The organism is Rhodococcus sp. IEGM 1307 (assembly GCF_030056915.1).
GTDB classification, from domain to species: Bacteria; Actinomycetota; Actinomycetes; order Mycobacteriales; family Mycobacteriaceae; genus Rhodococcus_F; species Rhodococcus_F opacus_D.
Genome location: NZ_JASHKW010000002.1, coordinates 460,130 through 517,130 on the forward strand (window position 1 = coordinate 460,130; position 57,001 = coordinate 517,130).

51 protein-coding genes and 4 pseudogenes (2 of these 55 cut by a window edge) are annotated in these 57,001 nt (G+C 68.3%); 26 read left to right on the plus strand and 29 right to left on the minus strand.

The window, feature by feature from the left end; all coding sequences use genetic code 11:
- Positions 1–22 carry the 5' end (the start) of a HugZ family pyridoxamine 5'-phosphate oxidase gene (locus QM841_RS05895; protein ID WP_283331260.1) on the minus strand. The gene continues 788 nt to the left of window position 1, outside the view, so the window shows 22 of its 810 coding nt (coding positions 1–22); its start codon is at positions 20–22; its stop codon lies off the left edge, out of view.
- Between the two features lie 63 nt (positions 23–85).
- A pseudogene (locus QM841_RS05900) lies at positions 86–665 on the minus strand (HugZ family pyridoxamine 5'-phosphate oxidase); the annotation flags it as partial.
- Positions 666–741: 76 nt separating this feature from the next.
- Between QM841_RS05900 and QM841_RS05905 the strand changes: the two are divergent.
- The 4 genes from QM841_RS05905 (at position 742) to QM841_RS05920 (ending at position 4,511) form a co-directional block, all read left to right on the plus strand.
- Positions 742–1,869 (plus strand): RNA-guided endonuclease InsQ/TnpB family protein, encoded by a 1,128-nt coding sequence (locus tag QM841_RS05905; RefSeq protein ID WP_491930939.1) that lies wholly within the window; start codon positions 742–744, stop codon positions 1,867–1,869.
- Between the two features lie 237 nt (positions 1,870–2,106).
- Positions 2,107–2,574, plus strand: a complete 468-nt coding sequence (locus tag QM841_RS05910; protein WP_050787262.1) for an NfeD family protein — start codon at positions 2,107–2,109, stop codon at positions 2,572–2,574.
- Positions 2,571–3,443 carry a slipin family protein gene (locus tag QM841_RS05915; protein ID WP_283331262.1) on the plus strand — a complete coding sequence of 291 codons (873 nt, stop codon included), beginning with the start codon at positions 2,571–2,573 and terminating at the stop codon, positions 3,441–3,443. Before QM841_RS05910 ends, QM841_RS05915 begins: the two co-directional genes overlap by 4 nt.
- A gap of 138 nt (positions 3,444–3,581) precedes the next feature.
- Complete coding sequence (locus QM841_RS05920) at positions 3,582–4,511, plus strand: phosphodiesterase (RefSeq protein ID WP_283331263.1); 930 nt, start codon at positions 3,582–3,584, stop codon at positions 4,509–4,511.
- On the opposite strand, the gene QM841_RS05925 is transcribed toward QM841_RS05920, so the two are convergent.
- Positions 4,512–4,865 carry a helix-turn-helix domain-containing protein gene (locus tag QM841_RS05925; protein ID WP_016883007.1) on the minus strand — a complete coding sequence of 118 codons (354 nt, stop codon included), beginning with the start codon at positions 4,863–4,865 and terminating at the stop codon, positions 4,512–4,514.
- Between the two features lie 56 nt (positions 4,866–4,921).
- On the opposite strand from QM841_RS05925, the pseudogene ppk2 reads away from it, so the two are divergent.
- Positions 4,922–5,866, plus strand: a pseudogene (gene ppk2, locus QM841_RS05930) (polyphosphate kinase 2).
- On the opposite strand, the gene QM841_RS05935 reads toward ppk2, so the two are convergent.
- Complete coding sequence (locus tag QM841_RS05935) at positions 5,867–7,561, minus strand: stealth family protein (protein WP_283331264.1); 1,695 nt, start codon at positions 7,559–7,561, stop codon at positions 5,867–5,869.
- Between the two features lie 39 nt (positions 7,562–7,600).
- Between QM841_RS05935 and QM841_RS05940 the strand changes: the two are divergent.
- Positions 7,601–8,127: pseudogene (locus QM841_RS05940) on the plus strand (flavin reductase family protein).
- Entirely contained in the window at positions 8,127–8,864 is a 738-nt protein-coding gene (locus QM841_RS05945; protein WP_283331265.1) for a pyrimidine reductase family protein, read from the plus strand. The pseudogene QM841_RS05940 and the gene QM841_RS05945 overlap by 1 nt, the downstream one beginning before the upstream one ends.
- A gap of 11 nt (positions 8,865–8,875) precedes the next feature.
- On the opposite strand, the gene QM841_RS05950 is transcribed toward QM841_RS05945, so the two are convergent.
- From QM841_RS05950 to QM841_RS05965, 4 genes are all read right to left on the minus strand, one after another.
- Positions 8,876–9,307: a hypothetical protein gene (locus QM841_RS05950; protein ID WP_009474337.1), complete on the minus strand. Its 432-nt coding sequence runs from the start codon at positions 9,305–9,307 to the stop codon at positions 8,876–8,878.
- A gap of 44 nt (positions 9,308–9,351) precedes the next feature.
- Positions 9,352–9,768 (minus strand): acyl-CoA thioesterase, encoded by a 417-nt coding sequence (locus tag QM841_RS05955; RefSeq protein WP_283331266.1) that lies wholly within the window; start codon positions 9,766–9,768, stop codon positions 9,352–9,354.
- A 279-nt stretch (positions 9,769–10,047) separates the two neighbouring features.
- On the minus strand, positions 10,048–11,367 hold the full coding sequence (locus QM841_RS05960) for a DUF2786 domain-containing protein (RefSeq protein WP_283331267.1): 1,320 nt from the start codon (positions 11,365–11,367) through the stop codon (positions 10,048–10,050).
- Positions 11,368–11,448: 81 nt separating this feature from the next.
- Positions 11,449–14,661 (minus strand): DEAD/DEAH box helicase, encoded by a 3,213-nt coding sequence (locus QM841_RS05965; protein WP_283331268.1) that lies wholly within the window; start codon positions 14,659–14,661, stop codon positions 11,449–11,451.
- 135 nt (positions 14,662–14,796) lie between these two features.
- Between QM841_RS05965 and mddA the strand changes: the two genes are divergently transcribed.
- Positions 14,797–15,579, plus strand: coding sequence for a methanethiol S-methyltransferase (gene mddA / locus QM841_RS05970; RefSeq protein WP_283331269.1), 783 nt, complete (start codon positions 14,797–14,799; stop codon positions 15,577–15,579).
- A gap of 3 nt (positions 15,580–15,582) precedes the next feature.
- On the opposite strand, the gene QM841_RS05975 is transcribed toward mddA, so the two are convergent.
- A complete protein-coding gene (locus tag QM841_RS05975; protein WP_283331270.1) occupies positions 15,583–16,311 on the minus strand; it encodes an SDR family NAD(P)-dependent oxidoreductase in 729 nt (242 codons plus the stop codon).
- 95 nt (positions 16,312–16,406) lie between these two features.
- Here QM841_RS05975 and QM841_RS05980 point away from each other — a divergent pair, with 95 nt between their 5' ends.
- Positions 16,407–16,889, plus strand: a complete 483-nt coding sequence (locus QM841_RS05980; RefSeq protein WP_283331271.1) for a VOC family protein — start codon at positions 16,407–16,409, stop codon at positions 16,887–16,889.
- Between the two features lie 6 nt (positions 16,890–16,895).
- Here QM841_RS05980 and QM841_RS05985 read toward each other — a convergent pair whose 3' ends face one another.
- Entirely contained in the window at positions 16,896–17,372 is a 477-nt protein-coding gene (locus tag QM841_RS05985) for a hypothetical protein (protein WP_283331272.1), read from the minus strand.
- Positions 17,373–17,459: 87 nt separating this feature from the next.
- The gene (locus tag QM841_RS05990) at positions 17,460–18,971 is read right to left on the minus strand and encodes an ATP-dependent DNA ligase (RefSeq protein WP_283331273.1); all 1,512 of its coding nucleotides are present in this window, start codon (positions 18,969–18,971) and stop codon (positions 17,460–17,462) included.
- Between the two features lie 92 nt (positions 18,972–19,063).
- Here QM841_RS05990 and QM841_RS05995 point away from each other — a divergent pair, with 92 nt between their 5' ends.
- The gene (locus tag QM841_RS05995; RefSeq protein ID WP_283331274.1) at positions 19,064–20,362 is read left to right on the plus strand and encodes an NtaA/DmoA family FMN-dependent monooxygenase; all 1,299 of its coding nucleotides are present in this window, start codon (positions 19,064–19,066) and stop codon (positions 20,360–20,362) included.
- Here QM841_RS05995 and QM841_RS06000 read toward each other — a convergent pair.
- Both QM841_RS06000 and QM841_RS06005 read right to left on the minus strand, forming a co-directional pair.
- Complete coding sequence (locus tag QM841_RS06000; RefSeq protein WP_283331275.1) at positions 20,336–21,145, minus strand: DUF427 domain-containing protein; 810 nt, start codon at positions 21,143–21,145, stop codon at positions 20,336–20,338. The two genes, QM841_RS05995 and QM841_RS06000, sit on opposite strands and share 27 nt — an antisense overlap.
- A gap of 44 nt (positions 21,146–21,189) precedes the next feature.
- Positions 21,190–21,930, minus strand: a complete 741-nt coding sequence (locus tag QM841_RS06005) for a DUF998 domain-containing protein (protein ID WP_283331276.1) — start codon at positions 21,928–21,930, stop codon at positions 21,190–21,192.
- A gap of 57 nt (positions 21,931–21,987) precedes the next feature.
- Here QM841_RS06005 and QM841_RS06010 point away from each other — a divergent pair, with 57 nt between their 5' ends.
- The 5 genes from QM841_RS06010 to QM841_RS06030 all read left to right on the plus strand — a co-directional run bounded on the left by QM841_RS06010 (position 21,988) and on the right by QM841_RS06030 (position 28,858).
- The gene (locus QM841_RS06010; protein ID WP_283331277.1) at positions 21,988–24,897 is read left to right on the plus strand and encodes an FAD-binding and (Fe-S)-binding domain-containing protein; all 2,910 of its coding nucleotides are present in this window, start codon (positions 21,988–21,990) and stop codon (positions 24,895–24,897) included.
- Position 24,898: 1 nt separating this feature from the next.
- Complete coding sequence (locus QM841_RS06015) at positions 24,899–25,327, plus strand: pyridoxamine 5'-phosphate oxidase family protein (protein ID WP_283331278.1); 429 nt, start codon at positions 24,899–24,901, stop codon at positions 25,325–25,327.
- 141 nt (positions 25,328–25,468) lie between these two features.
- Positions 25,469–27,064 (plus strand): FAD-dependent oxidoreductase, encoded by a 1,596-nt coding sequence (locus QM841_RS06020; protein ID WP_283331279.1) that lies wholly within the window; start codon positions 25,469–25,471, stop codon positions 27,062–27,064.
- Entirely contained in the window at positions 27,061–27,399 is a 339-nt protein-coding gene (locus QM841_RS06025) for a 4Fe-4S dicluster domain-containing protein (protein ID WP_283331280.1), read from the plus strand. The genes QM841_RS06020 and QM841_RS06025 overlap by 4 nt, the downstream gene beginning before the upstream one ends.
- 97 nt (positions 27,400–27,496) lie before the next feature.
- Positions 27,497–28,858, plus strand: coding sequence for a bifunctional lysylphosphatidylglycerol flippase/synthetase MprF (locus tag QM841_RS06030; protein WP_283331281.1), 1,362 nt, complete (start codon positions 27,497–27,499; stop codon positions 28,856–28,858).
- 9 nt (positions 28,859–28,867) lie between these two features.
- Here QM841_RS06030 and QM841_RS06035 read toward each other — a convergent pair whose 3' ends face one another.
- The 3 genes from QM841_RS06035 to QM841_RS06045 form a co-directional block, all read right to left on the minus strand.
- Positions 28,868–29,020 carry a hypothetical protein gene (locus tag QM841_RS06035; RefSeq protein WP_009474321.1) on the minus strand — a complete coding sequence of 51 codons (153 nt, stop codon included), beginning with the start codon at positions 29,018–29,020 and terminating at the stop codon, positions 28,868–28,870.
- 128 nt (positions 29,021–29,148) lie between these two features.
- On the minus strand, positions 29,149–29,553 hold the full coding sequence (locus tag QM841_RS06040) for a YybH family protein (RefSeq protein ID WP_283331282.1): 405 nt from the start codon (positions 29,551–29,553) through the stop codon (positions 29,149–29,151).
- Entirely contained in the window at positions 29,546–30,997 is a 1,452-nt protein-coding gene (locus tag QM841_RS06045; RefSeq protein WP_280781977.1) for a purine-cytosine permease family protein, read from the minus strand. The genes QM841_RS06040 and QM841_RS06045 overlap by 8 nt, the downstream gene beginning before the upstream one ends.
- A 122-nt stretch (positions 30,998–31,119) precedes the next feature.
- On the opposite strand from QM841_RS06045, the gene QM841_RS06050 reads away from it, so the two are divergent.
- On the plus strand, positions 31,120–32,631 hold the full coding sequence (locus QM841_RS06050; protein WP_283331283.1) for a PucR family transcriptional regulator: 1,512 nt from the start codon (positions 31,120–31,122) through the stop codon (positions 32,629–32,631).
- A 3-nt stretch (positions 32,632–32,634) separates the two neighbouring features.
- On the opposite strand, the gene QM841_RS06055 is transcribed toward QM841_RS06050, so the two are convergent.
- The gene (locus QM841_RS06055; RefSeq protein WP_283331284.1) at positions 32,635–33,690 is read right to left on the minus strand and encodes a 2,3-butanediol dehydrogenase; all 1,056 of its coding nucleotides are present in this window, start codon (positions 33,688–33,690) and stop codon (positions 32,635–32,637) included.
- A gap of 191 nt (positions 33,691–33,881) precedes the next feature.
- Between QM841_RS06055 and QM841_RS06060 the strand changes: the two genes are divergently transcribed.
- Positions 33,882–34,523, plus strand: coding sequence for a restriction endonuclease (locus QM841_RS06060; RefSeq protein ID WP_283331285.1), 642 nt, complete (start codon positions 33,882–33,884; stop codon positions 34,521–34,523).
- An 80-nt stretch (positions 34,524–34,603) separates the two neighbouring features.
- The gene (locus tag QM841_RS06065) at positions 34,604–34,981 is read left to right on the plus strand and encodes a PH domain-containing protein (protein ID WP_073360680.1); all 378 of its coding nucleotides are present in this window, start codon (positions 34,604–34,606) and stop codon (positions 34,979–34,981) included.
- An 83-nt stretch (positions 34,982–35,064) separates the two neighbouring features.
- Here the strand turns inward: QM841_RS06065 and QM841_RS06070 are convergent, their stop codons facing one another.
- Positions 35,065–35,526, minus strand: coding sequence for a 6,7-dimethyl-8-ribityllumazine synthase (locus QM841_RS06070; protein WP_005252720.1), 462 nt, complete (start codon positions 35,524–35,526; stop codon positions 35,065–35,067).
- A gap of 23 nt (positions 35,527–35,549) precedes the next feature.
- Positions 35,550–36,062, minus strand: coding sequence for an Lrp/AsnC family transcriptional regulator (locus QM841_RS06075; protein WP_009474314.1), 513 nt, complete (start codon positions 36,060–36,062; stop codon positions 35,550–35,552).
- Positions 36,063–36,200: 138 nt separating this feature from the next.
- Between QM841_RS06075 and QM841_RS06080 the strand changes: the two genes are divergently transcribed.
- Both QM841_RS06080 and QM841_RS06085 read left to right on the plus strand, forming a co-directional pair.
- Positions 36,201–39,713: an indolepyruvate ferredoxin oxidoreductase family protein gene (locus tag QM841_RS06080; protein ID WP_349307390.1), complete on the plus strand. Its 3,513-nt coding sequence runs from the start codon at positions 36,201–36,203 to the stop codon at positions 39,711–39,713.
- Positions 39,714–39,719: 6 nt separating this feature from the next.
- Positions 39,720–40,814, plus strand: a complete 1,095-nt coding sequence (locus QM841_RS06085) for a Glu/Leu/Phe/Val family dehydrogenase (RefSeq protein ID WP_283331287.1) — start codon at positions 39,720–39,722, stop codon at positions 40,812–40,814.
- Between the two features lie 68 nt (positions 40,815–40,882).
- Here QM841_RS06085 and QM841_RS06090 read toward each other — a convergent pair whose 3' ends face one another.
- The 7 genes from QM841_RS06090 to QM841_RS06120 form a co-directional block, all read right to left on the minus strand.
- Positions 40,883–41,296 (minus strand): ester cyclase, encoded by a 414-nt coding sequence (locus tag QM841_RS06090; protein ID WP_283331288.1) that lies wholly within the window; start codon positions 41,294–41,296, stop codon positions 40,883–40,885.
- A gap of 84 nt (positions 41,297–41,380) precedes the next feature.
- On the minus strand, positions 41,381–41,854 hold the full coding sequence (locus QM841_RS06095; RefSeq protein WP_283331289.1) for a winged helix-turn-helix transcriptional regulator: 474 nt from the start codon (positions 41,852–41,854) through the stop codon (positions 41,381–41,383).
- A gap of 110 nt (positions 41,855–41,964) precedes the next feature.
- Positions 41,965–42,540, minus strand: coding sequence for a TetR/AcrR family transcriptional regulator (locus tag QM841_RS06100; RefSeq protein WP_005252730.1), 576 nt, complete (start codon positions 42,538–42,540; stop codon positions 41,965–41,967).
- Between the two features lie 54 nt (positions 42,541–42,594).
- A complete protein-coding gene (locus QM841_RS06105) occupies positions 42,595–43,179 on the minus strand; it encodes a TetR/AcrR family transcriptional regulator (protein WP_280781969.1) in 585 nt (194 codons plus the stop codon).
- 4 nt (positions 43,180–43,183) lie between these two features.
- The gene (locus QM841_RS06110) at positions 43,184–44,380 is read right to left on the minus strand and encodes an acetyl-CoA C-acyltransferase (protein WP_283331290.1); all 1,197 of its coding nucleotides are present in this window, start codon (positions 44,378–44,380) and stop codon (positions 43,184–43,186) included.
- A gap of 64 nt (positions 44,381–44,444) precedes the next feature.
- Complete coding sequence (locus QM841_RS06115; RefSeq protein WP_283331291.1) at positions 44,445–45,632, minus strand: acyl-CoA dehydrogenase family protein; 1,188 nt, start codon at positions 45,630–45,632, stop codon at positions 44,445–44,447.
- A gap of 43 nt (positions 45,633–45,675) precedes the next feature.
- Positions 45,676–46,419: an SDR family NAD(P)-dependent oxidoreductase gene (locus tag QM841_RS06120; protein WP_280781966.1), complete on the minus strand. Its 744-nt coding sequence runs from the start codon at positions 46,417–46,419 to the stop codon at positions 45,676–45,678.
- Positions 46,420–46,720: 301 nt separating this feature from the next.
- Between QM841_RS06120 and QM841_RS06125 the strand changes: the two genes are divergently transcribed.
- The 5 genes from QM841_RS06125 (at position 46,721) to QM841_RS06145 (ending at position 53,521) form a co-directional block, all read left to right on the plus strand.
- On the plus strand, positions 46,721–48,010 hold the full coding sequence (locus QM841_RS06125; protein ID WP_283331292.1) for an MFS transporter: 1,290 nt from the start codon (positions 46,721–46,723) through the stop codon (positions 48,008–48,010).
- Positions 48,010–49,650, plus strand: coding sequence for an AMP-binding protein (locus tag QM841_RS06130; RefSeq protein WP_283331293.1), 1,641 nt, complete (start codon positions 48,010–48,012; stop codon positions 49,648–49,650). Before QM841_RS06125 ends, QM841_RS06130 begins: the two co-directional genes overlap by 1 nt.
- Before the next feature lie 14 nt (positions 49,651–49,664).
- The gene (locus QM841_RS06135; RefSeq protein WP_283331310.1) at positions 49,665–50,639 is read left to right on the plus strand and encodes an NADPH:quinone oxidoreductase family protein; all 975 of its coding nucleotides are present in this window, start codon (positions 49,665–49,667) and stop codon (positions 50,637–50,639) included.
- Positions 50,640–50,722: 83 nt separating this feature from the next.
- The gene (locus QM841_RS06140) at positions 50,723–51,856 is read left to right on the plus strand and encodes a methyltransferase (RefSeq protein WP_283331294.1); all 1,134 of its coding nucleotides are present in this window, start codon (positions 50,723–50,725) and stop codon (positions 51,854–51,856) included.
- A gap of 78 nt (positions 51,857–51,934) precedes the next feature.
- Complete coding sequence (locus QM841_RS06145; protein WP_283331295.1) at positions 51,935–53,521, plus strand: glycosyltransferase family 39 protein; 1,587 nt, start codon at positions 51,935–51,937, stop codon at positions 53,519–53,521.
- A 4-nt stretch (positions 53,522–53,525) separates the two neighbouring features.
- Here QM841_RS06145 and QM841_RS06150 read toward each other — a convergent pair whose 3' ends face one another.
- The 3 genes from QM841_RS06150 to QM841_RS43340 all read right to left on the minus strand — a co-directional run bounded on the left by QM841_RS06150 (position 53,526) and on the right by QM841_RS43340 (position 56,676).
- Positions 53,526–54,971 (minus strand): outer membrane protein assembly factor BamB family protein, encoded by a 1,446-nt coding sequence (locus tag QM841_RS06150; RefSeq protein WP_283331296.1) that lies wholly within the window; start codon positions 54,969–54,971, stop codon positions 53,526–53,528.
- A gap of 5 nt (positions 54,972–54,976) precedes the next feature.
- On the minus strand, positions 54,977–56,329 hold the full coding sequence (locus tag QM841_RS06155) for a hypothetical protein (RefSeq protein ID WP_283331297.1): 1,353 nt from the start codon (positions 56,327–56,329) through the stop codon (positions 54,977–54,979).
- A gap of 116 nt (positions 56,330–56,445) precedes the next feature.
- Positions 56,446–56,676, minus strand: coding sequence for a short-chain fatty acyl-CoA regulator family protein (locus QM841_RS43340; protein WP_502943223.1), 231 nt, complete (start codon positions 56,674–56,676; stop codon positions 56,446–56,448).
- On the opposite strand from QM841_RS43340, the pseudogene QM841_RS06165 reads away from it, so the two are divergent.
- Positions 56,614–57,001: pseudogene (locus QM841_RS06165) on the plus strand (bifunctional 2-methylcitrate synthase/citrate synthase) (it continues 661 nt past the right edge of the window). The gene QM841_RS43340 and the pseudogene QM841_RS06165 sit on opposite strands and share 63 nt — an antisense overlap.

A 57,001-nucleotide genomic window follows, 5' to 3' on the forward strand; every position in this document is an offset into this window, starting at 1 on the left:
CTCCGTGATCTGTGTTGGTCATTCGTTGAACGGTACGCCGCCGCGAATTGCCGGTGGCATTGCCGCCCACCTGCGCTTACCGTGATTCGATCGCCCGGCCGGCGGACGGGGTGACCGGATCCACGGTGGCGGGGGCGTAGGACTCGGCGGTCGCGGAGTCCATTCGCCCGTAGCCGCCGGATGCGCTGCACCCGCAGCACGCGCAGTACCCAGAGCGAGAAGTCGCTGAAGTCGATGTAGATGTGCGCTGCCGGGATGGCCGCCTGGTGCGCCTCGCGGGCGGCGGCGAGTTCGTCGCCTTCCGGGCGGTAGACGTACCCGGCGAGGGTGATGCGGGTGCTGGCCAGCGGATCGGCGGGCGGGTTCGGCGCGACGATCGCGATGCTGGCGCGTGGGTCGTGTGCGAGGTTGCGGCCGTGCTCGGCCATCTGCGACACACACAGCACGGGGGAGCCGTCGAGCAGACCGTAGGTGACGAACGACGCCCACGGGTCGCCGTCCCTGGTCAGGCTGGCGAGGGTGCCTACGTCCGTGGTGGCCGCGACTGTCCGGGCCTCCTCGGCAGCGGACGGGCGGGCCGGATTGGCGACCTCCTCCAACGGCGGCGGCACGGTCGGGGCGTCGCCGGGATCTCCGTGATCCGTGAGTCTTTCGGCGCAAACCAGGTCCTTCAGGTCCGGGATAATTGATCTGGGTTTGTCGGACGGTGTGGCTAGTGTCTGGGTTATGGCGGGGAGGGTGGTGAAGCGGGCGTTCAAGTACCGCTTCTATCCGACTGCAGTGCAGGCGGAACAGCTTGCTCGGACGTTCGGGTGCACCCGGTATGTCTACAACCGGGCGTTGGCCGAGCGCTCGCGTGCCTGGTCGCAGGAGCAGCGACGGGTGACCTACGCGGACACCTCGAAGATGCTCACCGGATGGAAGCGGGACACCGAGACCGAGTGGTTGTCGGAGCCGTCGAAGGGGCCGTTGCAGGAGGCGCTGCGGCAGTTGCAGGGGGCGTTCGACCGGTTCTGGCGCAAGCAGTCCCGCTACCCGCAGTTCAAGAAGAAGGGTCAGTCGAAGGATTCGGCGACCTACTACTCGAACTGCTTCAGCTACCGCGGCGGGCGGATCCGGTTGGCCAAGCAGTCCGAACCGCTGGATATCCGGTGGTCGAGGCCACTGCCGGAGGGGGCCGTGCCGTCGCAGGTGACGGTGTCGCGCAATGCTCGCGGTCAGTTCCACATTTCGATCCTCGTCGAGGACACGATCACCGAGCCCCCGTCGACGGATCGGGTGGTCGGGCTCGACGCCGGGATCACCAGCCTCTACACGCTCTCGACGGGGGAGAAGATCACCAACCCGCGCCACGAGGGCAGGGACCGTGCGCGGCTAGCGAAGGCGCAGCGGGTGCTGGCCAAGAAGGAGAAGGGGTCCCGGAACCGGGCCAAGGCCCGACTGAAAGTCGCGAAGATTCATGGCCGGATCGCCGATCGGCGTCGCGATTATCTGCACACACTCTCCACTCGGCTGGTGCGCGAAAATCAAGTGATCGCCATCGAGGATCTGAGTGTGCGGAACATGGTTAAGAATCGGTCGTTGTCTCGGGCGATCTCGGATGCGGGTTGGTCCGAGTTCCGGTCGATGCTCGAGTACAAGGCCGACTGGTACGGGCGGCGGGTGGTGGTGATCGACCGGTTCTATCCGTCGTCGAAGACCTGCTCGGTGTGCGGGGAGGTCACGTCGACGATGCCGCTGAACGTGCGGGTGTGGACGTGCCGATGCGGCGTCGTCCATGATCGGGATGTGAATGCGGCGAGGAATATTTTGGCCGTCGGACTGGCGGTGGCAGCCTGCGGAGATGGTGTGAGACCACCTCGCACCTAACGTGCGGGGAGGCGACTGTCGGTGAAACAGGAACCTCGGGACGTGAGTCTCGAGGGGAATCTCGGTCGTTCACGGCCGAGAGGACGTCAACAAGGTTGGTCATTCGTTGAACCCCCGCCGGAAATTGCCGGTGGCATTGCCGTCGACCTGCGCTTACCGTTGAACTGAGGGCTCGATCGCCGAGTGGCTATGCGATGCGACCGGGTCCTCGCGAAGCGTGATCGTGGGTGATGCGAGATGACCGCGTTGGGCGTGCTGGCGCTGGTGCTGGGTGTGCTGTTGATCGTCGTGGAGGCACACGCACCGACGGCGGGTGTGCTCGGCGGGCTCGGGGCACTGTTCGTCGGGGCCGGGGTGTGGCTGCTGTTCACCTCGAGTGACACCGCGCAGATGATCGCCATCCCGGCGGCCGCCGGAGTCGCGGTGGTCGGAGTGGGTCTTGCCGTGGTGGGCGGCCGGAAGGCGCTCGCCGCCGGGCACGCGCCCGTGCGCACCGGGATGCAATCCCTCATCGGATCCGACGCCACCGTCCGCAACTGGAAGGGACGGCAAGGTCAGGTCGAGGCCGCCGGAAGCCTGTGGAAGGCGCAAACCTTGTTCGGGGACGACGAGACACCGACCGCGGGCGATTCCGTCATCGTCGAGCAGATCCGCGGACTCACCCTCACCGTGCGCCGCCGCGAACCCTGGGAGCTCGAATTATGACCACCATCATCGTCATCATGTGCGTCGTCATCACCCTCCTCGCCGTCGTCGCGAGCAGTTCGATCCGGGTGCTGCGCGAGTACGAGCGGGCCGTCGTGTTCCGGCTGGGCCGGCTGGTCGACCTGAAGGGCCCGGGACTGGTGCTGCTGATCCCGGCGATCGACCGGATGGAACGGGTCAGCCTCCGGACCGTGACCCTCAAGATCCCCGTTCAGGAAGTGATCACCCACGACAACGTGCCTGCCAAGGTCACCGCCGTCGCCTACTTCCGGGTGGTCGACGCCGACCGGGCGATCGTCGAGGTCGAGGACTTCCTGGCCGCCACCCTGCAGATCGCCCAGACCACGCTGCGCTCGATCCTCGGCAAGGCCGACCTCGACGCCCTGCTGGGCGAGCGGGAACGCCTCAACGAGGACCTCCAGAAGGTCATCGACCAGCAGACCGAGCCGTGGGGTGTGAAGGTCACCACCGTCGAGATCAAGGACGTCGAGATCCCCGCCAACATGCAGCGGGCCATCGCCCGGCAGGCCGAGGCGGAACGCGAGCGCCGCGCCAAGATCATCAACGCCGAAGCCGAGTTCCAGGCCTCCGCGAAACTCGTCGAGGCCGCCGACGTCATCAGCCGCAACCCGACGACGCTGCAGCTGCGCTACCTGCAGACCCTCAGCGCCATGGGCGGCGAGAACAACTCCACCGTCGTCTTCCCGATGCCCCTCGACCTGGTCCGCCCGTTCCTCACCGCGGCCAAGGACGCGGCAGCGGCGGACGACGGCGACGAGCGCGCCCGGTTCGAGGCCCAGGCCAACCTGGCCGCGATGATCCCGCCCGCCGGTCCGGAGGCGCGCGCACCGCACCACGCACGAAACTGACGACGTGCCCCACCGTTCACCGTCCGGCCACCGCGCGTGCCCCGGGAGGTGACCGGAGTGCGCTTGGCTAGGGTGGACAAACAGTGGCGTCCACCCGGGCACCTGCCCCCCGTCGGGGCGAGCGGAAGCGAGAGACCGATGAGCGGCACCGAGGCAGCCGACATACGGACGGCCGAGTATCCGCGACCGTCACATTTCGTGCTGCACCTCAGCGACACCCATCTCGTCGACGACGACCTGCTGTACGGGGCCGTCGACAGCGAGGCCACCCTGCGGCAGATCTTCACCGAGATCGAGTCGTCGCACGCCCGCCCGGACGCCCTGGTGTTCACCGGCGACCTCACCGACCGCGGTCAGCCGGGCGCCTACGAGAAGCTGCGGGCGATCGTCGAACCGGTCGCGGCGTCGCTCGGTGCGCAGGTGATCTGGGCGATGGGCAACCACGACGACCGCGGCCACTTCCGGACGGAACTGCTCGGGCAGGAACCGTCGTACGAGCCGATCGATCACGTGTACGACGTCGACGGACTGCGCATCGTCACCCTCGACACGACGGTGCCCGGGCATCACCACGGGGAGATCTCCGAGAGTCAATTGATCTGGCTGGCACAGCAGCTCGCGGTTCCGGCGCCGCACGGGACCATCCTGGCGCTGCATCATCCGCCGGTGCCGTGCGTGCTCGACCTTGCGGTGCTGGTGGAGTTGCGTGATCAGCCGCGTCTCGCCGACGTTCTCCGCGGCAGCGACGTCCGGTCGATCCTCGCGGGACATCTGCACTACTCGACGACGGCGACGTTCGCGGGCATCCCCGTCTCGGTCGCGTCGGCCACCTGCTACACCCAGGACCTCAACGTCCCGGCCGGGGCTTTGCGCGGGCGCGACGGCGCCCAGGGCTACAACCTGGTGCACGTGTACCCGGAGACGATCGTGCATTCGGTGGTCCCGATGGGCAGCTACGACACCGTCGGCGAATACGTCACCGCCGAGGAAACCGAGCAGCGGCTCGCGGCCGAGGGCGTGCGGATCCCCGACACCGGTGAGAAGGCCGTCACGCGGGTGCGGGTGTAGTCAGCCCCTGCGCGGGAACTTCTCCCGGTACGCCATGACGTCGGAGAGCCGGAACCGGCGGTGGGTGCCGCGCATCTCGATGGGCAGCGCGCCGGAGTCGGCGAGCCGGCGCACATAGGTGTCGGAGACGCCGAGGATCTCCGCGGCCTGCGACGTGGTGAGCAGGTCCGCGACCGCACCGAGCGCCACACTCTGCCCGTCGGCGAGAAGCGTGAGCAGTTCGAGCACCGCGTCGCGCGCGGGGTCGGGCAGCACCATTCCGTCGAGGGTGACGATCGGCGACCCGTCGAGGGCGGTCCGGAGCTCGGCCGCGACCGTCGAGTCGAGCGCGGAAACGATGTGGTCGATGCTCATGGGTCCACGATCTCATGAGCCCGGACGGCGAGGCCTCGCGGCGGTAGTCTTGCTGTGTGGACGAATTGCACGATCCCGACGCCTTCGAACTCGCGCGTGCCGGTCAGATCGACGTGACACCGGAGATAGACGAGATCGGGGAGCTGCTGCGCAAGTCCGGCCGCAAACACGCCATCGACGACACGGACGAACCGTGGCGGCACGGCTACCCGTACGACGAGAAGATGACGCGGCGGCAGTACGAGAACCGCAAGCGGAAACTGCAGATCGAGCTGCTCAAGTTCCAGGCCTGGGTGAAGGAGAACGGCGAGAAGCTCGTCATCATCTTCTAGGGCAGGGACGCGGCCGGCAAGGGTGGCGCGATCAAGCGGTTCACCGAACACCTCAACCCTCGTGGCGCTCGGGTCGTGGCCCTGGAGAAGCCCACCGAACGCGAACGCACCCAGTGGTACTTCCAGCGGTACGTCCAGCACCTGCCCGCGGGCGGGGAGATCGTGATGATGGACCGCTCCTGGTATAACCGGGCCGGCGTCGAACGCGTCATGGGCTACTGCACCCCCAACGAGTACCTGGAGTTCACCCGGTCTGCGCCGGAGTTCGAGCGGATGCTCGTGCAGTCGGGCATTCACATCGTCAAGTTCTGGTTCTCGGTGGGCCGGGAGGAGCAGCACGCCCGGTTCGTGTCCCGCAGCACCGACCCCGTCAAGCAGTGGAAGCTGTCACCCACCGACCTCGCGAGCCTCGACAAGTGGGACGCCTACACCGAGGCCAAAGAGGCGATGCTCTTCTACACCGACACCCCGCAGGCGCCGTGGACCGTCGTGAAATCGAACGACAAGAAGCGGGCGCGGATCGAGGCGATCCGCTGGGTGCTCCACAAATTCGATTACACCGGCAAGGACCCGCGGGTGGTCGGCACCCCCGACCCGCTCCTCATCGGTTCTCCCGCAACGGTCTACGACGAGGGCGAGCGTCCGGAAGACGCGTTTCCCGCCGTCTGATCAGACGCCGGTCTCCCACGGCGCCGGGATGGGGAAGTAGTTCTCCAGGAACTGCGTCACCTTCCTGGTCCGCAACTCCAGGTCGATCTCGGGTGCGCTGCCGTCGTTGAGGCAGAAGAAGTCCATCGACCGCTTCGCGAGCAACGAGTCCATGTCGCGGAGCCCCGACTTCATCGTCGTGTCGACGTACTTCACCCGCGCCGCCGTCTGCACCACCGCGCGGCCACTCATCAACGCGTAGTAGTGATACAGCGAGTTCGTCACCGAGATGTTGGAGCTGGCACGGAAAGTGCTTGCGGCCGTGGCGGCGAACTCGTCGGGGAACTCCTTCTCCATCTCCTCCATCACGCTCTTGCGGAGCGGGGTGGCGGCATGTTCGAGGTGCCGGGTGGTCATCAGACCGAAGCGGTCCTGCAGCAGCCGGCGGTTCACCCGGGCCGCGTTCTCGAAACCGCTGCGCTCGTCGTCGTTGTGGCCCAACCCGATTCGGGTGGTCGCCTCGATGAACATCGTGATGCCGCCGGGGGAGAAGAACATCTGCGGACCCACCGAACGGCCGAAGAACATGTCGTCGTTGGAATACAGGAAATGCTCGGCGAGACCGGGAATGTGGTGCAGCTGGCTCTCGACGGCCTGCGAGTTGTGGGTGGGCAGCACCGACGGGTCGGCGAAGAACTCCTCGCTCGGCATGAACGTGACCCGCGGGTCGTCGGCGAGCCACGCGGGACGGTCGGAGTCGGTGGCGACGAAGATGCGGCGGATCCACGGCGCGTACATGTGCACCGAGCGCAGCGCGTACTTGAGTTCGTCGATCTGCCGGAACCGGGCGGCGGAATCGTCACCCTCACCGACCACGTAGCTCTGCATCCGCTTGGCGCGCTGCGCCTGGAACTCCGCGGACGAGCCGTCCACCCAGGAGAACACCAGGTCGACGTCGAAATTGATGTCCGACGCATGGTCGGCGAACATGTTCTCGATGGTGGGCCACACCCGTCCGAACCGCTCGACGGTGCCGCGGACCGCCTCCTCCGAGCGCACCACCCGCCGGGTCAGGGAGTTCTCCATCGGCAGCACGATCTCGTCGTCGCTGATCGACCACAGCTCGATCTGCACCCCCGTCGACGCCCCGTAACTCAGGCCGCTCGCCAGGTGCACGCGCGGACGGAACAGCCGGAAGATGCGGGCCTTCGACGTCGCGGACAGGCTGCCGTCGGAGACGGGGACCGCGGGGCCCTTGGCGTCGACGGTCTTGGAGTAGAACGGTCGGTCCTCGCACGCGGCGACCAGGGCCGCCCGCAACGCCTTGCGCTGCGCCCAATTGACCGCGATGACCGGGCGTTCGTCGTTGCCCCGCACCAGCAGGTACTCGATCCCTGCGCCGTCGAGGACGTCGCGGACGAACAGCAAGTCCTCGACCATCGCCTCGTGCGGCGTGGTGTGCGTGATCGGCAGCGCGAAGCGGCCCTTGAACCGGACCACGTCGGCGCGGTCGCGCAATCTCGACGCCGCGGCGGCGGAGGCATGGGCAACGGCGTCCGCGGTCTCCTGCTCCGGGGGTACGAAGTAGACGTCATGCGGAGCGGAGGATTGAGTAATGTCGGGCCTTTCGGTGGCTGTCGCGAGTGCGATCCTGCCCAGTCTAGGCGCTGCGGTGCGGCTACCGCCTTCGAGTAAGCGTCGGACGCGAAGTACCACGTCGGACGCTTCCCGGCCGGAATCTGTTAGGAAGGACCCATGGCCGATCGCACCGGGGACATCGACGCAACTGATCGGGATGCCGGTCAGGCTTTCGAGGACGTCGTCGCGCTCCTGAACTATCCGATGTTCGTGGTGACCACACGGTCGGAAGACGAGATGTCGGGGTGCCTCGTCGGGTTCGCGTCGCAGGTCAGCATCACCCCCCCGCGCTTCCTGGTCGGACTGTCCAACAAGAATCACACCTTTTCGGTGGCGTCGCGCGCGGAGCGTCTGGCGGTGCACCTCCTGACCCGTGACCACGTCGCGCTCGCGACGCTCTTCGGCGCCCAGACCGGGGACGAGATCGACAAGTTCGCCCGGTGCGACTGGCATCCCGGCCCCCACGGGCTGCCGATCCTGGACAATTCACCGGCGTGGTTCAGCGGCCGAATCCTCGAACGACTCGAGCTGGGTGACCACGTCGCGTTCCTCCTCGCACCGGAGACCGGATCCGCCCCGGACGACCTCGGGCAGTTGGTCACTTTCTCGGACTGCGCGACCTCGAACCCGGGCACGAGGCGTGATGCCGCAGATGCGCAAGCTGAGCAGCGGTTCCGACGAGGTGCCGGCGGAGGAGTTCTACCGTGACCCGCCGGACGGGGTACGGGTGAACATGGTTGCCAGCCTGGACGGTGCGGCGGCGTTCGGCGGACGCGTCCGGCCCCTGTCCGACCAGGTGGATCACCAACTCCTGCGTGCGATGCGTGCGTATGCCGACGTGGTTCTGGTCGGGGCCGGCACCGTCCGCGCCGAAACGTACGGACCGGTGCAGCTGACGGAGGAACAGGCGCGGTATCGACTCGAACGGTGGGGACTCGACACACCACCACCGATTGCCGTCGTGACACGAACGGGGAATCTTCCCCCCGGTTCACCACTGTTCGCGGGTGGTGTCAGGCCGATCGTCGTCACCACCCGACGGGTGGCAGAAACACGCGGGGCAGCACTCGGGGAGTCGGCGGACATCGTCGTGGCGGGTGACGACAGCGTCGAGATGCCTGCCCTCATGGCCGCTCTGCGGGACCGCGGGTTCGGCCGAATCCTGTGCGAGGGCGGCCCCACCCTCCTCCACGATCTCGTCACACACGATCTGGTGGACGAGATGTGCTTGACCCTCGCCCCGCGATTGGCCGGTCCGCAAACACTGCCCGCATCGTCTGGCCCGACAGTGCAAGCGCCGCGCACACTTTCACTCGAGCATGCTCTGATCAACGACGACTTTCTCTACCTGCGCTACGGCCGGGAAACGCAGCGCGGCTGACGCTGCTGCCGTCAGTCCAGGACCGTGAAGAACGAATCGCCGTCCTCCGCGGACCCGTCGATCTGCCCCCGGTCGGTGCGCGAGTCCTGCACGATGACGCCCTCGACCACGTCGGCGTGCTTGTTTCCGAACACCGGAATGTCGATGTCCTCCTCGTCGATGACACGGTCGACGTCCTCGCTCAGCTGGTCGTCGGGGAGATCCGCCAACGACACCTCGCTCTGCTCCTCGAGCATCACGTCGGGCTCTTCCTCCGACAACTTCTCGTCGAGGGACTCACCCTCCCGCTCCTCGCGCGCCGTGGTGCCGAACTTGTCGGCCTCACTCCACCCGTCGGGCGGATCGACGACGTCGTCGCCGTCGTTGTTGCGCACGTCGTCGGAGTCCAGGCTCTCGCTGGGGCTCAGCGTGTCACCGGGCCCGTCTTCGATACTCATACGCATCACATGCCCAGATCAGGCTTCGTTGAAACTTCGATCGATCGAGGTCAGGCGACGACCGGAGCGCTCCGCAACGCCTCGAGCGCCGCGATCTGCGCCGGCGACCACGGCGCCGAGTTCACCCGGCTCGAATCGAGGTGCACGAGTACGACGGTCAGCTCCGCGGCCTGCACGCCGTCCTGGTGGAGGGTGATCAGGAAGGTCAGCGAGGTGGTGCCGATCCGGTCCAGGGCGACGACGACGTCCGCGTCGCCGGTGAACAGTTCGCGTCCGAAGTTGCTGACGACGTTCACCACGGCGGTCTGCGTGACCGGGTCGAGCAGGTCGCCGCACGCCTCGACGAGCGCCCGATTCCACGCCGCGCCCGCCGCCTCGTGCGCGCAGTAGAACGGCACATGGCGGCTCACGGACGCCGGCGCATCAGGTGTGGCGTTGTTCCGCAGGGCAATCGTGTAACGAGGCATGGATCGGACATTACTTGCTGTCCGGACGCGGAGAGCAGTCGGCAGCCGCAACTACTGGCGCGGATTGAAGGTGACGATGAGTCTCATCCGGGCGTACGGCCAGCGTATGCATTCCTGGTCCGTGTGCCGAGTAACTCGGGCGGGGTCGCGATCACCATGTGAAAACCGAACTGCGCGAACACATCCAGGGCAGAAATGTTCAGGCTGTGGGGTCCTGGCGAAGGCGAAGAAGCCGATGAACGTCGGCGGTGATGGACATCGGTCCCATCGTGCCCTGACTCATTCGGCGATTCGCTCCCGCCCACCGCTGAGGTCTGCCAACTCTGCGGCCACGCGCCCCGCCTGCCATCCGTGTGCGTTGGTCACCGAATGCGACGTCGTGACGACGGACGGGAACTGTTTCTCGAACACCGAACCCACCGCCTCGGTGCGTTCGGTCATGATCGGCACCAACTCCTTGCCGTACTGACTGGATGCGTCGCGGCCGGCTTGTTCCCGGGCGATCGCCAGCCGTTCCCCGATCCGGGAGGCGAACGCGAGCAGAAATGAGCGGCGGAAGCTGGGTGAGCGCTTCACCCGGTCACCGCCCGCCACACTCAACGCGTGAGAAGCCTGAACGAGCAGCGAAGTGAACAGCATTTCGCACAGGTCCAGGTCGATCGGCATCCCGACCATGCTGACGAGGCCGAATCGTTGATGCCAGAGGACACGGACGCTGTTGGAGTCCGCGACACAGTTCAGCAACTGCACTTTCGCTTCGTGGTACGGGTTGTCGACGAGCAGTCGGCGCGTGACTACTTGATCGCTCAGTGAGGTGTGCGCCTCGGCGTCGACCACGGCGCTGTCGATCGCATACCGGGTCATGAGATCCTGCGCCTTCGCCGAGAGGGTCGCTGCCTCCTCGGCGAACGTGGTTGCTTCGGCCTTGGCCAGCAGGCCGCGGATTCGGGACAGCACCTTGGGTTCGGGACCGTGCTTGGCGGGCCGTGACGCCGCCGCCCCGGCGACCCAGTTCGGTGGGGTGGCCATCAGGGGCGTCATGGGGATCAGATAGCTGCAGAAGCCGAGAAGCGACAGGATCGCCGTCCAGGTGTCCGTCGGATCGGCGTTCTCCGCGGCACGCCAGGCCGATAACCGGCCGCGGGCAGGTGCGTCGTCCGGGCCGATGTTCAGCTCGTCGAGCTGCTCGCGCCACAGTGCGGGTGCGCTCTTGTGCGCCGAGGTGCGGCCTGCATGCGAACCGATCGCAGCAACCGTTAGCAGGGCGGTGCGCGCACCGAATTCCCGGCGCACCGCGTGCACCAGCTCCAGCGGCTGCCACCCCGAGTCGAACGCGTGGTCCATCGACGCGTGGATCATCTGCGAGGCTCGATCGAGGAGAGCCGCCGCAGATCCGGAACCGTCGAGTGCTGCCAACTGGCCGACCGTCCGGCGCAGCGACTCCGCATTCGCCGACGGCCCGAAAGCGAACTCGATTCCCGCGAACACCAACGATTCGGCGTCGAAGTCGGGACGGAACTCACGATGCTGGCGGGTGCCGCTACGCTGCTGTTTCTTGCGTTTGCGTGCGGCACGGTTCTGCTGGCTGTTGCGGCTCACGGCGCCCTCCTCGCTCGGTATGACCAGTCATGTTCCTACCAGGACTCTCCGACATCGGCGAAGGCCCCCGCGCCTCGGGGACTACTCGAACAACCCGCGGAGGTCGTCGGCGTCCAGGCTGGAGCTGAGCAGGGAGTCGGCGTCCATCACGCTCGCGAACAGCGCCGACTTCTTCGCCTTCAGCGTCATCACCTTGTCTTCGATCGTGTCCTTCGCGATCAGCCGATACACCATCACGTTCCGCGTCTGCCCGATGCGATGCGCCCGGTCGACGGCCTGAGCCTCCGTTGCCGGGTTCCACCACGGGTCGAGGATGAAGCAGTAGTCGGCCTCCGTGAGGTTCAGCCCGAAGCCGCCGGCCTTGAGGCTGATCAGGAACACCGGGGCGGCGCCCTCCTTGAACTCGCGGAGCACGTCGCCGCGACGCCGGGTGCTGCCGTCGAGATAGCTGTGCGCGATCCCGGCGTCCGCGAGCCGGTCGCGGATCTTGCCGAGGAACCCGGTGAACTGGCTGAACACCAGCGCCCGGTGACCGCCCGCGACGACGTCCGCGAGCTGCTCGAGCAGGGCGTCCACCTTCGCGGACGGGACGTCGTGATACTCGGCGTCCACCAGACCCGCGTCGAGGCTCAGCTGCCGCAGCAGGGTGAGCGACTGCAGGATCGTGAAGCGGTTCTTGTCGACGTCGGCGAGCAGTCCGAGGATCTTCTGCCGCTCACGCTGCAGGTGGGTGTCGTAGACCTTGCGGTGCCGTGGGTGCAGTTCGACGTCGAGCACCTGCTCCTGCTTCGCCGGAAGATCCTTCACCACTTGCTCTTTGGTGCGGCGCAGCATCAGCGGCTTCACCCGGCGGCGCAGCTGCGCCAGAAGTTCCGTGTCGCCCTGCTTCTCGATCGGCTTGCGGTAGTAGTCGGTGAACCGGGCCGGATTCGGGAACAGTCCCGGGGCGGTGATCGACAGCAGCGACCACAGCTCCATCAGGTTGTTCTCCATCGGCGTGCCGGTGATCGCCAGCTTGAACGGAGTCTCGAGCCGTCGGACGCACTGGTAGATCTTGGACTGATGGTTCTTGGTGAACTGGGCCTCGTCGAGGATCATCCCCGACCACGCGGACTCGGCATACGCCTCGAACTCCAAGCGGAACAGGGTGTACGACGTGACGACGATGTCGGCGCCCTCGACCAGCTCGTCGAAGGGAACGCGCCGCCGGGATCGGGTGTCGGAGATCGCGACGACGGTCGCGTCCGGGGCGAAGCGCGCCGATTCGGACTCCCAGTTCGACACAACACTGGTCGGCGCGATGATGAGGAACGGCGGCGCGGTCGGATTCGACTGCCGCGCATGGCAGATCAACGCCAGCGCCTGCAGCGTCTTGCCGAGCCCCATGTCGTCGGCGAGGATGCCGCCCAGCCCGTGCTCCCACAGGAAGGCCAGCCAGCGGAAACCCTCCAGCTGATACGGACGCAGCTGGGCGTCCAGCGTGCTCGGGGCTTCCGCGGGCCCGATGGTGGTGGGCGCGAGCAGGCCGTCCACCTGCTGCCGCCACTGCGTCGCCTGACGTTCGACGGTGCCGAGCGCGGCGAACTCGTCCCACAGGCTCGCCTGGAAACGGCTCAGCCGCAACGTCCCGTCCGCGCGGTCGCGGAGGGCCCGCGCCTCGTCGATCAGCTTCCGCAGCGTGTGGAGTTCGGGTTTGTCGAGGGAGAAGTAGGCGCCGTCGGGCAGCAGCAACTCGGTCTTCCCCGCGGCCAGCGCCGAGAAGACCTGGTCGAACGGCACGTCCCGGCCCTCCACTGTGAGGGTGACGCCGAGGTCGAACCAGTCGGTGCCGCCCTCGGATGCGGTGACGGACACCCCGATGGCCAGGGAATCGCCGGCCTCCCGGTAGTCGGCGGGTTCGCCCGAAACGTCGATCGACACGTCGGACTTGCCGTGGAGCAGGGGCAGGACCTCGGTGGTGAACCGCATCGTGTCGAGTCCGCGCAGCGCCGTCGCTTCCGGACCGCCCGACCCCAACCCGTATCTGTCCCAGGCGATGTCGAGCTCGTCGAGAAGTGCGCGCTCGCGGGCGTCGTCCCGGTACTCGTCGCCGGGGGTCCGGGCCGACAGCGGCGCACGGTGCTCGTCGTCCCCGACGGTGTACAACCATTCCCAGTCGACGGCGACCTCGTGGTCGGGGAGATACTCCGCCCGCATCACCAGGGTGGGCTCGGAGATCTCGGGTGGGACGAACGAGCCGTCCGAGGAGATCACCGTGGCAAGGTTGCGCAACTTCGGCAGGAAGTCCGTCAGGAAACGGGCTTCTTCGGCGGCGGGAACCTCGATGGGCGTGCGGCGGCGCACCAGATCCTGCAAGGGGCCGGGCACGACGGAGTCGAGGCGCGCGAGGTGTATGCGGTCGTCTGCGTCGACGTAGAACAGGCCGTGGGCCCGGACTCCGATGAAGCCGACGGTCACTGCGTCGACGGGTTCGGCGTCGACGCGGACCACCGGGCGCACGACGAGAGCGCCGGTGGAATCGTCGCGGGTGGCGTCGAGGCAGACCTCCGCCGAGCGGTAGGGGGTGAGCGCGCCCACCCGCTTGGAGGAGTGGATGAGCTCCACACCGACCCGGGCCGCCTCGTCGAGCAGCGACCACAGCTGGCGGCTGGGGAAGACGCCGAGATCGAGATCGGTGTGGTTCTGGCGGCGGTACGTCAGACCCCCGACGGACAGCAGATGAATCTCGTGCAGCACCCGGATCTGCTCGGCGGGATGCTGGAACTGGCTGCCCAGCTTGTTCCACGCCAGCCCGCCGACGATCCAGCCCTTGCTGCCCGGTTGGACGGGCCGCACCAGCAACTGAGGCGCCGCGTCGGCGGCCGACGCCTGGACCCGGAACTGGATGGCGAGCGGCGAACGGCGGCCGGAGTCGCCGAAGGGATCGGCGGTGAGCAGGGAGCCGAGCGAGCGTTCCCAGGTGGGCGCGACCGCCGCCTGGGCCTGGGACCTCGCCTGTTTCATCGCGGTGATCAGCAGGGCGGCGACGTGCTTGCAGTTCATGCCGACCGGACACGTGCAGATCCCGTACCGGTACACGGTGCGGCCGCTGCTGGAGACGATGAAGGCCGACGCGGAGTACGGCTCCCTCGCCGTTCCTGCCACCTCACCCCACAGCTCCTTGGCCGCCGGATCCCACGACATCTGGATCACCGCGTGGTCGCGGGCGTACTGCTCGCCGCGGGTGTAGGTGGTGGTGCCGAGGACCGCCTTGATCGACGCCACGTCGATGTCGCGCAAGTCCCCGGGAAGCATGGCCACAGAGTAGTCAACCGATCCGACACGGTCGCCGGGGTGCGGCGACTCCCACCCCAGGGTTCCTTGTTCCGCACCTCGCCTGATCGGAGACTTCGGAGCGTCGGGGGAAACCCATGGATCGGAGAGAACATCATGGCCGAGATGGTCGAAGCACACCAGAAATATCGCACAGGTGGTGTCGCCCGAACACTGATCACCGTGTACGGAATGGTCGTCTACGCGACGTTCCTGATCGTGTTCCTGTACGCGATCGGATGGGTCGAGGGACTCGTGGTGCCCCACACGATCAACGACGGTCCCGCCGCCCCCGTGGCCGTCGCCGTGGTCATCGACGTGGCGCTGCTGACGGTTTTCGCCATGCAGCATTCGGTGATGGCCAGGCCCTGGTTCAAGAAACGCTGGACCAGGATCGTCCCGCAACCGATGGAGCGCTCGACATACGTCCTGTTCGCCACGGCCGCGCTGGCGCTGCTGATGTGGCAATGGCGTCCGCTACCCGACCAGATCTGGGACGTGGAGACCGACTGGGTCCGCGTCGTGATCTACGTCGTGTCGCTCGGCGGGTGGGCCCTCGTGCTGGCGGCGACGTTCGCCATCGACCACTTCGACCTGTTCGGGCTCCGCCAGGTGCTGCGGAATCAGAGCGGAAAGTCGGCTCTGCCCAGTCACTTTCGGACACCTGTAATGTACCGGGTGATCCGGCACCCGCTGTATGCCGGCTTCATCATCGCGTTCTGGGTGGCGCCGACGATGACCTGGGGCCGGTTGTTGTTCGCCGTCGGGACCACCGGCTTCATCCTGGTGGCGGTGCGTTTCGAGGAGCACGACCTGGTCGACACGTTCGGCGACGACTACCGCACCTACCGCTCGCGGGTGCCGATGCTCGTCCCGAGGGTCGGCTCGCGAGGGCGCTAGGCGTCACAGACCCCCGGCGACGTCGATGGTCGTGGCGGTGACGTAGGACGCCTGATGCGACAGCGCCCACAGCACCGCTTCGGCGATCTCCTCGGGCTCCGCGACCCGGCCGAGTGGCACCTTCCCGGCCACTCGCCCGGGTCGTTCCGGATCGCCGGCAGCGGCGTGGATGTCGGTGTCCGTCGTACCGGGAGCGACGCCGACGACGCGGATGTTCGCGCTCGCCAGTTCCCGCCCGAGTCCCACCGTGAAACTGTCGACGGCCGCCTTGGAGGCCGCGTACCCGACGTATTCGCCCGGTGCGCCGGTGCGGGCCGCGATCGAACTGAGATTGACGATGACGCCGGGGCGCCCTGTTCGGATCCAGTGCTCGGCGGCCGCGCGGGCGTAGGCCATCGCCCCGAAGACGTTGACGTCGAACACCTCCCGCACCACCTCGTCCGGGGTGGTGAGGAACGTGCCGAGCGCGCCGGTGGTCCCCGCGTTGTTGACCAAGGCGACCAGCTGACCGCGTTGGTCGGCCGCATCGACGACGGCGACGGCCTCATCCGCGTTGCGGACGTCTGCCCGCACGGCGGTGGCGCGGACACCGCAGTGGTGGACGAGTTGCTCGGCGGCCTCGTCGTCGTTCTGGAACGTGAACGTCACCTGATAACCGCGATGGACGGCGAGGCGCACCACCGCTGCGCCGATGCCGCGGGATCCGCCGGTGACGAGGATGTGTTCGGACACGATACGAGCGTATCCGGGCGATCAAATGCGGACCAAAGCTGACCGCTATCGGTTCTACGGTGAGTGAAACCGATTCGCCGACGCAGGAGGACCGCATGACCGTCGATCCGATTCCCGAGGGCTACACCACCGTCACACCGTGGATCATCTCCCGCGACACCGCCGCGCTCATCGACTACGTGAAGGCGGCGTTCGACGGCGAGGAACTCGGACGGATGGTGGGCGAGGACGGCACCATCGGGCACGCCGAGGTGAGGATCGGGAACGCCATCGTGATGATGTTCGACGCGCGACCCGACTGGCCGCCGACGCCCGGGTTCCTCCGCCTGTACGTCGACGACGCGGAGGCGGTGCTCGCGCAGGCCGTCGCCGCCGGCGGCACGCTGGTGACGAAGGCGACGCACCTGTTCTGGGGCGACGTCGTGGGACGCGTCCGCGACCCGTTCGGCAACCTCTGGTGGGTCCAGACCCACATCGAGGACGTCGACGAGGCGGAGATGACGAGGCGCATGAGCGACCCGACGTTCACCGCCGCGATGGACTACGTGCAGAGCGCGGACTTCTTTCCCGGGCGATAACCTGGATCAGCGATTCGGCCTGCCGAACGTGATGCTCGGCGCCGTCACGGTGACGGACGCGATCCGGACCGCCACACCGGACGGCTTCGGCGGCTCGGCGTCGATGATCGTGGGGTGATAGTCGACCTGCTCGGGTGACGGACGGGCCGGCGAGAACACGCTCCGGACGACACCGATCGGGGTGCGGGCGATCGCGTCCGCCGACTGCTGGATCTGTTCGAGCGTCCGGAACACCGTGTCGAAATTGTCGGACTGCTGGGTGGTGCTCACCGCCTCGACCACCGGCCGCATCGTCCGCAGCAGGAATACGACCTCCTCGAGCAGTTCCTCGGTGAGCCGGAGGATGTGAAACGACGTCTTCGCGACCTCGATCGGCACGGTCACGGCGCACACGGCGACCCGGACCGGTCCCTCGGCGGCCGAGGCCGCCCTCCGAACGGTGCGCTCGACGGGGGACGGAACGAAACGGAAAACGAAGTTCACCAGTCGACCCCCTCACAGCACGGCGTCCTTATCTGTGCCGGGGAGGTTACCGCGCACACGCTTGCCGCGCAGGACGAGCGAGCGCCGTCAGCCCGGCAGCAGGGCCCGCACGGCGTCGATGGTGTCGGCGTCGGCGGCGGTCTTGTCGGGGCGGTAGCGCAGGACCCGCGCGAACCGCAGCGCGAGCCCGCCGGGGTAACGCGTACTGACCTGGACGCCGTCGAGTTCGATCTCCACGACGAGGTCGGGGTGCAGATACACGGTGTGATCGTCGCGGCTGCGTTCGTGACGCGGGAATTCGTCCGTCTGCCACTGCAGTAACGCGTCGGTGAGACCCTTGAACGTCTTGCCCACCATGATCGGTTCGCCGCCGTCCGGGTCACGCGCACCCAGGTGCAGGTTGGACAGGTAGCCGGTGCGCCGCCCGTAACCCCACTCGGCGCCGAGCACCACCAAATCGAGCGTGTGCTCCGGTTTCACCTTCTGCCAGGCGCGGCCACGTCGTCCCGCCGCATACGGAGCGGCGAGCGACTTGACCATCACCCCTTCGTGACCGGCGGCAAGGGCGTCGTCGAAATGGGTGGCGGCGCCGTCCCTGTCGGGGCGGATCAGCCCGGGGATGCGGTGTTGCGGGGCAACGCGTTCCAGGGCCGCCAGCCGCTCCTCCAACGGCGAGTCGAGAAGGTCGACGCCGTCGAGGTGCAGGCAGTCGAAGAAGTAGGGGTGCAGCAGCAGGTCGCGGGCGGACTCGGCTCCGAAGCGGCTCATCGTCTCCTGGAACGGTCGGGGCCGGCCACTGTCGGTGAGTGCCAGCGTCTCCCCGTCGAACACCGCCGACGTGCAGGGCAGGCCGGCGACGAGGTCGACGAGTTCCGGCACGCTGCCGGTGATCTCACGCAGCGTGCGGGTGAAGATGCGCACCTCGTCGCCGTTGCGGTGCACCTGGATCCGCGCCCCGTCGAGTTTGTATTCGACGCTGACGTCGCCGCCGAGTTCGGTCCACGCGTCGGTGAGTGATTCGGCGGGGGAGGCGAGCATGGGCCGGACCGGTCGACCCACCTCCAGCCGGAACGCGGTGAGGGCGTCGACCCCGCCGTCGAACGCCGCGACCGCCGTCGCCGGCAGCCTTCCCGACAGCATGAACGCGCGGCGCACCGGTTCGACGGGAAGATCGGCGGCCGCCGCGATCGCGTCGGTCATCACCCCCTCGAGCGCGCCCTGGCGAAGGTCCCCGGTGAGCAGTCGCAGCAGGAAGTCCCGCTCGTCGGCGGTGGTGCGGGCGAAGAGGTCCGCGAGCAGTTCGCGTCGGCGGGCGGCGGATCCGGAACCGGAGATCCCGGCGACGGCGGTGACAGTCCCGTCGAGTTCCGACACCGTCACGGACGGGACGTCGGACGGGGTGGCGGGAATGTCGGCGATCGTCCGCCAGCCGATCCCGATCCGTCCCTGCCGAAGCTCCCCGGACAGCCACGCCACCACCGGTTCCACCTCGGCCGGCTCCAGCTGGGTGAGGACCTCGCGCAGCGCCCCGACCTTCACCTTGCGCGACCGCGTGGCCCCCACGTTCCGGGACGTCGCGACGATCTGCGAGAACAGCACACCCCGACGGTAACCGGAACGTCCCGTGGGCGGTCAGAATCCGCCTGATCGAAACGCTGGGCCGACCCGGCCGTGGTTCCTAGGCTTCGACGATGAGCACCCCACGTCGCCGGCCGCTGAAAACGGTCACGGGAGTCAGCGGCGCCGTGAGCACCTATGCCGCCGCCATCGATCCGCAGCAGTCGACCGTCGCGTCGTCGATCGAGATCGCGAAGATCGCCGAGGCGAACAAGTTCGACGCGCTGTTCGCCGCCGACCTCCTCAGTTTCGGGGCGCAGGGCGCGATCGGCGCGCAGGAACCGCTGATCTTCCTGTCGGCACTCAGCGCTGTGACCTCGCACGTCGGGCTGATCGCGACGGTGACCACCACATTCCACCACCCCTACAACCTCGCGCGGCTGTTCGGCACTCTCGACCACGTCAGCAACGGCCGCGCCGCCTGGAACGCCGTCACGTCCTCGCTGGGTGAGGAGAACTACAGCGACCGGGACCTGCCGAGCCCCGAGGAGCGTTACGCCCGCGCCACGGAATCCCTCGAGGTCATCAACGCGCTGTTCGACAGCTGGCAACCCGGGGCGCTCACGTCCGACGGTGCCGGGGGGACCACACTCGACGCCGATCGGGTGCGGCCGATCGACCACGCCGGCAGGTACTTCACGGTGAAGGGACCGTTGAACATCCCGCCGCTGCCGCAGCGCCGTCCCGTGCAATTCCAGGCCGGCCAATCCGCGGCCGGCGTCGAACTCGGGGCCCGCTTCGCGGAGGTCGTGTTCACGTCGCTGCCCACCCTCGAGGACGCCGTCACCTACACCAAGAGCATCCGGGCGCGGGCCACCGAACTGGGCCGCGCCGACGGGCTGCCGCTGATCATGAGCTCCTTCCACGCCACCTACGGCGCGTCCGAGGAGGAAGTGCGACGACTGGTCCGGGAGCAGGAGGAGGCAACGGACCTCGACGCCGGCCGGATACGGCTGGAAGACATGCTCGGTGGCGACCTCGACCTGTCCGGACTGCTGCTCGACAAACCGATCCCGGCCGACGTCCTGCCCGACGTCCGGTCGGTGAACCGCCGCCGCGGCCGGGTCGAAATCTTCAGCCGGCTCGCCGCGTCCGGGCGGACCCTGCGCGAGCTGATCATCGCGTCCAAGGACACCGGCCACTGGGCGGTCGCGGGAACACCCGAACAACTCGCCGACGCCGTCCAGGAACGCTACGACGCCGGTGTCCTCGACGTCATCTCCCTCGGCGGGCTCGCCGAGGAACGGACCCGGGACTTCGTCGTCAACGGACTGCTGCCCGAACTACGGAGTCGCGGAATCGTCGGCAACGACTACGTGGGCGACACGTTCCGGGACAATCTGGAACTACCCCCGCTGCCCCCTCGGGACTGACGTCAGTTCCACCTCGGTGCCGTCCACGACGATCCGCACGCGGTCGGGGTAGAACGACACGTGATCGTCGATGCCCGACGCCTCCGCGGTGGTGAACGGGTAGAACCAGGCGGCATCCTCGACGGGGTCGGAGCCGTCCGACCCGGTGAACGATAGATACGACGCCGTCCCCTTGTACGGGCAGGACGTCCTGGTGTCGGAGGCGGTGAAGAACTCGGACCGCACGTCGATGCGGGGAACGTAGTAGCGCACCGGCAGTGACGTCTCGAACAGCAGTCGCGGGCGGACGGAGTCGGCGACGAGCGTGTCGCCGATGAACACCTCGACGTGCCGGGACGACGGCAGCACGTCGACCCGGACATACGGGTCGCGGGCATGGACGAACACCTGCTGATCCTCCTCGTACCAGGCGTCCATCCTGTGCCAGTAGAACGCGACGTACGGGCTGAGGTCGAGGGAGTCGTCCAGTTTCACGTCGTAACCCCACACGGATTGTTCCGCGCGACGATCGCCGACGACGAGATCCCAGTACCGGGCCTTGCCCTTCCACGGGCACGTCGTGGTCGCGTCGACGGGCTCGAGGAGGTCGAAGTTCACGTCGTCGCGGGGAATGTAATAGACGGGCAGGTGCCCCTTCTCGAACAGGTACACCGAACGGGTGGTGTCGGCGACCACCTGACCGCCGAAGAACACCCGGATGCGCTTGTGATTGGGTTCGATCGAGATGCGGCCGTTCTCCGCGAACTGCTGGGTGGCGGCGGCATGCGTGAGAGCTGTGGACATCACTCCATGGTGCGCCTTCGGCGCCCCGTGCGCCTTTTTGGTAGTCAGGGCGACCGGAACGGCGCACGGGTGCGGAGCGCCGCGACACCGGCTGTCACGACCCACACCGTGAACGGGTAGAGGGCCAGGCGTTCGGTGATGCCGAACGGTTCGCCGGGGAGGAGGATCGCCGCCATCCCGAGTACACCGACGAGGCAGCACACACCGGTCCAGAGCGCGAAGATGCGCCAACGCTCGTAGAGCGCGATTGCGATGACGATCATGGCGGCGTTGCGCGCGACGAACGTCGGGGTCGCGACCAGCTGGTGCAGGTGGGCGTCCACGTTGATCGGAACGACGCCCGTCAGAGCCGCGCTGACAGCCGCCAGGCAGAGCAACGTCAACGCGGCCCGGCGCAGGCGTCCCGGTGGCAGGAACTCGCGAAGGCCCACCGCTCCCGCGACGATGAGCACCCCGGTCATCACGAAGGCGCTGTTGATCACCGTGTGCAGAGGCGAACAGAGTCGCGCGGCCGCGACCTGGGCAGCGGAGCCGTCGCAGCCCGTGACACCCAGGTTGCTGACCGAGTTGGTCCGCACCTCGTACGGCCGCGGCCAGGCGCGTGCGGTCACGACCTCCGCGAGGAAATACAGGGCGATGAGCACCCAGGCCGTGGCTCCGGCCCGCACAGCCAACAGTCGCTGGGCGGGTGACGGCGTTCGCACGACGCTCACCCCTCCGAACCGTACCCGGCTCACCGAGTGGATTGTTGACAATCTTCGGGAGCGGCTCGACCATGTAGCCATGGCCCCGCTGACGAGAATTCCGGTAGCTGACTCCGAAGAGACGGGACAGATCGACGCGTGGCTGAGCTGACACGTCCCGCGGCCGACCTGCATGCCGAGCTCGCCGAGTTGGGCATCGACCTCGACATCGGATCGCGGCGGCGCGCCGAATACTCCTTCGACGCCTCCAATTACCGGGTGCCGCCGCTGGCGGTGGCGTTTCCGCGCAGCGCCGGCGACGTGGTGGCGATCGTCCGGGCCTGCACCGACCGCGGCATCCCCATCACCAGCCGCGGCGGCGGCACGTCACTCGCAGGCAACGCGATCGGCCGGGGAGTGGTGCTCGACTTCTCCCGGCACATGAATCAGGTGCGGGCCGTCGACGCGTCCGCCCGAACGGCCGTCGTCGAATCCGGGATCGTCCTCACGGACCTGCAGAAAGACGTGCAACTGGCGACGGACGGCGCGTTCACCTTCGCGCCCGACCCGTCCAGCAAGTCCCGCGCGACCGTCGGCGGCGCGATCGGCAACGACGCCTGCGGCAACCACTCCGTGCGGTACGGCCGCACGTCCGATCACGTCGTCGCACTCGACCTCGTGACGGCGAACGGGCACCGGCTGACCGCCACCCACGACGGGCTGCGGGCCACCGACCCGGACGACTCATCCGCAGTGAGCGAGGCCGAACGGATCGCCGCCGGACTCGACGAGCTGACACAGGAGCATCTCGGCGACTTCCGGCTCGAGCTGGGCCGCATCCCGCGACAGGTGTCCGGATTTCACCTCGCGAACCTGTTGCCCGAGAACGGCTTCGACGTGGCCCGCGCCCTGGTGGGAAGCGAGGGGACGTGCGCGGTGATCGTGGCCGCGACCGTCGCGCTGGTGCCGGTGCCGCCCGCAGCCATGCTGCTGTGCCTCGGATACCGCGACCTGGTGGACGCCGCCCGCGACAACGCGCTGATCCTCGCGTACTCGCCCGCCGCGATCGAAGGCATCGACTCGGCGATCGTCGACACCATGCGGCACCTGCGCGGCGCCGACTCCGTGGTCGGGCTGCCCGACGGCGAGGCCTGGCTGTACGTCGACCTCGACGGCGAGGACCTCGCCGAGGTGAAACTGCGCGGGGCCGAACTGGTCTCGAAGCTGCGGGCGGCCGGACGGCTCGTCGACTCGCGGGTGGTCGGGGACCCGGCGGAACGCGCGTCGCTGTGGCGGGTACGCGAGGACGGCGCCGGACTGTCGGCCCGCCTCGTCGAGGGCGGCGAATCATGGACGGGCTGGGAGGATTCCGCCGTCGCACCCGACCAGCTGGCCGACTACCTCGTCGACATCAAGGCCCTGCTCGCCGAATTCGGTCTCACCGGTGTGATGTACGGGCACTTCGGCGCCGGCTGCATGCACATCCGCATCAACTTCGACCAGCGCACCGAAGAGGGCCGGGACGTGATGTCGCGGTTCATCCACCGCGCCGCGGAACTGTGCGTGCGGTTCGGGGGATCGATGTCGGGGGAGCACGGCGACGGTCGCGCACGGTCGGCGCTGCTGCCGATCATGTACACGCCCACCATGATGGCGGCGTTCGCGACGTTCAAGCGGCTCTGGGATCCGGCGGCCGTGCTGAACCCCGGCAGCATCGTCGACCCCGAACCGCTGCTGGGCAGCCTGGCCCTCGACGGCGTGAACCCGCGGGCGTGGCAGACGACTTTCGACCTCACCCCCACCAGCGACGTCCCCGTCGCACCGTTCGTCCACGCCGTCCAGGGGTGCATCGGGGTGGGCCGTTGCCGCGCCTCGACCGGCGGGGTGATGTGCCCCAGCTTCCGCGCGACCGGCGACGAGAAGGACTCCACCCGCGGCCGGGCCCGCGCCCTGCAGGAAATGGTCCGCAATTCGCCGACCGTCGCCGATGGATGGCGCTCCGAGGACGTCAAGGAATCCCTCGACCTCTGCCTGTCCTGCAAGGCCTGTTCCACCGACTGCCCGGTGGGCGTCGACATGGCCACGTACAAGTCCGAATTCCTCGACCACCACTACCGCGGCCGGGTGCGTCCGCTGTCGCACTACTCCCTCGGCTGGCTGCCGGTGTGGCTGAAGATCGCCGAACGGTCCGCCCCTGTGGTGAATCGGCTCACCGCAGGCAGGCTGGCGAAGGTCGCGGCCAAGCTGGGTGGTCTCACCCCGCACCGGTCGATGCCGGAGTTCGCGTCCCGCAAGCAGATCCGCCGCGAGGTCGGGGAGACGTCGCGGAACGGCACCGCGGACGTCGTGGTGCTCGCCGACACGTTCACCCGCGGGTTTCGCCCCGAGGTGGTCGGCGCCGCGTCGCGGGTGCTCGCCGAGGCGGGCCTCAGCTCGCAGTGCCGCAGCGACGTGTGCTGCGGGCTCACCTGGATCTCCACCGGACAGCTGAAGCAGGCGAAGAAGACCCTCGCCAAGGCGGCGGAACTCCTCGACGACGGCACCGACCGCCCCATCGTCGTCCTCGAACCGAGCTGCGCCGCCGCGTTCCGCAAGGACCTGCCCGAACTCGTCCACACCGACGCCGCACGACGCGTCGCCGCCCGCGTGCAGAGCTTCGCGGGCGCCGTCCTCGAGCGGACCCAGGCAGGCTGGACCTCGAGCGTGGCGCTGCCCGACGACGTCACCGTGCAGACCCACTGCCACGAATACGCCGTGTTCGGCGCGGCCGGCCAGCGGAAGGCCCTGCAGGCGGTCGGGGTCGAACGCGTCCGCGAGGCCACCGGATGCTGCGGCGTGGCAGGAAACTTCGGGTTCGAGGCCGACCACTACGACCTCAGCATGCGGGTGGCGGAACAGGCACTCGCCCCCGCACTGCGCGACAGTCCCGAAGAAGCAACAGTGCTGACCGACGGGTTCAGCTGCCACATGCAGGTACGGCAACTCGACCCGACCCGATCGTCGCAACACCTCGCCCAGCTGCTCGACCCCGCACCACCGTCGAAACCCGAACACCAGAGCGGAGACTGACATGTCGCAGTTGTCGATGACCAGTGAACAGCGCGAGAAGTTCCTCGCCGACGTACACGTGGGGGTGATCGCCGTCGACCGCGACGGGCGGGCACCGCTCGCCGTGCCCATCTGGTACGGCTACGAACCCGGCGGCGAGGTGTACGTCTGGACCGGTCGCGGGTCGCTGAAAGAGCGGCTGATCCGCGCCGCCGGCCGCTTCAGCCTCGTCGCCCAGGACGAGAAGCCGCCCTACCGGTACGTCAGCGTCGAAGGTCCGGCGGAGTTCGACGAATCACCCACCGCCGACGTCGTCCGCGAACTCGCCACCCGCTACCTCACCGCCGAGGAGGTCGACAGTTTCGTCGAGGAGGCGTACGACGACAGCGCAATCGTCATCCGCATGCGGCCGGAGCACTGGCTGAGCGTCGACTACGGCAAAGGCGCGTAGCGCCCGTGCGCCTTTTTGGTAGCTGGGACAACCAGAAAGGCGCACGGGCGTTCAGCTCACGCTGATTCTGACGATGGCGGCGCGGGCCGATGTGCGGAAGCGTTGAAGGGCAGTTGTTCCGCCTCGACAGGAGCGCCCTTCATGACCGAACTTCTCGACCTGAGCACCGACGTCCTCGTCATCGGCGGCGGCCCCGCCGGAACGTGGGCCGCGCTGCGCGCACGGCAATCCGGGGCGGACGTCGTCCTCGTCGACAAGGGGTACTGCGGAACCAGCGGCGCCACCGCGCCTTCGGGCACCGGCGTCTGGTACGTCGACCCCGACCCGTCCGCGCGGGCGAAGGCCAAGGCCAGCCGCGAAACGCTCGGCGGCCATCTCGCCGACCACCACTGGATGGACCGCGTCCTCGACCAGACGTACGCGAACATGAATCTCCTCGCCGAGGAAGGCCGGTACCCGTTCCCCGTCGACCCCGACACAGGCAGGCAGATCCGCACCGGACTCCAAGGGCCCGAATACATGCGGCGGATGCGGGCGTGGGTCAAGAAGGCGGGCGTCCGGATTCTCGACCACTCGCCGGCCCTCGAACTGCTCGTCGACACCGACGGCCAGGTGCGCGGCGCGGCAGGTTACCAGCGCCACGACGACCGCGACTACCGGATCACCGCGGGCGCCGTCGTGATCGCGAGCGGCGGCTGCGCGTTCCTGTCCCGCGCCCTGGGCACGAACGTCGACACCGGCGACGGCGCGCTGATGGCCGCCGAGGTGGGCGCCACGTTCTCCGGCATGGAATTCTCCAACGCGTACGCGATCGTCCCCGCCAACTCCACCATCACCAAGACCGCCTACTACGGCTACGCCACGTTCTTCCACGCCGACGGACGCATCCTCGAGGGCGCCGGCTCCACAAAGGGGCGTTCGGTGATCGCGAAAACGCTGCTGTCCGAGCCGGTGTTCGCCCAACTCGACCGCGCCGACGACGACGTGCAACGCCAGATGCGGCTCGGCCAGCCCAACTTCTTCCTGCAATTCGACCGTCGCGGCATCAACCCGTTCACCGACCGCTTCGAGGTCAGCATGCTCGCCGAGGGGACGGTGCGCGGAACCGGCGGCATCGACGTGGTCGACGACACCTGCGCCACATCCGTCCCCGGCCTGTTCGCGGCGGGCGACGCCGCCACCCGCGAACGCATCTGTGGCGGTTTCACCGGCGGCGGCAGCCACAACTCGGCGTGGGCGATGTCGTCCGGCAGCTGGGCGGGCACGGGGGCCGCGCGGTTCGCGCGAACCGAACGTCGGGTCCGGGCGGGCGAACTGCGTCCCGCCGGACGGGCCGGGCTGCGGCCCACGGGGCGGTCGGGGCTGGAGGCGTCCGCGGTCGTCGCGGCCGCGCAGGCGGAACTCATCCCGTACGAGAAGAACTACCTGCGGGACGGTGTGCGGGTGCAGGGTGCGCTCGACGAGCTGGAGTCGTTGTGGACGGCGTTGTCGCTGGGCCTCGGCGGCGACTCCGGCGACGAACGTGTCCGGGCCCGTCAGGCCGCGGCGATCACCGCGGTGGGGCGGTGGATGTACCACTCGACGCTCGCGCGGACGGAAACCCGCGGAATGAGCAAGCGCGCCGACTACCCGGACCTCGACCCCGCGCAGCACCACCACGTGCTCACCGGTGGGCTGGACGACGTGTGGACCTCGACCGGTGCGGCACACAGCGGCCTGTTGCGGGTGGCCTCGTGATCGAGGTGCTGCTGGCCGAGGCGTGCATCGGCTGCGACAAGTGCGTCGACGCGTGCCCCACCAACGTGTTCGACCGCACCGACACCGGGATCCCCGTGATCGCGCGGCAATCGGACTGCCAGACGTGCTTTATGTGCGAGGCGTACTGCCCGGTCGACGCGCTGTACGTGGACCCGCAGTCCACGCCGCTCGTCGACGGGCAGAACATCCCCGAGGACCACATCGGCCGCTACCGCGAGAAACTCGGCTGGGGGAAGGGGCGCACCGCAGGCTCACTCACGGCGGTCGGGCCGTCCCTGCCGCACGGGGCACCGCCGCCGAGGCTTCGCCCGTGAGTGCGTAGCGAGTGCAGGGACTCGTCAACCACTCACGGGCGGCGGAGCCGCTAGATTGGAGGCACCGGAACAGTCGTCACCTGGGGCAGGGGTGCGGATGCAGAATTCGAAGTCGACACCGATGACCGTGCCCGGGCTGCGGGTGTACCGGCCCGAATCGCCCGCGGCGCGGATGGCGCTCGTCGGCGCAACCGTCGTGGTCGGCCTCGTGCTGATGTGGATGGCCGGGCGGTCGGGGCCCGTTCGCACGTGGATGGTGGCGGCCGGAATCGCCGTCCTGCTGGTGGCCCGGGGACTGCATCTGCGGCGGCCCGTCACCATGACACATTCGGTGGCGGCGGTGCTGTTCGTTACGGCCGCGGATGTGGCGTACACGAGCGCACATTCGACTCCGGGATTTCTCCTCCTCGTGGCCACCGGACCCGTCCTGATGCTGCCGGTGCGCAGTGTTCCGCAGCCCGAGGACCGTGCCCGCGTCTTCTCGCTGATCCAGCAGACCACGGACGATCCGCTGTCGCCGTTCGCCCTCAATTCGGCGAAGTCGTACTACTTCAGCGCGTCGGGCACCGTGGCGATCGCCTACCGGGCGCGATCCGGAATAGCGGTCGTCTCCGGCGATCCCATCGGCAACGCGCTCGAATTCGGCGCCCTCCTCGACGAGTTCTCCGAGTTCGCGGCCGAACGCGGTTGGCGCGTCGCCGTGCTCGGAGCGGGGGAGCGCGTCGCCCGGCTGTGGGAGATCGGCGGCGACACCCGAAAGCCGTTGTCGGCGGTCCCGATCGGCCGTGACGTGGTGATCGACGTCGGACACTTCACCCTGCACGGCAGGAAGTTCCGCAACCTCCGGCAGGCCGTGCAGCGCACCCACAACGCCGGGCTCACCACCGAGATCGTCCCGGAAGCCGCGCTCGACGAACCGACGCGCCGGGAGTTGACGGACATCGTCGAGAACGCCCGCGCCGGACATCAGCGCCGCGGGTTCTCGATGATCCTCGACCACCTGCTGGACGGCGCACTCCCCGGTGTTCTGCTCGTCATCGCCCGCGACTGCACTGGGCGCGCCGTCGCCTTCCAGCGTTACGGCACCGCCGATTCCGCCCGCGAACTGAGCCTCGACGTTCCGTGGCGAGCCGACGGCGCGCCGAACGGCACCGACGAACGCATGACCGTCGACGTCATCCGGTACGCCGGGCACACCGGTGCGCGATACGTCTCGCTGTCGTTCGCGGCGTTCCCCGAACTCCTCGACCCCGACGCACCCGGCGCGGGGGCCCGGCTCTTCCGCCGTGTCCTGCACCTCGGCGACGTGCTGATCTCGCTCGAGTCGCTGTACCGCTACCTCGGCAAGTTCCATTCCACGGGGAACCGGCGCTACGTCCTCCTGCGTTTCCGTTACCTGCTGCCCGTGGCGTTCGCGTGCCTGACGTTCGAGTTCGTGCCGCACCGGGAACGGGCCTGAGGAGCGAGGTCAGAAGTCGAAATTCTTCTCGTTCGTCGCGGTGAGCGCGTCGACGACGGCCGCGAGATCGGTCTTGGAGACGTCCGGGGTCGCCTCCTTCGGTGTCGGTCGCGTCGCCTTGTCCGGTGGGGTCTGATTCTTGCCGGGCCGTTCGTCCGTCATCTGTGCACCTTCGCGATAGGCCGAGCCGGGCAGGTTTACTGACCAGTACACCGTCGGGCGACTGCGTCCGCAACTCGACAGGGTCCTGATGTGACGCGGTCCACGTCGAGCCAGCTATCTGTCAGCTATCAGGCTGTGATCGACTGGGGCGACAAGTGCTCGTGGACGGCGATCCAGCCTGAATCTTCACGCTGCCGGAACAGGATCGTCTCCCGTTCGTCGAGCTCGACCGTTCCTGTCGAATGCCGCACGGTGGTGCCGACCCGGTGCGTCAGCACCGCGACATCCGGGGCCGGAAACGTGACGTTCTGCTCGCGGGAACGGCACGCCAGGATACGGAACCCGTCCGACTCCCACTCGGACCAGAGGTCGCGGTAGGCCTCGCGACTGGGCAGCGGCACCGGGTGGGTGTAGAAGACGAACGTCGCGTCCGGGCTGAACGCCTCGAAGTAGGCGGTCGTGTCGTGCTCGCCGAATGCCTGGATCAGCGCGTCGATCGCGTGCTGGACGTCAGCCGTTTTCGTGTCAGCCATGAGCCGGGGTCTCCTCGACCGCCAGCGCGGCTTCGCTGTCTTCGATGAACCGTTCCTCGGTGTCGAGGTCCAGCGACCGGGACAGGACCCAGTACACGATCCCCGACACGGCGAGTCCGACCGCGAACGCGACGTCGACGTCACCGAGGGCCGCGGCGATCGGCCCGACGTAGAACGGCAGCACCATGAACGGAACGGAGGCGACGATGCCGGCGAAGAAGGCCGTCATGCCCCGCCACGACCACATTCCGTACAGCCCGTCCGGCGTGAACAGGTCGGTGATGGCGTAATGCCCGCGGCGCACGAAGAAGAAGTCGGTGAGATTGACGGCGGTCCACGGCACGAGGAGGTACAGCATGATCAGCAGCGTCGTGTTCAGGACGGTCGTCGAATCGGTGAACAGCAGGCTCAGCACCAGCCAGACCGCGGCCAGCGCGAGGACGGTCACCACCCGGATCCGGCGGGACGGGGTGACCTTCCGGAAGGAGTCGATGCCCGTGATCACGGTGAGCATGCCGCTGTACGCGTTCAGGCCCATGGTCGCCACCAGCACGAGCGTCGCGACGAGGGCGAGCACACTGCCGAGGAACGGCACCACCGAGTTGCCGGCGTCGTGGATGCCGGCGAGCGCGTCAGTGGCTCCGAGCCGGGTGGCCATCCACGCACCCACCGGGATCAGCCAGACCGGCGACGCGGAGGCGCCGAGGAACACAGCCGACACGATGGCCGACGTCCGCGTGTTGCGCGGCAGGTACCGCGAGTAGTCCGACACGTACGGCGCGTAGGTGATGTTGTAGGAGGCCGCGACACTGAACTGGGCGATGAACGCCAGCAGGGTGAACCCGCCCGTCGCCGCGCCCGCGTCGCCGCCGGCGTGCCCGAACACGACGCCCCACGTGAGGATGGCCCACAGCGGCAGCGACAGCCAGAACAGCACACGGAACGACAGGTGCAGCAGATCGTGACCGTAGATCGCGAGCAGCGTGGCGACCGCGGTGATGACGACGGCGATGACGGCCGCGTTCCACCCGAAGATGCTATGCAGGCCCGCCTTGATGATGACGACGTCCACGACGTTGAACCCGACGTACGTGAACAACGTCCCGATGAGTGCGAGGACGACACCGCGATAGCCGAACTGCGCGCGGGACTGCACCATCTGCGGGAGTCCGAGCACCGGTCCCTGCGACGCGTGGAACGCCATGAACAACGTTCCGAAGAAGATGCCGAGAATGCCCGCGACGACCGTCCAGCCCAGCGACAGGCCGAGGGCGGGGCCGACGAAGCCGATGGCCACCGTGAAGGGCTGGAAGTTTCCGACGAACCAGAAGGGGCCCTGGTCGCGGACCTTCCCGTGACGTTCGTCCTCGGGGACGTAGTCGATCGAGCGGGTCTCGATGGTGCCACCGAGGGTCGCGGCGGTGTCGCCGGAGTGATCTGACACTGAAACTCCTTGGAGGTGCTGTGGCTCTGATCACCACTCTGCGCACTGCGCCGCCCCGGCACCAGAGGCGAGATGTACAGTTCGTCTATTACGGTTGGGCAATTCGTACAAGGGGTCGCCGGGTGATCACCGTCCAGGACGTCCTGTCGGCTCCCACGCTGCGGCTCACGTCGATGAGCGGGATGGCGGGAGTCGACAACCCCATCACCGCAGCGCACGTGTCCGAACTGACGCGTCCGCGGGACTGGCTCCAGGGCGGCGAGTTGCTGATGACCGTCGGCCTGATGCTTCCCACCACCGAATCCGGGTGCCGCGACTACGTGCGGGACTGCGTCGCGGGCGGGGTCGCCGCACTGTGCCTCGGTCTGGGGCACGGGCTGCCCTACCAGGCGCCACCGGCGCCGCTCGTTGCGGCGGCGCGCGAATTCGGCGTCCCGCTGCTCATCGCCCCCGACTCGGTGCCGTTCATCGCCATCACCAAATGGATCTTCTCCCGGATCGCCGAGGAGGAGAAACGTGCGCTCGAGGACGCCATCGAACTCAGCTACCAGCTCACCGCGGTCGCGGCCGGACCGTCGCCCCTGAGCGGACTGCTCGACAAGTGGCGGTCCGTCAGCGGCTCCCTCTGCGCAGTGCTGGACGCGTCCGGCGGGGTGGTCCAACTCTCCGACGGCGTCGACGCGGCGTTCCTGCAGGACGCCCAAGACCAGGTGGGTCGCTACACCACCCGGGCGAAGGGCTGGACGGCGTTCGGCGGTGCCGGTCGGCGGGAACTCGAACTGCACCCCGTTCGCATCGACAACCCGCTCGCGTTCGTCGTGCTCGAGCGGTCGGCGGACAGCGCGCTGCGGCACGCGTCCAATGTTCTCGTCTCGCTGTTGTCGCTCGAACTCGAACGGCGTCACGTGGCCGGCGAACCGGAGCGGCAGCGGCGGGCGGCGGCGCTGGCGCAGTTGCTCAGACCCGGACTCCGGCGGGAGCGCGCACATCAGATCGCGGCCGGCATCGGGCTGTCCCGGGACCCCCTGCAGATCGCCGTCGTGCGCTCCACTCCCGAGGCTGTGGCCGACCTGACCGTCCGGATCGGTTCGGTCCTTCCGGATTCCGTCCTGAGACAGCGCAATTCGGACATCGAGATCGCGCACCCCGAGGTCGCCGGGCTGGCGGACCTGCTGTCGGGCGTGGCAGAGGGATGCGCCATCGGGATCGGCGCGCTGGTTCCGGTGGACGCGCTGGCCGTGTCGGCGATGCAGGCGCGATCCCTCGTCGCCGTCAGCGCCCGACTGGGCCGCGCCGTCGACGCCAAGGAAGGGGAGACCGTGCAGTTGCTGCTGCGACTCGGCTCGGCCGACGTGCTCAGCGGCTTCTCGACCGCCGTCCTCGCACCCCTCGATCAGCTCGAGCCGCGCGAACGCGTCGAACTCCAGCGAACGCTCGAGGAATGGCTGCGAGCCAACGGGGCCTGGGACCCCGCGGCGGCCGCCCTCTCCGTGCACCGCAACACCGTCCGGAACCGGATCGACAAGATCGCGGCGCTGACCGGGCGGAACCTCGACCAGGCCGACGACCGCATGGAGCTGTGGCTGGCGCTCAAGGCCAGGGCGGTGACGCCGTCGACGGACGAACCCGACTGACGGTCACGCCCGGACCAGGATCTTCACCGCCGTGTCGTTGTGCTCGATCAACGTCGTGAGGCCCTCGGAGACCAGGTTGTCGAGTTCGATCCGGCCGGTGATGAACGGGGCCAGGTCGATCACGCCGCTGCGCACCAGCTCGATCACCGCCTCGTGATCTCGGACGTAGGCGATGGTGCCGCGCAGGTCGATCTCCTTGAGGACGAGCTTCTGCATGTCGACCGTCGCGGGCTTTCCCCAGATCGACACGTTCACCACCACGGCTGCGGGCCGGACGGCGTCGAGGATGGTGTCGAGGACGGCGTTGACCCCGGCGCACTCGAACCCGAGGTCGGCGCCGACACCGTCGGTCAGCTCGAGCACCCGGGTCTTCACGTCCTCCGACGACGGGTCGATCACGTGATGCGCGACCCCACTGGACAGCGCCTTCTGCTTCCGGGCGTCGCTGAGTTCCGTGACGATCGTGGTGACACCCAGACCCTTCAGGACCGCGGCCACCAGGAGTCCGATCGGCCCCGCGCCGCCGACCAGCGCGACGTCGCCGGCCTTGGCCCCGCTGCGGACGACCGCATGGTGCGCGACGCTGAGCGGTTCGATCAGGGCCGCCTCGTCGAGCGGGATGTCGCCGATCTTGTGCACCCACCGGCGGTCGACCACCACCTTCTCGCTGAGTCCGCCCCCGCCACCGGCCAATCCGATGAAACCCATCTTCGTACACAGGTGGTAATTGCCTGCCTTGCAGGACGCGCACTCGTTGCACACGAAGTACGGCTCCACCACCACGTTGTCACCCACGGCGACATCGGTGACGCCCTCACCGACCTCCTCGACCGTCCCGGAGAACTCGTGGCCCATCGTCACCGGAGCATTCTCGTGCGACAGCGGATGGGGATGCCCCGGCGGGGAGATGAAGATCGGGCCCTCCAGGTACTCGTGGAGGTCGGTGCCGCAGATTCCGCACCACGCGACCCGGAGTTTCACCGCGCCCGGCCGCAATTCCGGCTCCGGGATGTCGTCGATCCGGATGTCGCGTCGGCCGTGGAAGCGTGCTGCCCTCATGAATCCGCCCTCACTACGTTGTGAACGTGCTGATTCGGGGAACGGTACGGGCGCGCGGCCGGGGGCGGGAAGAGTTGCAGTGTGTTGCAATTCGATGGCGCCGGTGTGACGTTCACCGGCCGATAGCTGGTTTGACCGGATCTGCGGGTACCTTCGAGGGGAAAGACTGGTTCGATCTGGGGGAGTGAGGCATGGCACGCATACGCACGGCGGCTGAAGCCGAAATCAACGCCGCCGAGCAGATGCAGAAGCTCGGTTACGGCGACGCCACAGCGCTACTCGGAGGCGCGGACGGCGGCATCGACGTCTACTCGTCACGCGCGTACGCGCAGGTGAAGTGGCGTGGCGGCAGTGCAGGCAAGTCGGACCTCGCGAACCTCTACGGCACCCGCGGAACCAGCCACGCCCGGAAGCTCCTGTACTTCTCCGGCCCCGGATACACGGACGAGGCCGTCGACTACGCGGACACGGTGGGCATCGCCCTGTTCCGGTGCGAGCCCGACGGCGAAACCCCGCCGGTCGGTGTCCACGCCCCGAAACTGGTGGCCGCCGCGCGTAACTCGACGGTTGCGGTGGCCCCGTCCCCGCCGCCCCCACCGGAGCCCGAATCGCCGGCGCGCATCGTCGCCCGCAACGCATGGGCGATGGTCGCAGGCTTCCTCGGCGCCCACTGGCGACTCCTCGGCGCCGTCGTCTGCACGATTGTCCTCATGATCGCCCCCTTCGGCGAAGGGAACGTCGGGCTGCGGGTGTTCGCGACGATCCTCGCCGTCGTCGGCGCGCCCGTGTTCTGGCTCCTCTACGTCCAGCACCGGCACGCGAAGGACCGATAGTTCGGCCCCGTAACGATCTCGCCCGTCCCGACGACAGCCAGCGTGACTGTCGACATTCGAGTGGAATCGCGGAGATGAAAATGGGCTTGATGAACGGCCTCATGGGTAATGCGGGAAAGATCGACCCGGCGGCTGCGCACGCGGAGTACTCGCGACTCCTCGGAAACGGTGAGCAGATCCACGCTGCGTATCTGCTGGTACGCGATGCTTTCCTGTTTACCAACCGACGACTCATTCTCGTCGACAAGCAGGGATTCACCGGCAAGAAGATCGAATACCACAGCGTGCTCTACAAATCGATCACGCATTTCGCGGTAGAGACCGCCGGAAACTTCGATCTCGACGCCGAACTGAAGATCTGGATCTCCGGCAATCCGGTGCCGCTGCAAAAGCAGTTCTCGAAGTCCGTGGACATCTATGAGGTGCAGGCGATTCTGTCGCATTTCGTCGCCGTGTAGCGGCAGCAAGCCTCCAATGCGAGGAAACCACCGTCAGTACGTACTGACGGTGGTTTCTCGTTGCGGTTCGGAGTGGGCGAATCTCAGTTCGCGGTCGGCAGCGACTTCAGCGACGTGACGGTGGCGACGCAGGCACGAGCGGCCTCGGCGCCCTTCTTCACGAAGTGGTCGTGGAAGTAGTTGAGGTGCTCGTCGTGCTCGTGGAAGTGGTGCGGCGTCAGCACAACCGAGAACACCGGCACGTCCGTGTCGAGTTGCACGCGCATGAGGCCGTCGATCACCGCGGTCGCGACGAACTCGTGCCGGTAGATGCCACCGTCCACGACGAGCGCGGCCGCGACGACGGCGTCGTAACGCCCGGTGAGGGCGAGGCGGCGTGCGTGCAGCGGGATCTCGAACGCGCCCGGCACCTCGAAGAAGTCCAGCTCGTCCTTCGAATACCCCAGCGTGTTCACCTCGTCGGTGAAGCCCTCGCGCGCGCGGTCGACGATGTTGCGGTGCCACGTGGCCTGGATGAACGCGATTCGTCCCTGACTCTCACTCATGGTCTGAAACTACTGCACCGGAGCTAGCGCTGTGAACGGGGCAGTGCCGTGGACCGGCCCCACCCGGAGTCGTCGGTGAGGTGCTCGAGCAGGGGCTGAATCCGGTACGGCAGCGGGCTGGTCAGCGCGATAGTGGTGGTCGAATGCGTGATGCCGGGCAGGTTCGCGATCTTCTCCAGCAACTTCTGCAGCTCCGCGTGCGTGGACGTGGCCACCCGCACCAGCAGATCTTCGCGGCCGGTGGTCGCGTGGATCTCGATGACCTCCGGCAGGTCGACGAGGCGATTGCCGACGGCGGTGAGCTTGCCCTGTTCGAGTTCGAGCCCGACGAACGCCTGGATGGGAATCCCGACCTCGGCGAGGTCGAGGTTGGGGCGGAAGCCGGTGAGCAGTCCGCTGGTCTCCATGCGCTTCATCCGGGACTGGACGGTGTTGCGGGCAACGCCCAGCGAGTTGGCGAGTTCGGCCACGCTCATGCGTGAGTCCTGGCCGAGCAGTCCGAGCAACTGCACGTCGAGCTTGTCGATGCTGAGCACTTTGGGTACCTCCGGGAAGTGACGACCGTCACCTGTTGCGTGAACTGATCAGTTGATCCGATTTGCGTTGACCAAATCTTAGACCAGATACAGGATCAAGCTCACGAAATGCTCAACGCGACGGATCGGGAATCGCAGATGACTCAGTTAGACGACGCTCGCACCAGTGCAGCATCCTTTGATCTCGCCGACCGATACCGGGCCGACTCGGGCCCGGTGTTGATGACCGGTGTGCAGGCCATCGCCCGCCAGCTGGTGGAGCAGCACGAACGCGACCGCCGCGCGGGACTGAACGTCGCGACGTTCGTCTCCGGCTACCAGGGCAGCCCCCTCGCCGGACTCGACCGCACCATCGCCGCCATCCCCACGTTGAGCACCGACCACGACGTGAAGTTCGTGCCCGGCATGAACGAGGAACTCGCCGCGACCTCCGTCTGGGGCAGCCAGGTCGACCTCCCGCAGGGCGAGCGCACCCACGACGGCGTCGTCGGCGTCTGGTACGGCAAGGGTCCCGGCCTCGACCGCGCCAGCGACTCCATCCGGCACGCCGCCATGTACGGCGCGAACGCCCGCGGCGGCGTCCTCGTCCTCGTCGGCGACGACCCCAACGCCAAGTCCTCCACCATCCCCTGCGCCAGTGAGCGGTCCATGGCCGCGATGGGCATGCCCGTGTTCTTCCCGCGGAACGCCGAGGAGGTCATCACATTCGGCCTCTACGGTGTGGCGCTGTCGCGGATCTCCGGCTGCTGGTCGGGCATGAAGATCGTCGCCGACGTGGCCGACGGACTCTGGACCCTCGACCGCAACTTCGCCGACCTCGACATCGTGCTCCCCGAGATCGAGTGGAACGGCAAGCCGTGGTCGTACCGGCAGCGCGTGCTCGCGTCCCCGCCCGACAGCGTCTACGCCGAGGCCGACCTGTACGGGCCGCGCTGGGCGATGGTCGAGGCGTTCAACGCCGCCAACGAGATCGACAAGATCGAGGTGAACCCGCGCAGCGCGTGGCTGGGCATCGCCGCCGTCGGCACCGCCTACGACTCGCTGCGCCAGGCCCTGCTCGACCTCGGGCTCGGCGACTCCCAGCTCGAGGACGCCGGCATCCGCATCCTCCGCGTCGGCATGCCCTACCCGCTGGGCGCCGACAAGGTTCGCGAACTCGCCGACGGCGTCGAGCAGGTCCTCGTCGTCGAGGAGAAGATGCCGTTCGTCGAGTCGCAGCTCAAGGACATCCTCTACGGCGGCGCCAGCGCACCGGCAGTGCTGGGGAAGAAGAACGCGCAGGGCAAGAACCTGATCCCCGTCGACGGTGAACTGACCGCCGCCCGTCTCACCGGACCGCTGCGCCGCGTCCTCAAGGACCGGGTCGCGCTGACGCCGGCCCCGCCGCCGCGCCTCGAGCTGACCGTCCTCCCGACGTCGCGCACCCCGTACTTCTGCTCCGGCTGCCCGCACAACCGCTCCACCGCGGTGCCCGAGGGATCGATCGCGGGCGGCGGCATCGGCTGCCACACCCTGGTCACGATGTCCGGCCGCACCGACAGCGCCGTCACGATGCTCACCCAGATGGGCGGCGAGGGCGCGCAGTGGATCGGGCAGGCCCCGTTCAGCGACGTCAAGCACATGTTCCAGAACGTCGGCGACGGCACCTACTTCCACTCCGGCCAGCTCGCCGTGCAGGCGTGCGTCGCCGCCGGCGTCAACATCACGTACAAGGTGCTCTACAACTCCGCCGTCGCGATGACCGGCGCCCAGGACGCCGAGGCCGGGCTGACCGTGCCGCAGCTTACCCACAAGCTGGCGTCCGAGGGCGTCAAGCAGATCATCGTGTGCGCCGAGGACCCCAAGCGGCACAAGGGTGCCCACTTCGCCGCCAACACACTGCTGTGGGACCGGACCCGGCTCGACGAGGCGCAGCGCGTCCTGCGCGACGTCGAGGGTGTCACCGTGCTGATCTTCGATCAGCAGTGCGCCGCCGAGGCCCGCCGTAAGCGCAAGCGCGGCAAGCTGCCCGCCCGCCGCACCCGCGTCGTCATCAACGAGGCCGTCTGCGAGGGCTGCGGCGACTGCGGCGTCAAGTCCAACTGCCTGTCCGTGCAGCCCGTCGACACCGAATTCGGCCGCAAGACCAAGATCGACCAGACCAGCTGCAACACCGACTACTCCTGCCTCGAGGGCGACTGCCCGTCGTTCGTGACGGTCGAGCTGCCCGAGGAAGGCGCACCGAAGACGTTGCGCGAGATCCCGGTTCCGCCGGAGGTCGGCGACCCCGACCCCGCCGTGTGGACCGGAACGCACAACCTGTTCATGGCCGGTGTCGGTGGTACCGGCATCGTCACCGTCAACCAGGTGCTCGGCATGGCCGCACTGCGCGCCGGGCTGCACGTCGAGGGACTCGACCAGACCGGACTCAGTCAGAAGGCCGGACCCGTCACCTCGCACCTGCGGCTCAGTGATCAGAAGACACGGTCGGGAAGCTCGGCGGCGTCCAACCGAATCAGCCCCGCGACCGCCGACTGCGTCCTCGCATTCGACCTGCTGACGGCGGCCGACGCCAAGTACGCCGGCTTCGGCAGCTCCGAGCGGACCATCACCGTCGCGTCGACCAGCCAGACCCCGACCGGCGACATGGTCTACGACCCCGCCGTCCGCTACCCGGACGAGGACAAGCTGCTCGAGCGTCTCGACGTCTCGGCCCGCGAACTGACCGCGATCGACGGGCTCGCCGCCGCCACCGCACTGTTCGGCAGCACGGCCGCCGCCAACTTCCTGCTGGTCGGCGCGGCCTACCAGGCCGGCGGACTGCCCGTCCCCGCCCGCTTCATCGAGGAAGCCCTCGAGATCAACGGCGTCGCCGTCGAGTCCAACAAGGCCGCATTCCACTGGGGACGCGTCGCCGTCGCCGACCGGGAAGCCTTCCTCGCCGCCACCAGCTCGGCCGCCGTGCCCCAGCGCAGCGACACCGTCGTCCCGACGCACCTGTTCGCCGGATCCACCCTGGACGGCACGACGCTCGAACTCACCGAACGCCGCGCCGCGAACCTCGTCGCCTTCCAGGGCGACCGCGTCGCCGCCCGCTACATCGCCCTGGTGCAGCAGGCATGGGACGCCGAGCGCGAACTGGGCAGCCGGACCGAGTTCAGCGAGGCCGTCGCCGCCGGCCTGCACAAGCTCACCGCCTACAAGGACGAATACGAAGTGGCCCGGATGCTCACCGACCAGGCGTTCCTCGACGCCGCCGCCGGCGAGGTCCCCGGCGCGGGCAAGCTCACCTACAAGCTGCACCCGCCCGTCCTCAAGGCCATGGGCCGCAAGACCAAGATCGGATTCGGCCCCCGCTCACACGTCGCGCTCAAGACCCTCGCCAAGGCGAAGTTCCTCCGCGGCACCGCGTTCGACCCGTTCGGCTACGCCAAGGTCCGTCGCCTCGAGCGTCAGCTGCTCGCACACTACGAGACCACGGTGGCCCGCCTCGTCGCCGACCTCTCCGCCGACACCTACGACACCGCAACGCTGATCGCCGCGACCCCCGACCTCGTCCGGGGCTACGAGGACGTGAAGCTGCGCAACGTCACCGTCTACCTCCAGCGTCTCGCCGAACTCGGCGTCGACACCTCCACCATCACGATTGCCACCACTCCGGAAAGGTCCTGAGAAGACATGACTCTCACCGCGGAACGTCACGACACCGCACTGCCCGAAAACGCTGGAGTGTTCGAGCGCACCGATTTCCCCACCGACACCGCCCACGAGCAGGTGACGTTCTTCCAGGACCCCGCCACCGGACTCAAGGCGATCGTCGCGATCCACGACACCACCCTCGGACCGGCGCTCGGCGGAACCCGCTTCTACCCGTACGCCGACGAGGCCGCCGCACTCAAGGACGTCCTGCGTCTGTCGCGGGGCATGACCTACAAGTCGGCGATCGCCGGAGTCGACCTCGGCGGCGGTAAGGCCGTCATCATCGGCGACCCCGCCACCGGAAAGTCGGAGGCGCTGCTCGAGGCGTACGCCCGGTTCGTCCAGACGCTCGGCGGCCGGTACATCACCGCCGGCGACGTGGGCACCAACTCCGACGACCTCGACGTGATGGGCCGCGCCACCGACTACGTCGTCGGACGCAACACGGCCGCCGGCGGGTCCGGCGACAGCGCCCCGATGACCGCCCTCGGCGTGTTCCAGGGCATGCGCGCCGCCGCCCAGGCCACGTGGGGCACTGCAAGCCTCGCCGGCCGCACCGTCGGCGTCGAGGGCACCGGCAAGGTCGGCTACCAGCTGATCAAGCTGCTGCTCGCCGACGGCGCGTCGGTGGTCGCCACCGACGTCAACGCCGCCGCACTCGACCGCGTGGCCCGGGACTTCCCCGACGTCAAGATCGCGTCGAGCGTCATCGGGCAGGAACTCGACGTCTACGCACCCTGCGCGATGGGTGCCACGCTCACCGACGAGTCCGTCGCCGCGATCACCGCCCAGGTGATCTGCGGGGCCGCGAACAACCAGCTCGCCCACCCCGCGGTCGAGCACGACCTCGGCGAACGCGGCATCACCTGGGTTCCCGACTACGTCGCCAACGGCGGCGGACTCATCCAGGTCGCCGGCGAGCGGCTCGGCACGTCCGCCGACGACGTCCGCGCGCAGGTCGAGAAGATCTTCGCCACCGTCGTCCAGATCCTCGACGTCGCGAAGCGGGACGGCATCCTCGCCGGCGCCGCAGCCGACGCCGTCGCCGAGGCCCGCATCGCAGCAGCCAGGTAGGCGGCTCCGCCGCCCGTGCGCCTTTTTGGTAGCTCCCGCAACCAGAAAGGCGCACGGGCGCGAAGCGCCTAGGCCGTCAGCCGCCGGTGCAGCTCCCAGGCATTGCGCTCGACGCGATTGGATTCGAGCATCCCGTCGGCGCGGACGCTCCACACCGCGGTGCCGGTCAGGTGAATCGGTTGCCCGTCGGGTTCGGTACCCATGAATCCGCGGTTGCGGCCGGTCATTTCCCACAGCGACGCGACGCGGGAACCGTCCTCGTTCTGGAACGTTTCGACGGGGATGAACTCCAGATCCTCGACGGTCGACTGAAACTTCAGCACCCATTCCTTGAAGGCGTCCCGGCCGCGGATCGCCTCCCCGCCGGTGACGATGACGAAATCCTCGACGACGAGCTCGTCGATCGCGTGCGGGTCCTGGGGTGACTGCCACACCCGGGCCCAGAAATTCTCGACTGCGTGAACTCCGTGTTGTACAGACATGGTTTCCTTGCTCTCTCGCTAACTTGGAATTTCCAAGTTAGCACGGATACGACGAGGTCGCGCCCCGTTCTTCACGAGTTCCGGTTAACCCTGCGAATCGCCCGCCGGGGCCGGAGCACCCTGCTGTACATGCAGAGTCGATGCGGGGACGCGGCGACCGTCGTCGGTGACGAAGGCGAGGGAAACGGCCTCGCCGGTGGTCTCGTCGGTGTACTCGGGGGAGGTGCTACCCGGACGCGGCAGATGGTCGCGACCGAACTGGCCCAGCGCCCCGATCACGACATGCAACTGCTTGCCCTTCTCCGTCAGCACATACTCCAGACGTTCCCGCGACCCCTCCTGACGATAGGCGCGACGTTCGAGGATCCCTTCGTCGACGAGCATCGCCAACCGTGCCGTGAGCACGTCGGACGCCACCCCGAGACTGCGGGTGAACTCCGAGAACCGGCTGTGGCCCCAGAAGGCGTCGCGGACGATGAGCAGCGTCCACTTGTCGCCCAGGAGTTCGAGGGTGCGCGCGATGGAGCAACGGGCAGGCGTGGCCGACGACGGACTCATGCAACGAGGATAGTCCGTACTGGCTTGGTGCGTCCAAGCCAGCGGCTTCGCCGCCCGTGCGCGGCGAACGAGTGCAGAGACTCGCTAACCGCGCACGGGCGCGAAGCGCCTCACGCCCGCATCCCCGTGACGACGGCGTCGAGGAACTCGTCCGCGATCTCCTCGGGTGTCTCGGCGCCCGCGGGGGTGATCCAGAGGTAGCTGTAATTGAACATGCCCAGCAGGCCCTTGACCATCAGCCGCGGGAGAGCCCGGAACTGTCCGTCGCGGATGCCCTGCTCCAGCGCGTTCCGCCAATGCGATTCGTAGCGTTCACGTTCGGCGATGATGCGATCCCGACGCTCGTCCGTCAGGGCGTGGTACTCGCGGAAGAAGACCGTCCACTCCGCACGGTGCTCGGCGATGTTCCGCATGAGGGCTCGTGCGAGGCCGCGCAGCCGTTTCTCCGGATCGGCCTCGGACAGCGCGAGTTCGTCGGCCACCGTGTTCATCTGCGCGAGTTGCCGGCTGCTGATCTCGTAGAGGATTGCCTCCTTGCTGCCGATGTAGTGGTACAGCGCTCCCCGGCCCAGCCCGGTCGCCTCACCGATCTCGGCGACCCCGGTGCCGTGGTAGCCCGACTTCGCGAACAATTCGGCGGCCACCTGCAGGACTCGGTCCCGGTTGGCGTCGTACTTGTCGCTCATCGAAGGGCCCCTTTGTCTCCCGGCGGTCGAAGATGTGAGTCTAGACGGCCCAGATCACGGGTTCGGCGCGGCCAGTCCGGTGATCAGGGCGTCGAGAAAGCCGTCGGCGATCTCTTCGGGGGTGCGGGCCCCGTCGGCGGTGAGCCAGAGGTAGCTGTAGTTGAACATGCCGAGCACACCCTTGATCATCAACGGCGGCAACAGGGTGAACACCCCGTCTCGGACGCCTTCGTCGAACGCGTGCCGCCAATGCGATTCGTACCGTTCGCGTGCCGCGACGACCCGCGCACGCCGATCACCGGTCAGGGCGTGGTACTCGCGGAAGAACACCGTCCACTCGGCGCGGTACTCGGCGATGTTGCGGAGCAGGGCCCGTGCCAGACCGCGGAGGCGGCGCTCCGGATCCGGTTCGGTCAGGGCGAGTTCGTCGGCCACGTCGTTCATCTGCGCGAGTTGCCGGCTGCTGATCGCGAACAGCACCTCCTCCTTGCTGCCGATGTAGTGGTACAGGGCCCCGCGGCCGAGGCCCACTGCCGTGCCCAGGTCCGCGATCCCGGTGCCGTGGTAGCCCGACCTCGCGAACAACTCGGCGGACACGCGCAGAATTTCGGCGCGGTTGAGGTCGTATTTGGTGCTCATCGAATCACCGTTCGACGTGCACGATCAGGGCCTGCCCCTGGCCGCCGCCCCCGCACAGCGCCGCTGCGCCGACGCCACCGCCGCGGCGTCGCAGTTCGAGCGCGAGGTGCAGGACGATCCGTGCCCCCGAGACACCGATCGGGTGGCCGAGCGCGATCGCGCCGCCGTTGACGTTCACCCGGTCCGCGTCGAGACCGAGGCGTTCGGACGAAACGAGTGTGACCGCGGCGAACGCCTCGTTGATCTCGACGAGATCGAGTTCGCGAGGTGCGATCCCCTCCTGTCGGCATGCAGCCTGGATGGCGTTGGACGGCTGCTCGTGCAGACCCGAATCGGGTCCGGCGACCACGGCACGTGATCCGATCTCGGCCAGCCACGACAGTCCGAGCCGGACGGCCGTCGACTTCCGTGTGACCACGACGGCGCAGGCACCGTCGGAGATTGGTGACGAGTTGCCGGCCGTCAGCGAGCCGCCTGCGGCGAAAGCCGGGGGCAGACCGGCGAGGTCCGCTGCCGAGGTGTCGGCCCGGATGCCCTCGTCGTGGCTCAAATCGGTTGACTCACCCCGCCCGGACCTGATCGGAACGGGAACGATCTCGGCCGCGAAGACGCCGTCCTTGCGCGCGCGTGCGGCCGCACGGTGCGAGCGAGCGGCCCACTCGTCCTGGGCGTCCCGGGTGATCCCGTACTCGGGATTCCTCGACTCGGTGAGCGCCCCCATCGACGACCCGGTGAAGGCGTCCTGGAGCCCGTCGAACGCGAGGTGGTCGATCAGTACCGTGTCGCCGTACTTGTGCCCGCGCCGACTGTTCGTCAGGAGGTGCGGCGCCGTGCTCATCGATTCCTGACCGCCGGCGACCATGATGTCCGCGTCGCCGGCGGAGATCATCTGGTGCGCCAGCGTTATCGCGTCGATTCCCGAGAGGCACATCCGGTTGATGGTCAGTGCCGGTGTGGTCATGGGGATTCCGGCGGCTGCCGCCGCGACGCGCGCCGGCAGTTGGCCGCTGCCCGCGGTGAGCACCTGGCCCATGACGACGTGGTCGACGGCGCGTGCGTCGACACCGGCCGATTCCAGCGCACCACCGATCGCGTGGCCACCCAGTACCTGGGCGCTCAGGCTCGACAGGGATCCCATGAAGCGTCCGAACGGGGTTCGTGCCCCGGCGACGAGGACGGTGGGGTCGTGGTGGTCGGTCATTGTTCGTCTCCTTCGCGAGCGTGGTGCCGCCCTGCGGCCGTTCCCGGCCGCAGGGCGGCTGATGTCAGTCAGTACGCGACGTCTCGAAGGCGTCGGAGAACGCGTACCCGTCGAGCAGGCGTCCCGCCGTGACCAGGTACTGGATCGTCGGGGTGCCCTCCTCGAGCCAGTTGAGGCGGGCATCCCGGTAGAGGCGCTCGATCGGGTGCGCGCGCGTGTATCCGATTCCGCCGTGGATGAGCAGAGCCCGGTCGGTCACCCGGCCGACGGCCTCGAGGCCGAACAGCTTGCACATGCTGGCCTCGGCGGGAATCCGTTCGCCGGCATCCCACTTCTGTGCTGCGTCGGCGAGGATCCCGCGCAGGGCGTAGACGTCGGTGGCCATCTCCGCCAGGTAGCGCTGGATGGCCTGCCGTGTGCCGATCGGCTTGCCGAACGTGACACGGCTCTTCGCGTGGGCGATCGACAGTTCGAGGGCGCGCTCGGACGTGCCGAGGGAGCTAGCGGCGATGAACACCCGGCTGATCTCCAGTGCGCGTTCGAGGTGCTCGTTTCCCTGCCCCTCCACGCCGACGAGCGCGGCGGCGGGCACCCGGACGGAATCGAGGGTGACGCGTCCGTGCTCGGTGCCCTTGCATCCCATCGTCTCGGGAAGCGCTGCGATCGAGAGACCGTCGGTCTCGCGGGGAACGAGGAACGCGGAGACGTCGGTCGCGGTCGTCTTCGCGAAGACGATGAAGTGAGACGCGATGTCGGAGTTGGTGATCAACCACTTCTCGCCGTTCAGGATGTAGTCGTCGCCCTCGCGCACCGCGGTCGACCCGAGGTCGGCGCCCGTCCCGAAACCCGGTTCCGTCAGCGCGAACGCGACCGAGTTCCGGCCCGTGGCCGTGCCCGGGAGGACGTCCGCCTTCTGTCGGTCGCTGCCGATCTCGGAGAGCGCGTGGGCGAAGGAGTTGTGCACGTGGACGATGACCCGGAGCCCGCCCTGCACCTTGGCGAACTCGGCGATGATCGGCAGGTACTGGGCGATCGACAGGCCGCTGCCGCCGTACTCGCGGGGGACGAGCAGGCCGAGCGCGCCGATCCGCTCGAGGATGGGCATGACGATGTCGTGTGGAACCTGCTCGTCGTTCTCGATCCGCAGTTCGAGTGGATCGAGTTCGGACCAGATCGCCTCGAAAATGCGGTCCCGGAGCGCCAGGTACTCCGACTCCGGAATGCCGACCGAATGCGTGAGTGTCGCGGTCATGGTGTTGTGTCCCTTCGTTGTTGGTCGTTGCGGTCGTGGTGTGTCACAGCGCCCAGCCGCCGTCGACGGTGAGGACGGAGCCGGTGCAGAATGTGGCGTCTTCGCTGAGGAAGACTGCGGCCTTGGCGATTTCGTCGACGGTGCCGAATCGGCCGAGGACGGTTTCTCGTTCGATGCGCCTGCGCGCGGAGTCGGGCACTGCATCGGTCATGTCGGTGCTGACGAAGCCGGGGGCCAGCACGTTGACCCGGATGCCGTCCCGCGCGACCTCCTTGGCGAGTGAACGACCGAAGCCGATCATCGCGGACTTCGCACCCGCGTACGCGGTGTCGCCGGCGTGACCGATCAGGCCGACGACCGACGACACCAGCACGATGCTCGGTGACCTGCCGTGCACGAGGTGGGGCAGCGCTGCCCGCGCGAGAGCGACGGTGCCGCGGAGGTTCGTCTCTATCACGCTCCACCAGGCGTCCGGGTCCGTCTCGACGAGCCGCCCGCCCGACCACTGGCCCGCGTTCAGGACGAGCGAATCGAGGTGTCCCCAGTGGGAGACGACGCGCTCCACCGCCGTGAGCGCCGTGGTGTCGTCGTGCAGGTCGAAGCGGATCGGAAGTACCTGCTCGGGAGCGTCCGCGGCGAGTTTCTCGGCGTCGTCACGTCTCGTCCGGTACGTGCATCCCACCCGGCAGCCGCGCTGCGTCAGGGCCGTGGTGACGGCGGCTCCGATGCCGCGGGAACCGCCGGAGACCAGCGCGACGCGGGGATCGTCGTGATCGTTCTCGTTCATGTTCAGGAATGTACTGATCGATCCAAAAATAGTCCAGAGTGTTCGTGAAAGTCGGGCTGAACGTCGTATTACCTGGATATTTGGATGGGTTCACGACATGGATCGATCGGTACAAGAATGCTTGCGGTCGACGTCCGGGATGTGCTAGACCTGTGACCGTGGCCACACGGGGCGACGGCGCGGACGATGTCCGATCGGCGAACCCCGGACGAGGCCCGACGGCCCGCTCACAACCGCGGTGGCACCGGATCGACACACGGCAGCCGCACCGCCCCACATCAGCAGCGATGGGAGATTCGATATGAGAGTCATCGACGACCTGGAGGTCACTCGGGTCAAACCCCGGAAGGTTGCCTTCGCGTCCTTCGTCGGAACGGCAATCGAGTGGTACGACTTCTTCATCTTCGGGACAGCGGCCGCACTGGTATTCGGGAAGGCGTTCTTCCCGTCGTTGAGTCCGCTGTCGGGAACGCTGGCCGCGTTCGCGACGTTCGGTGTCGCGTTCGTGTCGCGTCCCGCAGGCGCGATCGTCTTCGGGCACTTCGGAGACCGGATCGGCCGCAAGAAGATGCTGGTGTTCTCCCTGGTGCTGATGGGGTCGTCGACGGTCGCGATCGGACTCATCCCCACCTACGGAGCGATCGGTCTCGCCGCGCCCGTGCTGCTCGTCCTCGCGCGCCTGGCACAGGGCTTCGCGGTCGGCGGAGAATGGGGCGGCGCGGTGCTGATGGCAGTCGAACACGCACCGCGCGAGAAGCGGGCGTTCTACGGCAGCTGGCCGCAGGCCGGCGTGCCCGCCGGACTCGTTCTCGCAACGCTCGCATTCCTCCTGGTCGAGCAGCTTCCGGATGACCTGGTACAGGCATGGGGATGGCGGCTTCCGTTCCTCGCCAGCGCCGGGTTGGTCGCGGTCGGCATGTACGTGCGACTGAAGGTCGTCGAATCGCCGGAGTTCGAGAACGTCAAGCGCAACAAGAAGATTGCCGACTTCCCGATCCTCGCGGTCCTGCGGGGTGAGAAGCGGGCGCTGGGCGTCGGGATTCTCACCCAGGCCGCCTCCCTCGTGCCGTTCTACCTTGTCACCGTCTTCGTCCTGTCATACGGTCCGAAGGAACTCGGCATCTCGCGGCAGACGATTCTGTTGAGCATCCTCGTCGCGTGCGTCCTCGACATCCTGACGGTGCCCTACACGTCGATGATCGCGGACCGGATCGGAGCACGGAAGATGTTGATCTACGGGTCCCTCTACATGGCCGCGATCGCGTATCCGTTCTTCTGGTTGCTGTCGACCGGAGTGGGTGTCGCCGTCCTTCTGGCGATGATTCTGATCATCACTATCGGTCACGCCGTCACCTATTCCGCGGTGGCCGGCTACGTCACCGGTCTGTTCCCGGCCGAAGTCCGATACACCGGCGCGTCCGTCGCCTACCAGTTCGGTGGTGTCGTGTTCAGTGCTCCCGCTCCGTTCATCGCGGTGGCGATCGCTGCCGAGACGGACGGTTCGTGGGCACTGGCTGCGTACATCGCAGCGGCGTGCGCCATCACGGTCCTGGTCCTGACCCTGACGAAAACTGCAAAGGTGAATCACTGATGTCTCCCGACAGACTCGCAACGTCCGCACTCGCCGGTGCCTGGCAGGACATCGAATCCCTGCTGGACCGCGACCCGTTCGGTGGCGACTTCAACACCGCCCACGAAATCTGCACCCGTTATGCGGCCGACCCGAATCGGGTGGCGCTGACCGTCCGGCACGAGGACGGCTCGGCCGACCGCTGGACGTACCGCGAACTCGACAGGCTCGCCGCCAAGGCGGCACGGGTGTTCGCACGTGCGGGACTGACGCGGGGAGATCGCGTCGGCGGACTGCTCTCGCGACAGGTCGAGAGTTGGATCACCGCACTGGCGGCGTGGCGCTCCGGGCTGGTGTACGTGCCGCTGTTCGGCGGGTTCGCCCCGGACGCGATCGGCCTGCGCCTCGACGCGGCGGGAGTCCGCGCGGTCGTGGTCGATCAGCGGTACCGGCCGGCCCTCGCGCAGGCGCAGGCGACCCACGGACTCGATCCCGCGGTGTTCGTCGTCGGCGACGTCGCGGCCGGCACGGACGACAGGTCCTTCTGGACCGAGGTCGACCGGGCCGACGCCGACGGTCCGCTCGCGACCACGGCGCTCGGGGACACCGCCACCCTGCTGTTCACCAGCGGAACATCCGGAACACCGAAGGCGTGCACCATGACCCACGCCACCTTCGTCTCCGTCATGCCCTACGCGAAGGCCGTTCTCGGGACGACCCGCGACAGCGTCGTCTTCTCGACGTCGGACCCGGCGTGGGCGTTCGGGCTGTACAGCACCGGTGCCGCCGTCATGGCGCTGGGCGTGCCGCGCGTCATGTACTCCGGGAAGTTCGTCCCCGAGGCCTGGCATCGCGTCATCCGGGAAGAGAAGGCCACGATCCTCACCACCGCGCCGGCCGCCCTGCGGCGACTGACGGCGACGTTCGCGCAGGACGGGGTCCCGCCGACGCTCCGCACCGTCGCCGCTGCCGGCGAACCGCTCACCGCAGTGGTCGCCGCGGCCTGGGCCGGCACCGGTGCACCCGCCGTGCGCAACGGGTACGGACTGTCCGAGGTCGGCATGCTCCTGGGCGACACCCAGGGCACCGAAACGAGGTCCGGCCCGGGCTGGATGTCCGCCACGATTCCCGGGTTCGACACCTTCCTCGCCGACCGGGACGGGCAACCGGTGGCCGACGGCCAACCGGGATTGATCGCGGTACGGCAGCCCCGGTACCAGATGTCCAGCGGCTACGAGAACACCCCCGACCTGTGGGCCGACCGCTGGCGCGGCGACGTATTCCTCACTGAGGACCGAGCCGTCACAGACCCCCAGGGGCGGTGGCAGATACTGGGCCGGGACGACGACATGATCATCGCGTCGGGGCACAACATCAGCCCGGTCGAGGTCGAGAACGCGCTGTTGCAGCACCCGGCGGTCGCCGACGCCGCGGCAGTCGCGTACGACGATCCGATCCGCGGCGGAGTGGTCCGGGCCGTCGTCGTCCGCGCGGACGACCGGGCCGACGACAGCGACCTCGTCACGCAACTCGCACACCTGGTCGCGCAGCGCGTCGGCCCCTATGCGGCACCGAAAGTCGTCGACTTCCGGCCCGACCTCCCGCGCACCGAAGTCGGCAAGCTGCGCCGAGCGGCCGTCCGCGAACTCCCGATCACATGAACGGGCACAACCGCATGCGCGCCCTGATGGTCACCGCGCTCGACGGTCCCCGGGCGCTCGCCCCGGTCGAGGTCGACGAACCCGTCGCGGACGAATCCGCGATCCTCGTCGAGGTTCATGCGGTCGGGGTGTCGTTCCCGGATCTGCTTCTCACCCAGGGCAGGTACCAGTACAAGCCGGAACTGCCCTTCGTCCCCGGCGGAGAGGTCGCCGGGATCGTTCGGTCAGCGCCTGGCGGCAGCGGATATTCTCCGGGCGACCGGGTCGTCGGTTTGACCGGTGTTGGCGGCGCGATGGCCGAAGTGGTTGCACTGCCGCCGGAGACGACTTTCCTCCTCCCCGACACGATTTCGATGGCCGCGGGCGCCGCCCTGCTGTTCAACTACCTCACCGTGCATTTCGCGCTGGCACGTCGTGGACGCCTCGAGTCGGGGGAGTCGGTGCTCGTCCAGGGCGCGGCGGGAGGAATCGGCACCGCCGCGACGACACTGGCGCCGCACCTCGGCGCGTCGCGGACCATCGCGGTCGTCAGCAGTGAGGAGAAGGCGGAGTACGTGCGGAGTCTCGGCGCCTCCGACGTCGTGGCCACCGGGAACTGGCGGGACGAGGTCCTCGCGATCACCGACGGCCGCGGGGTGGACGTCGTGGTCGATCCCGTCGGGGGCGACCGCTTCACCGACAGCGTCCGATCGCTGGCGACGGGCGGGAGGATTCTCGTGATGGGCTTCACCGGCCGGGACATCCCCTCGGTGAAGGTGAACCGACTGCTCCTGAAGAACGCGTCCGCAGTCGGAGTCGCGTGGGGCTCGTGGTGGGCCGAGGACCCCCGACGACTGTCCGCGCAGTGGAGCGAATTGTGTCCCTTGCTCGCGTCGGGCGCGTTGACGATTCCGGAGCCGACCCGGTACCCGTTCGACGCGGCAGCCGAGGCCCTGCTCGATCTCGAACACCGCCGAACCGTCGGGAAGAGTGTCCTCACCCTCCGGTGAGGCGGCTCCGCCGCCCGTGCGCCTTTTTGGTAGTTACAGCTACCAAAAAGGCGCACGGGCGCGAAGCGCCTAGGCTCTCCCTCATGGAAACCGAGTTCGTCCGCTGGACCGAGGACGGCACCGAGCATTCGGCGGTGTGGCGGTCCACCAGCGGGGCGACGCCCCCGAAGAAGATCCGGGTGGCCGACGACTCGATGACCGCCGACGAGGCGTACCGCCTCGCGTGCGAGGGGACGGCGCTGCTGTGGCGCGGCGACTTCCACAACGCCCGCCAGCTCGGCACCGCCGTCGCCGCCCGCACCGACCGCAAGACCCGCAAGACGTCCACCGACCCCGCCACCGCGTTCCACCTGCACCGGCAGACGCAGTCGCGGCGGGCGGGGATCCTCGGGATGCTGCTGGTGCCGTTCGACGCCGACCAGACCGTTCCGCTGCGGCGCGCCCCCGACGTGCGGCAGGCGGTGCTCGAGGCGTACGGACCGACGGACCAGCCCACCGTCACCACCCTGCGCGACCTGCTCGGGGCGATCGGCGCCCACGAGTGGCAGAAGAAGGGCGTCGACATTCCCGCCCTCGGTGCGCGCATCCACCCCGCCTACGGCGTGTTCTCCCCGATTCGCGGCGAATACGTCGACCTCGTCGCCGACACCCCGCTGCCGTCGCACACGCAGGCATTCGACATCGGCACCGGCACCGGTGTGCTGGCCGCCGTCCTCGCGCACCGCGGCGTCGAGAAGGTGATCGCGACCGAACTCGACGCGAATGCGCTCGCCTGCGCCCGGGCGAATCTGGACCGGCTCGGCTACGCCGGTCAGGTGCAGGTGGTGGAAACGGATCTGTTCCCCGAGGGCCGGGCACCGCTGGTCGTGTGCAACCCGCCGTGGATTCCCGCCCGTCCCACCTCGCCGATCGAATACGCGATCTACGATCCGGACAGCCGGATGCTCCGCGGATTCCTGGCCGGGTTGGCCGAGCACCTCGAGCCCGGGGGAGAGGGCTGGCTCATCCTGTCCGACATCGCCGAGCACCTCGGCCTGCGAACCCGCGAGGAATTACTGGCCCTGATCGACGACGCCGGACTGACCGTCCTCGGACGCCGGGACGTGGCACCCCGGCACGGGAAGGTCGCCGACCGCTCGGATGCGTTGCACGCCGCGCGCAAGCGGGAAGTGACGTCGCTGTGGCGGCTCGGGGCGCAGGACTCGTCCGCCGGGTAGCGCCGGACGTAACGGCGACGCGGTCCGGAACGGTCTCCATGTAGGTCATTGATTTCACCTACCTCGAGGAACCGCGGAATGACGTCGCCCCTGCCCGTGCTGGCTTCCGAGTCGCGGCGCAGCGGTGCGGAGCGAGGAACCCGGCTGTGGACGAGATGGTGCGATCCGCTCCTGCTCGGACTCGTGGCGGTCGCGATCTCGGGCTTCCGGTCCTGGTCGCCGTCGTTCTGGCACGACGAGGCGGCCACCGTCTCGGTCGCCGGGCGCGACATCCCCGACATGGTGCGGTTGCTGTTCGACGTCGACGCCGTCCACGGCGCGTACTACCTGGGCATGCATGGGTGGCTGCGCGTCGTCCCCCTGACCGAGTTCTGGCTGCGACTGCCCAGCGTGCTGGCCGTGGGGATCGGCGCCGCCGGCCTCGTCGTGCTCGGAAAGCTGCTGTCCACGCGACGGATGGCCCTGGTCGCGGCGCTCGTGTTCGCGATCTTGCCGCGGGTGACGTCCGCCGGAATCGAGGCGCGCTCGTACGCGCTGTCCGCGGCGCTGGCGGTGTGGGTGACCGTCGTGTTCGTCGTGGCCGTGCGCAGGCGGACGGGCACCGCGTGGGTGCTGTACGCGCTGCTCGTCGCGGTCTCGACCACGGTGTTCCTCTACAGCATCCTGATCGTTGCCGCGCACGTGGTGACGCTCGCGGTGACGAAGACCGGACGTCGCTGCGTCGGGTCGTTCCTCCTGGCTGCCGGCGCGGGCATCGCGATCGCGGCGCCGGTGATCGTGCTGGTGCAATCGCAGGCGGATCAGGTCTCGTGGATCGCCGGCCGGAATTTCGATCTCGTGTGGATCGTGCTTGTCGAGCAGTACTTCGACAACGCACTCGCCGTCGCAGTCGTCTCCGGACTGCTCGTCGTCGCCGGAGTGACGGTCGGCATCATCCGTGGGCGTGACCACCGGGGCGGCGAACAGCCGGGGCTTCTCGCGACGGCCGTGCCCTGGCTCCTCGTTCCCACCGCGCTGGTGCTGCTGTATTCGCTGACGTCGCAGAACGTGTATCTGGGTCGGTACTTCACGTTCACCGCCCCCGCGTGCGCACTGCTCCTCGGACAGTCGATGGTGTGGATCGCGGGTCTCGCCGGACGACGATCGCTGCCGCTGCTCGCGGTGATCCTCGCGTTGTTCGGAGCCGTCGCCCTGCCGCACTACCTCGTGCAGCGCGGACCCTATGCCAAGCCGAGCGGCATGGATTACAGCCGCGTCGCCGACCTCGTCGAATCCGAGGCCGCACCCGGCGACTGTGTGCTGTTCGACCTGAAGAACGTCTGGAATCCCGGCCCGATGCGCACCGTCGAGACCGTGGATCCGCCCGCCTTCGCCGCTCTCCGCGACATCTCGCGGGGATCGACGGCCGCGGAACTGGGCGGGTTGTGGGACGAGACGCTGGCGCCCGACCGCATCGCGGACCGGATCAGGAGTTGTCCCGCGATCTGGCTGCTGACCAACCGGTCCGCGGGGGTCGACAGCCACACCTGGGCGGCCGTCGATGCCCGTGATCCGGTGCGGCTCGGCGCCAACTACCGCGTCGTGCGGTCCTACGGTTTCGATGTGCAGGAGCGGTGGCAGCTCAACGTCAGCCAGCTCGTGCACTTCGTCCGGCCCGGCACGTAGCAACTCACCTCGCTGAGCCCAACCCGACCATCGTCCCCGACGTCATATAGACCAGGCGTGGGCTCGACGCCGCGACGACGGGTGTGCTGCCCCACGAGTCGTCGTCGATCACGGTCTGCAGGGGGAGCACCCACAGTTCCTCGCCGGACCGGACGTTCTCGGCGCGCAGGACATCGGATTCCAGCAACACTGCGGTGTCGCCCTCCGCGGCGACGACGGTGCCGTACGAGTCGGAGTGTCGTTGCCACAACCGTTCCCCGGACCTCAGGTCGAGTGCGGCTTCGGTCTTGCCCTCGTAGTCGCGCAGCAATGCCACCTCGCCCAGCACGGCCACAGCGGTGCCCTGCGTGGTGTTCGGGCCGTACGACTCCGGAGTGTCGACCCGTGGCGTCGACACGAGAGCGGGGCTGGTCCACAGCAGTTCGCCCGTCGTCCGGTCGTAGGCACCGTCGCCGAGAAGCACCGGAATCGTACTGTCGGCGGGGCGATCGACGGCGAGGGTGTGTGCGGCCTCCACATCCGATGCCGCGAGGACGCGACCGGTGCGATCGACGGCCTCGGAGCCCAGCACCTTGCTGAGGGTGCAGTCGCTGTGGACGCGGACGACCACCCCACCCTCGGTGGCCCGGGCGGACTGCGTGCAGTCGGGCAGGGTGCGGGTGAACGTCGGAGTCCCGGTCGCGAGGTCGAACCCCGTCACCTCCCCGCCGAGCTCGAGCACACCCTGACCGTGCTCGGTGCTCATGAGGTGACCGAACGCGTCCTCCCACGCCGAACCGAGATCGAACCGCTGCGACCAGCGGGCGTCGGGGTCGGTGGGCACACCGCTGTGCACCCGGATGTCGTCGGATTCCGGGTCGCCTTCCATCACGTACAGCCAGTCGTCGGCAGCCGTCATCGCCAGGATCGTCCAGTCGGTGGGAGTGCGGGTCACGGACCCGTTGTCGGTGTCGACCGCCAGGATGACGGGTGCGTCCTCGAAGGGAGTCGTGTAACAGACCATCCGCCCGGCAGCGAGGGTGTCGGCGCACCCGCCCAGCGACTCGACCGGCGCCGCCCAGCGCACCGATCCGGTGTCGGCGTCCACCCCGACCAACCGCGTCTCGTCCAGCCCCGACGTCTGCTGGTTCACCAACCCGATCATGGTGACCAGCACCTGTCCGGCGTCGACGAATCCCGGCTCGCCCGAGTCGAATCCGCTGCCGTACACCGGGTTGCGGAAGACGGCGAACTGCCGATCGTAGGTGGCGGCCGCATCCAGCGACCACTCGGCGCCGGGTGCATCGGGCGACGCCTCCGGGGCGTCGGGGCCCACGAAACCGGTGAGCCCGGGGATGTTCACCTTCGGGGACTCCGGGTGCACGATCACGGTGGTGACGGCGCCGGCGACGGTCATGATCGCCACGAGCGCTGCGGCCCAGAGGTTTCGGGTGCTCTTGTCGAGGCCCATGTCGGCTACAGCTCCAGTCCGGGGGTCGTGGCCAGGGATTCGAGAAGCTCGTAGGGGAGCGGAGTGGCCGGCAGCGTGGAGGTCGAGCTGACCGACACCCGGGTGCCCGACGGCCGTGTCAGCGTCACGTGACGGCCGGCCTCGTCGACGGCGGGTTCACCGGGGTCGGTCGCCGCGGAGGTGTACCCGTCCCGTCGCTCCAACACGGAACCGTCCGGAAGTCGGGTGGCTTTCGCGGCCTGCGGGTCGTAGGACGGGTCGTACTTGTCCGGCTCGGGCGGAACGGTGTAGCCGCCCGCGATCGAGACCCGCAGGGTCCCCTCGGATCCGGGTGTGGTGACGTCGACGCTCTCACACACCGCGTTGTCGCTGTGCTCGGCCAGTTGCAGCGATCCGAGCGGTCTCGACAGCGCGATGCGCTGATCGCGCCACGCGTCGTCGAGCACGGCATTCAGCCGGTCCAGATCGGCGCGGGTCAGCGCCGGTCCCTCGTCCTCGGAGCCGCCCCCCGACCCGCATGCCGTCGGGGGAGGCGAGGTGCCCGGCGGAACCGGTGTACTCGCCAACAGTTCGGGACGCAGCACGATGGCGGTGAGTTCGTCGAGGCTCAGTGGGATGGTGCCGCTGTACTTCGAGCCGGGGTCGGCCTCGGCGAAGTTCTCGTCGGTGGCGTCGGCATGGATCCACGTGCCGTCCGGGAAGTAGCCGGCGACGCTCCGGGACAGGGTGCGGTGGCCGTCGTACTCGGACCACGTGTCGTCCGCATCCAGCACGGTGCCGTCGGGCAGCGTCGTGCGACGGTCGAGTTCCCCGGCAACGCACGGCGGAATCGGCTTGTCCGCCTTGCTGACCGACAACCACAGCGACCCGGGGGACGAGTCCCGAAGCAGTGGTCCCCGAGCGCTGGTAACACCGCCGAAGTCGTCCTCGACGTCCGGTGGCTGCTCGTACTCCGGAATCGGCTCGAACAGCAACGACTCCGTGGGGCTGACGAGGGGGATCTCCACCGCCTCCGGCAGGGCGTCGAGGACGGCGGCAGTCATGGCCGAGGCCTTGAGCGCCGAGAACCACGGGTAGCGCGGGTTGTCGTAACTCTGCTCACCTCCGACCCACATGGCGAAGGCTTCCCCCTCCGACGGCGGTTCCACCGTCGCGCACCCGGGAATGTCGACGGGATACTCGACCGTCGGCGTGACGTACGACGGGGCTTCGGCGGGACCGTCGGCGGTGAGGTCGACGGTCGCCGGGCCGGATCCGGTATCGAGCAGTCCCGCGACGATCACCCCGCACGCCATGATCGACACCACGACGAGTCCCGTCGTCCAGCGGTCCTTGCGCCTGTCCGCGCCGTCGCTCATGTGCCCCCACCCGTGTCGCAGGCGCTCATCCCGAACGAAGGAGCATCCGAAGTCCTAGTCGTCACGATTGCGAGCAGCGTTACCGCCCGTGAGTGGTCGACGAGTCCCTGGACTCGTTAACCGCGCACGGGCGCGGAGCGCCTACCGGCCCTGCGGATACGGGAGATGGCCGCTGCTGTCCTCGTTGACGAGGACGGCCCGGCCCGTTGCGGGAAGGCGCGTGGCGCGCACGCGGGCCGGTCGCAGACCTTGCAGCCTGCGCCGATCGGGACGACCGTTCTCGGGTGGTGCCGGAGACCAATTCGCTGACCTATCGCGGCTACGCGGTGCAGGACCTGGCAGCGCACTGCAGCTTCGAGGAGGTGGCGTACCTGCTCTGGTACGGCGAACTCCCCACCCCCGCGCAACTGGAACTGCTCTGCCAGCGTGAACGGGCGGCACGCCGGGCCGACCGCTCCCTGCTGTCGCTGCTGGCGAAGATGCCCGACAACTGCCACCCCATGGACGTGGTGCGCACTGCGATCAGCTACCTCGGCGCGGAAGACCCGGCGGAGGAGGATAATTCGCCATCCGAGAACCTCGCGAAGGCGCTGCGCATGACGGCGGTGCTGCCCACGATCGTGGCCGCCGACTTCCGGCGCAGGCGCGGACAGGACCCGATCGCACCGCACT

Bases quoted from the DNA above. Each gene is read 5' to 3' on its own strand.
- mddA (WP_283331269.1), top strand. From the start codon at position 14,797: ATGGCCGAGATGGTCGAAGCACACCAGAAATATCGCACAGGTGGTGTC.
- QM841_RS06085 (WP_283331287.1), top strand. From the start codon at position 39,720: ATGACTCTCACCGCGGAACGTCACGACACCGCACTGCCCGAAAACGCT.
- QM841_RS05945 (WP_283331265.1), top strand. From the start codon at position 8,127: ATGCCGCAGATGCGCAAGCTGAGCAGCGGTTCCGACGAGGTGCCGGCG.
- QM841_RS06150 (WP_283331296.1), bottom strand. From the start codon at position 54,971: ATGGGCCTCGACAAGAGCACCCGAAACCTCTGGGCCGCAGCGCTCGTG.
- QM841_RS06125 (WP_283331292.1), top strand. From the start codon at position 46,721: ATGAGAGTCATCGACGACCTGGAGGTCACTCGGGTCAAACCCCGGAAG.
- QM841_RS05980 (WP_283331271.1), top strand. From the start codon at position 16,407: ATGACCGTCGATCCGATTCCCGAGGGCTACACCACCGTCACACCGTGG.
- QM841_RS06060 (WP_283331285.1), top strand. From the start codon at position 33,882: ATGGCACGCATACGCACGGCGGCTGAAGCCGAAATCAACGCCGCCGAG.
- QM841_RS06105 (WP_280781969.1), bottom strand. From the start codon at position 43,179: ATGAGCACCAAATACGACCTCAACCGCGCCGAAATTCTGCGCGTGTCC.
- QM841_RS05950 (WP_009474337.1), bottom strand. From the start codon at position 9,307: ATGCGTATGAGTATCGAAGACGGGCCCGGTGACACGCTGAGCCCCAGC.
- QM841_RS06130 (WP_283331293.1), top strand. From the start codon at position 48,010: ATGTCTCCCGACAGACTCGCAACGTCCGCACTCGCCGGTGCCTGGCAG.
- QM841_RS05925 (WP_016883007.1), bottom strand. From the start codon at position 4,865: ATGAGCATCGACCACATCGTTTCCGCGCTCGACTCGACGGTCGCGGCC.
- QM841_RS05910 (WP_050787262.1), top strand. From the start codon at position 2,107: ATGACCGCGTTGGGCGTGCTGGCGCTGGTGCTGGGTGTGCTGTTGATC.
- QM841_RS06080 (WP_349307390.1), top strand. From the start codon at position 36,201: ATGACTCAGTTAGACGACGCTCGCACCAGTGCAGCATCCTTTGATCTC.
- QM841_RS06055 (WP_283331284.1), bottom strand. From the start codon at position 33,690: ATGAGGGCAGCACGCTTCCACGGCCGACGCGACATCCGGATCGACGAC.
- QM841_RS06000 (WP_283331275.1), bottom strand. From the start codon at position 21,145: ATGTCCACAGCTCTCACGCATGCCGCCGCCACCCAGCAGTTCGCGGAG.
- QM841_RS06135 (WP_283331310.1), top strand. From the start codon at position 49,665: ATGCGCGCCCTGATGGTCACCGCGCTCGACGGTCCCCGGGCGCTCGCC.
- QM841_RS06040 (WP_283331282.1), bottom strand. From the start codon at position 29,553: ATGGCTGACACGAAAACGGCTGACGTCCAGCACGCGATCGACGCGCTG.
- QM841_RS06155 (WP_283331297.1), bottom strand. From the start codon at position 56,329: ATGAGCGACGGCGCGGACAGGCGCAAGGACCGCTGGACGACGGGACTC.
- QM841_RS06110 (WP_283331290.1), bottom strand. From the start codon at position 44,380: ATGACCGACCACCACGACCCCACCGTCCTCGTCGCCGGGGCACGAACC.
- QM841_RS05920 (WP_283331263.1), top strand. From the start codon at position 3,582: ATGAGCGGCACCGAGGCAGCCGACATACGGACGGCCGAGTATCCGCGA.
- QM841_RS05995 (WP_283331274.1), top strand. From the start codon at position 19,064: ATGAGCACCCCACGTCGCCGGCCGCTGAAAACGGTCACGGGAGTCAGC.
- QM841_RS05965 (WP_283331268.1), bottom strand. From the start codon at position 14,661: ATGCTTCCCGGGGACTTGCGCGACATCGACGTGGCGTCGATCAAGGCG.
- QM841_RS06120 (WP_280781966.1), bottom strand. From the start codon at position 46,419: ATGAACGAGAACGATCACGACGATCCCCGCGTCGCGCTGGTCTCCGGC.
- QM841_RS06090 (WP_283331288.1), bottom strand. From the start codon at position 41,296: ATGTCTGTACAACACGGAGTTCACGCAGTCGAGAATTTCTGGGCCCGG.
- QM841_RS06115 (WP_283331291.1), bottom strand. From the start codon at position 45,632: ATGACCGCGACACTCACGCATTCGGTCGGCATTCCGGAGTCGGAGTAC.
- QM841_RS06015 (WP_283331278.1), top strand. From the start codon at position 24,899: ATGTCGCAGTTGTCGATGACCAGTGAACAGCGCGAGAAGTTCCTCGCC.
- QM841_RS06020 (WP_283331279.1), top strand. From the start codon at position 25,469: ATGACCGAACTTCTCGACCTGAGCACCGACGTCCTCGTCATCGGCGGC.
- QM841_RS05915 (WP_283331262.1), top strand. From the start codon at position 2,571: ATGACCACCATCATCGTCATCATGTGCGTCGTCATCACCCTCCTCGCC.
- QM841_RS06145 (WP_283331295.1), top strand. From the start codon at position 51,935: ATGACGTCGCCCCTGCCCGTGCTGGCTTCCGAGTCGCGGCGCAGCGGT.
- QM841_RS06065 (WP_073360680.1), top strand. From the start codon at position 34,604: ATGGGCTTGATGAACGGCCTCATGGGTAATGCGGGAAAGATCGACCCG.
- QM841_RS06030 (WP_283331281.1), top strand. From the start codon at position 27,497: ATGCAGAATTCGAAGTCGACACCGATGACCGTGCCCGGGCTGCGGGTG.
- QM841_RS05955 (WP_283331266.1), bottom strand. From the start codon at position 9,768: ATGCCTCGTTACACGATTGCCCTGCGGAACAACGCCACACCTGATGCG.
- QM841_RS06035 (WP_009474321.1), bottom strand. From the start codon at position 29,020: ATGACGGACGAACGGCCCGGCAAGAATCAGACCCCACCGGACAAGGCG.
- QM841_RS06100 (WP_005252730.1), bottom strand. From the start codon at position 42,540: ATGAGCGACAAGTACGACGCCAACCGGGACCGAGTCCTGCAGGTGGCC.
- QM841_RS06095 (WP_283331289.1), bottom strand. From the start codon at position 41,854: ATGAGTCCGTCGTCGGCCACGCCTGCCCGTTGCTCCATCGCGCGCACC.
- QM841_RS06140 (WP_283331294.1), top strand. From the start codon at position 50,723: ATGGAAACCGAGTTCGTCCGCTGGACCGAGGACGGCACCGAGCATTCG.
- QM841_RS06070 (WP_005252720.1), bottom strand. From the start codon at position 35,526: ATGAGTGAGAGTCAGGGACGAATCGCGTTCATCCAGGCCACGTGGCAC.
- QM841_RS06005 (WP_283331276.1), bottom strand. From the start codon at position 21,930: ATGGCTACATGGTCGAGCCGCTCCCGAAGATTGTCAACAATCCACTCG.